Here is a 57,671-nt window from a genome sequence, read left to right as displayed (position 1 = left end):
ATGTCTAATTTTCCGGTAGGCTGAATAGGTTCTCTACAGGCACTTTGAATAGATGGGCCAGCTTGAGCGCCAATGACAAATTAGGCTCAAACCGACCTGTCTCGATTGAATTGATGGTTTGTCTGGAAACGCCAACGAGCGTTGCCAATCCAGCCTGCGTGAAGTTCGATGCAGCCCGGTGTTCCGGGAGACGAGTTAAGACGCCCATTTGCGCGCAGCGGTCCGGCCGAACAAGATTGTGAGTGCTGAGAAAAGGATCAGGGGGGCCGCACCCTGTATGGGCGGGCTAATCCCGGTCATATTTAACAGGCCCCACACTGTGAGGGCAGCGGCAGTCCACGCGCCACTCATGCCGAGTGACCAGTTCTGCACTCGATGAAACAGCTCATCCTGACGGATGCTCATGCGCCACCATAGCAGGCCAGATAAGGCAGCAAAGCCGATCACCCAGACCACAATCCAAGCGACAGGCAGATAGAGAGAAGGAGTTGAAACAGCGGTGCTGTCAAGGGGCATTGGGCTCTGAAACTCAATACCCACTCGGCGCGCCGCATCAGCGGTCCATTTGAAAAGCGGCATAACAGCCGCCACGGCGCTCGCCATACTCCCAGACACAAGGCGTCGGCTGGTTTGATCTAAAGCCGCCCAATTGACCCCGGCCCCACGGTGAGTGAACTCGTACATCGGCTTCCCCTACGCTTCCGCGCAATGTCAAACATACGCGACATTTAGAGTCAAGTATGTTTGACTCGTAGGGGCGGCTTTCTAGGTCGAGCGGGGGCACCCTTCACAGGCTCACAGTGCTCAATTTGTGCGAGGCCTTTGATGCAAAACTTTTGATTTTTGCATCAAAAATGTCCGGGATGGAGAGGAAAGCGGACATTGCTGGGTGAAAGTAGAATAGGCGTGGGGTACCATGCTGACCTGCACCTACTCATCCCGAAAGGGCGATGCTTTGCACCTCGCCGGTCCCTTAGTTGCGCTCCTGCGCCCGCCTGAATGCTGATCGAGCTCGCCCTCACGCTCGCCGCCCAGGTGTCTTCATCTCTTCCAGTGCCGGTGAACGAGTTTCCCGCGACCAAGACGGACCAGGCGCTCACAAATTCAATCTCGTGCAAGCCGAACGGCAACTTTTCGGTCAATCTGCGATGGCGCTTCCGACAGGGCCTGGTGAATGCCTTGGTCAAGCGCAACGGCGTAGCATTGCCGCACAAGGAGAACAGCAAGCTTGTCGCTGCTCTAACCAGGGCGACCGACCTGCTCTATGTTCAAATGGGATGTTCCGGCTCACTCGATGCGCAGATTAACGTCGTATATGTGGGGCAAGAGAGTGGTCATCCTTGGGCGATGATGTTGCCGGTAACCGTCCGCTCAAACACCCTCGAACTGCTCCCAACCGTTCAGGTGCCGTTGCTTCCGTAACGGAGTAAATGCGCAATGTCGGATGTTGGGCGTTCCTGTCATTGCAAAAGGGACCCCTTTTGCGACCGGCCCGTGTCAGCTTAGATTCTTGAAATAGGATGCTATTTCGAGAATTCATCTGCCCGCTTGCTGCATCGCATATGTGCATCACGAAAGTGCCCAGATTGCCGCGATGGGCCGCCCGATGCAGAACCTGTGAGTTTGCATCAGCACAGCAGCCGCGCAGCCTACCCCGTAGGCTGCAACCGCCCACCCGGCTCGCTCACCCCGTGCGCTTGTCCCTCGCTATCATCTGGCACAACCGGTGCGCCGGTCCGCCAATGGCCGTGTCGATAATACCAGACGGCCATGACCACTGTCGCAAACGATCCAAGAGGGAAGCTCCACCACAAGGCATCCGCTCCAAGCCAGAGCTCGCCCAGCAACGCGAAGCCGATCCGCACTGGATACAGCGCGACGATCAGTATGATTAGCGGCGCGATCACCGCCCCGTTCGCACGAACGGTTGAGAACAGGACCATCGTCGCGGCGAACACGATGAAGTTCCAGTTCGTGATCAGTAGGATATGCTGCGCGATCGGCAAGGCAGGGCTCGCTCCGCTGACGAACAACGTCAGCACCGGGCGATCGAACAGGATCAGAGCGCCGACGATCACGCTAGTCAACGTCATGTTCAATATCAGGCCGTACTTCGTAATGTCGCCGACCCGGTCCCAACGACCCGCGCCTATGTTCTGAGCCGCCATCGAACTGACGGCTGCCCCGATCGCCAGCCCGGGCATTTGGATATATGTCCAGAGCTGTTGCGAGACTGCGAACGCCGCCGCGGTATCGACCCCTAAACGATTGACCAGTCCGATCATCGCAAGGCCCGCAGTGGACATAGCAAGCATCTGCGCCCCTATCGGGAAACCCTTGCGCACGATCGCACGCGTCATCGCGCGCTTTGGAATTAGATAGCGGAGTTCGTGTCCGCGCAGTCTGAGCGGCAGGTCCTGTCTGTAGGTATAGGCGATCAGCCCAAGCAGCGACACGTGGCTGGCGACCAGGGTCGCGGCCGCTGAACCGGCGATCCCCATTTGCGGAAATGGTCCAATACCAGCTATTAGCAAGGGGTTGAGGCCGCCATCTAGAATCGCGCTGAGTATCATGAACCAGAGCGGCGTCATTGAATCGCCTGTGCCACGGAGCCCCATCATCACCAGGAGCATCATCATAGATGCGGGCAGCCCGAGAAAGATCACGCGCAAATACGCGAGTGCGAGCGGCATAGCGCCTCTCGGGGTGGCAAGAAGATCCAGGATCTCAGGAGCGAACACCCAGCCAAAGGCCGCAACGATCGTTGCACAGCTGACGACCAGGCCTACGGCCGCTCCGAACGCCTGGCGTGCGCCCTCAATATCATTCTGCCCCAAACGCTGGCCGATGAGGATCGTCGCCGCCATGCCGAAGCCGAAGACTGCGCCGAACGTCAAGAACAGTATGATGTTGGCGTTCGAAGTAGCAGCCAGAGCGCCTTCTCCGAGATAGCGGCCGACCCAGATCGCATTGATCGATCCGTTTAGCGCCTGGAGGATGTTTGAACCTAGAGTTGGGAGCGCGAACATTATCAGCGTGGCGCCGATATGCCCGGTGGTCAGATCACGCTGGCCGTGCTTGCTGCGAACGTTGCCGCTGTTTCTTCGGCCTTCGACCTCCCTTAGAGAACTTTCCACCGAAGGCGGCTCACGAAGAGTTCTCATTGCCAACAGCCCTCGCGGCCTATCGTTTCGAGCGATGAGGGCGACAAGTATGGTTGGGCCTCGACCGCCAATGGACACGAGAGGCAGAACCGTCCCGCCGCCGTCGCCGGTTCCAGGAACATCGCAGGGAACCGCATCTCGGTCTGCGATCGGCGACCGTCAAGAACGGCTCGATGACAATCGTGGCACCGCATCAGACGAACGAACCTGTGCTCTTCCACAGCATGTAAGCGGCGACCACGAAGATCAGCGCTGCGAAGATCGTGGTGAGCTTGCTGCCCGTGGACAGACGCTCGGCAATTCGCGTGCCCGTCAATCCACCGGCAACCCCACCAACGATGAAGGCGAAAGCGAGCGGCCAATCCACCAGTCCGGAAAAAGCGTAGTTGACCGCCGTCGTCAGTCCGAATGCGGTGACGGCGATCAACGACGTGCCTACGGCGTTCAAGACCGGCATTCCCGTCGATCCGATGAGACCGGGAACGATCAGGAAACCGCCTCCGATGCCGAAGAATCCAGAGAACAGCCCGGTCCCGAAGCCGTAGCTAAGAACCTTCGGAGCCTTTTGACGGTCGCACCCGGCTCCAGCGATACCCTCGTCGGCTCGACCCCGAAGCATGAGTGCCCCGACGACGACCATCACGAGTGCGAATAGAAAAAGAAGCTTGCCCCCGTCTACGGCCTTGCCTGCGGTGGATCCCAGCATGGCCCCGACAACCCCAACGGCTGCGTACATGCCGCCGCATCGCCAGTCGACGGTGCACGCCCTGATATGACTGACCAGACTGGTCGCTGCATTGGCGGCCACCGCGAACGCGCTTGTGCCAATGGCCAAATGAGCATCGGGAACGCGTACCAGATGGACCATGAGCGGTAGCGCGAGGATCGAGCCACCGCCGCCTGCAAGCCCTAGCATAAATCCCACTAGGCTACCGGACAGGGTGCCCAGCAGATACTGGATCGGCTCAAGCGTCATGCCGCTTTGTCGAGCTTCACGCGGCTGATGCGTCCATGGAGCATCGCTTCGGAGGAGCAGGACATCACAGCGTATTCAGGGGTATCTTGAGGTAGCGGATGCCGTTGGCTTCCGGCTTTGGTAGATGGCCGCCGCACATGTTCACTTGAACCGAGGGCAGGATGAGCTTGGGCATCGACAATGTAGCGTCACGACTGGTCCGCATTGCGACGAAGTCGTCCTCACCCACCCCTTCGTGGACATGGACGTTGCCGATCCGTTGGGCGCCAATGGTTGTTTCCCAGACGTATTCGTCACGGCCTACTGCCTTGTAATCGTGGCAGAGGAACAGGCGCGTTTCGTCCGGCAGTTGCATAAGCCGGCGGATGGAGCGGTAAAGTTGCCGTGCGTCACCGCCGGGAAAGTCGGTTCGCGCAGTACCGTAGTCAGGCATGAAGAGCGTATCGCCGGTAAAGACCACGTCACCGATCACGTAAGCGATGTCTGCGGGCGTATGGCCCGGCACGTGGAGCGCCGTAGCCTCAATATCGCCGATGGCGAACCGGTCGCCGTCCTTGAACAATCGATCAAAATCAGAACCGTCGCGCTTGAAATCAGTGTCGGCGTCAAAGATCCTGCCGAAGACCTTCTGAACACAAACTATCTCTCGACCGATCGCCAACCGACCACCGACAGACTGTTGCAGATAGGGAGCTGCAGAGAGGTGATCCGCGTGAGCGTGGGTTTCGAGCAGCCAGTCGACTGTCAGTCCCTCATTCATCACATATTCGATCACCGCATCCGCCGATGCCGTTTTGGTGCAGCCCGCGGCGGCGTCGTAATCGAGGACGCTATCGACGATGGCGGCCTTCTTCGTGAGCGGATCCCAGACGACATGGGTCGCGGTGTTCGTCAACTCGTCGAAGAAGGACCGCACCACTGGCGATCCCGTCTTTCTCGCCTTCTCGATCTGTGCGGTAGTTTCGTTCAGTATCGGATCCATGAGTATAAGACTCCAAGTTCACCGCGGCTGAACACGAGCGGCTCCTAGTTAGCGTATCAAGATCAGGTGCTTCGAACGCACGCCTCGCCTCAAAATCAGAAAGACCTCTAGACGCGGGTCGCTGGGCAAATCAGTGGCAAGCCGAGAGTAAGTGCAAGCAGCGGCGTTGGGTAAGTTGGAGAGCGTGCACTCGGTCGAGCTGCGAAGCTGGCATGCCACACGGCCAGAGCGGCATAGTGTTCGGGGACCGGCACCCCGTAGAACTCCTCTGCGAACTGCAACGTTGCCATCGTAATGCAGTCGGCAATGGTAACCTGCGGACCCGCCAGGAATGGCCCTCCTGCCCTTTTTATCATTGTGTCAAGCAGTCTCAGCTGTCCGTGATAGGCATTGGCGGCAAAGCCGGCAGCTTCCAGGCTCTGTTCTTCGCGCTCTGCGAAGATCGGGCTTGCCTTGTGACACCAGATACCGAGTTGATTGGTTGCCTCGTCGATCACGGCCACCAACTCTCGTGTCCGGGCTCGGTCTTCAGGGGTGGCGCCCAGCATGTCGGGCGAGGGAAATAGCTCTTCAAGATATTCTAGGATCGCGACCGACGACCCGATCACCGTACCATCTTCCGTTTCCAAGGCTGGTACGGTGCACTGGGGGCTAAGGTGCGCCATCTTCGACGCGGTTGCGGGATCAAGTGCATCGAGGGCGATCCGCTCGATATCGTTGATGCCCTTCTCTGCTATGTAGATGCCCACGCGCCGGGGGTAGAGCGCCCAATCGAGTTCGTAGAGCTTCATGAAAAATCCTTCTTGATCAGGCCGCAAGCGGCTCGAATACCAGCGCCTGATGCAGGGACACGCCTGCGGTGACGCCATCGGCAGCTGCCCATGTCGCGTTGTGCGGCACGCGAGCGGCGTCGCCCGCTGCATAGACACCGGGCACACTGGTCAGTTTTGCGGCATCAGTGCGAATGACGGGGCCGAGCGGGCCGTCGTCCAAATCGCAACCGAGCTGCTCGGCGATAGGGCTGTTGAGCGTTGTGCGTGGAGCAAGGTAAAGGGCGTCAATTGCGACCTCGCGACCGTCATCGAGCAGCAGCGAGGACAAATGGTCCTCCCACCCTTGCAGCCTCGCGATCTGCGCCGGCTCGATCAATACGCCGCGCCGTGCGAGCTTTGCCTGCGTCTCGATGTCCGGCAGGTCGCCACCATTGAGGTACAGCGTCGTGGGGCCCCAGTCGGCGATAAGCAGCGCTTGATGTGCCGACATCGGCATGGTCTGAAGGACGCCAAGACGCTGACCAGCGTACTCGAAACCATGGCAGTATGGGCAGTGCAGCGCACTCTTGCCCCAGCGTTCTGTCAGCCCGGATATTTCCGGCAGCACGTCGGATATGCCGAACGCCAGGACCAGCTTGGCGGCCGTGATGGTGACACCGTGAGCAAGTTCTACTTCGAAACCGCCGGGAATGGCGGACGCGCCAACTGCTGCTCCCGACATCGTGAGCACGGTGGGATAGCGTTGCAGTTGCGCACTCGCTTCAGCGATCATCGCCAGGGGCTCGCCGCCATCCTGTCCGAAGAAGCCGTGCGAGGCATCGGAAAACCGGTTGCGTGGGAGTCCGGCGTCGATGACGCAAACAGAACGGCGTGCGCGGGCAATATGAATGGCGGCGGATAGCCCGGCAAAGCTGCCGCCGATGACTATGGCATCATGCTGCATGAACAGTCTCCAGATCGATGGATTTGCCGCTCGCGACCATGCGAGCGTGAAAGTCGGCGCTCAACTCCGCCAGCGTCACTGCGCCGAAACGATCGAGCAGCAGCGTCTCTGCGTCTTGAAAGGCGCTGTCCAGCGCAGCATTGACCGCCTGCTCGACAAGACAGCCCGGCGCTTCCGCACGGTTGCCCATGGCAAAAAGTCCGGGCGAGCCGAGAGCGACATAGACGTCTCGCAACGTGATCGACGCAAGATCACCAGCAATGGTCCATCCGCCACCATGCCCCTTCTCCGACCGGACGAAGCCAGCGTCCCGCAGTCCGGCCATAATCCGGCGGACGACCACAGGGTTGGTCTGCATCGCTTTGGCCATCGTGTCCGATGTCACGGGGGCATCAACTTCAGCCATGTGGAGAAGGACGTGAAGCACGCCCGACAATTTGGTGTCTCGTCTCATGCAACATCATATATTGCGTGACTGCAGTCACGTCAACCGATGCAGTCGCTAGGCTGAAGGCGCTGGATGCGAGGTTCGCGAAAGGCGACAGTCCGATGAGGACCATCGCGGGGCTTCACTGTTGCCCACTCTACCATTGAGCGGCTGTTGCTCGAGCTGTGCCTTGCCGAAGCTAGCCTTGGGGAGTCGGGCCGTTGGCCGTGTGACGGCCTTCCGCAAGGCCGCTTGCATTTCAGGCCGACGGTTGTGGGGACCGAGATGTTTTGACGGGCATGCACGGCTCTGGCTAACAAAGGGCCACGCTGTGGATACGGTAGACAGAAATGCGGTAAGGCGCAGCCTGACAGGCAGCTAAAACTCGCCGGAAGCTCGACGGAATACCACGCTCCTGGGTTTCAGAGGTTCATTCTCAGGATGATGTAGGCCGAACGCGGCTGAGTCGGGTTCACGACGGGCGCCAGATACTGAAACGTATCAAATGCCCTCTCATCCAGGATATTGGCGAACGAGGCAGTGAGGGTGAACGGATCGAAATTGTAGGAGGCCTGGGCATCAACTGTTGCATACCCGGGCACTCGGCCCCGATTTGGCAGAAAATTCTCGCGTGAGGTTCGCCCAGTGACGCCTGCTCCGAGCGACAGGCCCTTAGCCGCGCCGGACCGAAACCTGTAATGGGTGGCGACGCGGCCACTATGTTTCGGTACGCGCGGTAGATCGGATCCGACCGCGATGGTCGTGTCTTGGGAGACGATCGCGTCTGTGTATGCATAGTTGGCGAGAAGGGATAGCGAGCGCAGCGGCTCCCAGGTGACGTCGACCTCGAAGCCACGTGCGCGCTGCTTGCCGGTCTGAACCGACACACCTGGCTGCCCAGCAACGGCAACCGCCACGTTGCGGCGTTCGAGCTGATACACCGCAACGCTTCCCCACAAGTGGGCATCGTTCAGCGCGAACTTCACTCCCGCTTCGTACGATTCAGAGGTCTCGGGCTTTATCTCCTGGCCGGGCAGGGCGTTGAAGGTGACCGCGCCACGGAAGCCCGTTGCATAGCCGGCGAACAACGCAACACCCTTGGCAAAGTCCAATGTCGCTCCAACCCGGGGGATCAGGCGGTTGTAGGTTTCCTTGAAATTGAGGACCCCGGTATTACGCACCCGTTTGATCTTCGTACTGGTATAGCGCAGCGAGCCGGATAGGTGCAGCGGACCAGACGTAGCCTGATCCTGCACATAGACGGCCACCGTATTGAACTTGTCGTCCGCGAAGTTGCCATCGGTCGGAATGGCGCCGTAGGACAGGTTGTATTTTGGATCGGCAAGATCGATCCTGCCAATCGACGTAGACACGAAGTTTAGCTTATTCAACGAATTTGTTCGATCGTAGTTTGCGCCTACCAGTATATTGTGCTCACCACCGATCATATTCGTGTTCACTAGTAGGTTTGCGTCAGCCGTAAATTCGTTGCCGCTCTGTGGCTGGTAAAGCTTGAATATTGGATAGGACGTCGGTTCAATGTCCGCAGGTCTGCCTTCGGCGCCGAAATCGACGTAAGTGAATGTTCCATACCGATTTGCGATGTTTTCATAATAGCGGGCTGTCACGGTCAGACCTACGTCCTTCGAGAACCTGTGCTGCAACTCAGCGGTAAGGAGCTTATTGCTGATCGTCGTCTTGGGTTGTCCGCTGGTTGCGCCGGGAAAGGCGTCGCGCCGGATCGTTCCGGCGAGCGCTGCATCCTGCGGCAGTCCGGTGAATTCGAGCGCTTCTCGTCGATCGTATTTGCCCATGATGGTCAGTCGCGTCGGCGACCCCAGACCGAACGCGATGCTCGGCTGTATCGACAGACGTTCGGTGTGAAAATAATCGGTCCAACTGTCAGCGGTCTGCAACTCACCAGTCACGCGTAGCGCGATCCCGTCGGTGATTGGTACGTTCACATCCGCATAGGGGTTGATGGTCGACCACCTGCCGGTGCGAAAGGCGACATAGGCCTCTGCCCGTTCCGCCGGCCTGACTGAGACGATGTTAATCAGCCCGCCCAGCGGCGCGCCCGCGCCGCCCCCATATACGGTCGACGTAGGCCCCTTCACGACTTCGATCCGATCGACGCCAACCAAGCTCGTTGGATCAACCAGAGCATTGGTGGCGTAGGCGGGCAGTCCATCCAAGAATATCTCGGATCGGAAACCACGGATGAGAGACTGCGAGGTGTGCGCTTCCTCTGGTTTGCTCGCGACAACACCCGAAACGTTGACAAGCGCATCCGCCAGCGAGCGCCGATCCTGATCTCTAATCAGCGAACTGTTGATCACCTGGATCGATTGAGGAACTTTGAGCAGTGGTGTGCTGGTGCGTGTGGCCGAGCTTCCTTCCTGGACGACATAGCCATCGCGTTTGCCCAACACGACGATTTCGCCCGCCCAGCTACCTTCCCGCTCCCCGTTGCCGGACTCCTGCGCATCGACGCCGTTAGCCAGAAACGTGCCGGCCAAAGCGGTGCCGATGACAAGACGTGTGCGGTTCGCCCAGCTCTTGGCGCCCGTAGTTGGCTCATGGGCGTACGACATATCTTCTTTCTCGATGGGAAGGCACCTCACGACGCTCAGCCAGTCCGCCTTCGTGCTTCGAGGCCTTTGCAGCTTGCTGATCCCCGCGGACAGAGCCTCGATCTCTCAACAGCCTATTCATCAGTTCATCGCCGATAAGCTCGGTGTCCGGCCAAGGGTAATGCGGACACTAAGCTGCTTCGCGCCGAGCGCCGCCTTGGCACGACATCGCTCCCTTCCTGTGGACCGTTCATCGCTTGGCAGCGGCCTCGCGTACGCCAGCAACGAAGTCGGCGAGCATGTCATTTGCACGAGCCAGCACCGGCGCAGGCGCATGATCGGGCGTACCGCTGTCGAGGGGAGGCTGCGGCGCGTATTCACCGAACAACTGCACCATCTGGGCGAATTCAAGGGGCCGCAACGTCTTCAATATGGACAAGCCCAGATCGAGCCCGGCAGATACACCCGCACCGGTGATGCGGTTGCGATCGAATACGACGCGCTCGTCGACCTCGATCGCACCAAACTCCTTGAGCAACGGCCGCCCGATCCAGTGGGAAGTCGCCCTATAGCCACGCAAGAGGCCTGCCTTGCCCAGCAGCAGCGAACCCGTGCACACGCTCGTCACCCACTTGGCGCGCTCGCCGCGGTCCTTGATGAACGCGATCGTGGCCGGATCGCGCATCGCCTTCAGAGTGCCTTTCGTCCCACCACCTACCAGCAGGATGTCGAGATCCTTCGGGCATGTCTCGAACGTTGCAGTCGGCATCAGCGTCAGATTGGCATCCGAGCTGATCGGACGAATCCTGTCGGCGATGAAATGCACCGTTGCCCCGGCCAGGCGACCCAGGAAGTAGTGCGGGCCCACCACGTCGAGCGCAGTGACATCGTCATAGATCAAAATACCGATCTGTTCGGCACCCTTCCAACTTGCCGGCACCTTGTCCATGTAGCTTTCCGTCGGTGCGGGGGCGCTAGGCTCCGCGGCTTGTGCGCCCGCAGCGCCTCCGGCCATGAGCGGCCCAAGCAAAGTTAGCAATGTCGCCGTGCGGCGATCGATGTGATCCATCGTTCTTCTCCAAACATTCCATGATTCTCAAGATCTTTCACCGGGGCGCGATCACTTCATCAAACTGAAGGCACGAAAGCTCGACGCATCGTTCGGGTCACCCGAGCCTTTGTATTTGGCGTACAGCGGGTAGGGGTAGACCGGGCGCGTAAACTTGGGCGCGCTGTCGGTCGCGGGCGCCGGCGAAAGATGCTTTTCGGTATAATGCGCTGCGATCATACTATCAGGCGCAGAACCCTCTACGACCCACTTGTCGAGGTACTCCAGATAATCGATGGCGTTCGCCCCAGGACCGCCGCCGCAATGATCCGTGTCGGGCACCATGAACAGCCGCATGAACTCTTGGGTCGCGATGGGGCCACCCATCGCGCGCTGTATGGACTCGTAGAGCTCAACGGAGGCGTTTGCAGAAAGTCCAGAATCCGCCCAGCCATGATGAAGGATCAGTTTGCCGCCAGCGCGCTTGAACTTGCTGAAATCGGGGTTGGTCGCATCCATCAGACCCTGGATCTCACCTAGGCGCTGATAGTCCGCCTCACGGTCGAACTTTTCGAAGGTCCATTCCGGCCCCGGGTTTGGCTGCAGCGCCATATACTTGAAGAAGTCTTCGTAGAATGGCCGCGCATCGCGGGCCACGAGCGGCACGGCGTTCTCCACCCCGACCGGATAGGCGGCCTGTCCCAACCGTTCGCCCGACACTGAGCGATCCGTCTTGTACAGTGCGGTGGCCGCGTCGGCTTGTGCCTTGGTCAGGCATTGCGACGTGGTGCCGGATTTGCACAGAAGCACTTGAGGATCGAAACGGCAAAGTCTGGGATCCCCGATCAGGCCATCCTTCACGCCGTCGTTAATGTCACATTTGACGCGGACGGCCTTGAAGAGCAGCTGTTTCGCGCCCGCGTCGAATAGCGGGATACCCCTCGCGTCGCGAAAGATGCGCTCGCGGTATGCGAAGTCGAAGGAGATGTCCGAATAGCTGATCGCGGGAGCCCCTGCGATCACGCCGTCGAAATCCCACGGAAAACGCTGTGCTTCGATCAGCCCCTGACGCCCACCGGCAGAACACCCCCGAAAATAGGATCGGTCTGATTTCCTGCCATAGTATGCATGCAAAATAGCCTTTCCCGCTAGGGCAGTCACATGAGTTGCACGGTAAGCAAAGTCCATGACTGCCTGCGGGTTGTTATAGGCCCAGGCCACGCCGCCGCCCTGATTTCCCTTGTGGCCCATGTCGGTCGTCACACAGGCATAGCCTTTGCCGAGCGGCGCCACGCAATCGCGCATGAACACGAACGTGCCGCAGAAACCACCGCAGCCGACCTGGAGAAACTTGCCATTCCAGTTCTGTGTCGGGAGCCACATCAGGATGCCGACTTGGGGCGCGACGTAGCCTTCCACCTCACAGTGCGCAGGCTTGGAGTCCGACGCCTCGACGAACGTGGTAGAGGTCAGCGTCGTCGGTGCGTCGGGCACCGCGGCAAAGCTCTTCTTCCCTAGCGCCTCACATCTCGCGGCGCCGGGCCTACGCGGCGAATCGCTTCCCTGCGCGGCAACCGGCGGCGAGAACAGGAGTAGGACTGCGACGATCGATATGGCCAACTGCGAAATGTGCCAACTCCTTGAAACTAGATAGTTCATCCGTTCATCCTTCTTGACGAGCCTCACGAGGTCGACCGGCACGTGCGGATCCCGCTTCAACATTGGGAAGGTCATGATATTGCACCGCATTGTGCTGCTTCGTCGGGTGGACAGGGCGGTTGGCGTCGTTGAAACGCCGTCATCGTCAATGGCTCCTGCCAGAGAGAGATCACACGTCGATGCGGGACCCCTGCCATCGACGCGCACACGAGACAGGTCCGTTCCGGCAGTCATCAGAACGACATCGAAATCGAGGCTCTGCCGGTTCGCGGTGCGCCAAGCGAAAGATCACGGGCGGCCGAGGCCCAATAGGCTTTGTCGAATGCGTTCTCGACGTTCAACCGTAAGGTCATCAGCTTCCCGCCGACGTCAGTCGCATACCGCGCTCCCAGGTCGAGGCGGGTCCATGCGGGAATTCGTTGTAGGTTTGCGGCGTCGACATACTGACGCCCTGTGTGAAGCGCGAGCGCTCTGAGGGTCAGCCCTTTCAAAGACATGACGTCAGCCTCGACTCCGAGATTGACCTGAATGTCCGAAACGCCTGTCGCCGCCTTCCCTTGGTTGATGCCTCCGGCCGTCCGAACTTGCTCCCCGTGGAAGAGGGACAGACCGCCAAGCAATCGAAACCCTACCACCGGGGCTCCCTCGAAATTCAGGTCGATGCCGCAAACCCCCTGTTCACCGTCAATGCCATAGAGGAGCGTCGAAGGGTCGGTGAGGGTCTTTGGCTGCGTGGTGTCGAATAGGCTGACACCAGCTTGGAAGTTGCCGAAGTCGACGCGACCACCGATTTCTCGTTGCCTCGTTCGAAGCGGCGCGAATACGTCTGCTGGGTTCAGCGCGCCCCCAGGTGCGGTCGGTTGCAACAGTCCCTCGATGTAATTCGCGTAGAACGACAGCTTCTCCGCCGGCTTGACGATTAGCCCGAACCCAGGCGTAAAAACGGTTCTATCGTAGTGCGAGATCGGCACTCCAGCAATCGAGAAGCCAATAGTCTTGATCTGTTGTATGCGCCCAGCCAGAAGCACTTGAAAACGACCATCGGAAACTGACAACGTATCCGAAAAGGCGACGCTGGCGCGGTGGGATTCGCTGCTCTTCAGGGGGCGGCTGGTGAGGTTTATCGAATTAGGTAACGACACAAGAACGGGTTTGTAGATATTGGAAGACTTGCCAGGCAACTGTTGAGTAAAATTCGCCTGATCCTGCCGTAGAAAGGAGGCGGATAGGACTACCGAGTGAGAGACTCGATCCTTTGTCACTTCGCCTCGAACTCCTACTTCACCGGAAGTGGTGTCGAATGTCCGTGGAGCGTAGCTGTAGCGCTGGCTCAGGGTGCCCGCCACGTCGATTAGGGAATAGGACGGGACTAATTGATCTAGATCGGTGTATCGATGTCCGATAGCGGCATGCATAGTCCATGATGGACTCAGGTTGAATTCGCCACGCAAGACGCCATAGCTGTCGTGCACGTCCATGAATGCCCAGGACTGCTGGTAGTTTCTACCGGCTTTTGGCGGACGAGGAATGGCGAACCCGGGCCCAGCCGCCAAACTGGTCAGCGGCGCCTTCGCCGAACGGGTATTTAGTCCGGCATCTAGCGTGATCTTGACGCGGTCACTGAGATAGTCGGCTCCTACCGATACGAATCCCTGATTGGCGGACTGTCGATCAAGCGCCATGCCGCCGCTCCGACGGAAAGCGTTCAGCCTGATGCCGAACTTGCCGCCGCCTCCAAAACGCCTTCCAATATCGATGGCCCCATTGATCTGAGACTTCGTTGTGTAGGCGAAAGTCACCGACGTAATCGGCTGGTCCGATGCTCGCTTCGGGATGACGCTTATCGCGCCTCCTACTGTACCGTGCAACGAAACGCCGCCTAGCATTGCGCTAGGCCCCTTCAGGATTTCCACACGCTCCAAGCCTTCTAGGGGGGCCCCCTGCACCGGAACCAAGCCGTAAAGTCCTTGAAACATAACGTCCGAAGCGTTTACGAGGAATCCACGAACAGAATACTCCTCCTGGAAGTATCCCGCGTCGGTCGACCAATTGCTGCGTACGGCCGAGTCATTATCAGCGATATCGCCAATAGTTCGCGCGCCCTGATCTTCGATTAGTTTGCTCGTGTATCCCTGGACATTGAACGGCGTGTCCATAATATCACGATCGCCGAGTACCCCTAGCTGCACGCGACGTGCGATTTGCCCACCCGGATAGGAGTCGGGCAGCCGTTCACCGGTTACAACGATGTCTGTGACTTGATCTTCCGAAGCACGCTTCTGCGAACTGTCGTGTGCCGCTGTCGCCGATTCGAGCGAAAGAGCACTGACGGATGCACCGAGCGCTAGCCAACGGCGCCCGACCATAACCTTGACCATGTCCCTCTTCCGTAACTCTTCAGATTACGAGAGTCCTAGCAGGCATGGTATAACGTCGCAAGACCTTGCCCTTCATCACCAAATTCACGTCTCTAAAAGGAACTGCCAGCGAGATAGCTGACGTCTTTTGGTCGGTCCCGCGCCTCAAGTACCGAGCTTTTCTCAAAATCCGTTCTCAAAACCACTTTCTCCAAATTGCGCCGTCGAGATGGCATTATGAGAAGGCAGGGCGGCTCCGATGGGGCGACCTCAATGAACCATGAGTAAGGCACCATCGATCCTGGCCGAAGCCCCTCCCCTTCCCACGCCCTTCCTCTTCCAAGTCGTGCGAATGATTGAGATGCAGCCGGTACGTTTTAGCTATGCTCTAAGTGCACCAGCTCCAGGATGGTCTGTTTTACGTGAGAGAACGACGTTTAGATTTCTGGTCGATTTGCTCGCCTGGTCCGGCTGAGGTCTTAATCAACGAGGACCATACGGAACCCAATCAAACGGCACCGATGAGCCTCCGTGCGGGGTAACGAGGAACGTTTCTGTCTCTGCCTCGAGAACGTCCGGCGAGGCGGTGTCGCGGCGAGAAAGATCTCCGTGCTGAACCCGGATCTCAACGGCTACGATGGGGGGACTTTCCAGCCAGTCAGCTACTAGGAACTTCGAAGCGGATAGCTGCCGCTCCATGATACCTATAGCTGTCCTGAAAACGATGGTAATTTGGGACTGAGCTTATTTACTCAAACTTGTCTAAAAAGACGAGAGAGACCTAAAATACCGATGAAAGGTGGCTCATCCGCCAAGCATTCCGGTAATTTTAGCCCCTAGCGCGTCCAGGGCGAAGGGCTTGGTTATCATGTTCATGTTGGTGCCGAGGAAACCGGCCCGAATGGCGGCATTCTCGGCATAGCCGGTCACAAAGAGTACCGGCAGCTCGGGCCGGTGAGTACGCGCGATCTCGGCTAGCTGCCGACCGTTCATGCCCGGCAGACCAACATCTGACACCAGGAGATCGATCGTTCGGTCTGACGCCAGCACAGGGATCGCCTCGTTGGCGTCTTTTGCCAGGATCGTGCGGTAGGCCAGCTCGCTCAGAACCTCATGGATGAGGACACGGACCGAATCGTCGTCCTCGACCAGCAGAACCGTCTGGCCGTCGCCCTCCTGAAGCTGCGGGGCAACAAATGAATCGCTGCCTTCTGGCGCTTCGCCGGCCGGCAAGTAGAGCTTGACGGAGGTTCCCTCACCGGGGCGGCTGTGGATGCGAACCTGCCCGCCCGATTGCCGGGCAAAACCATAGACCATCGAAAGGCCGAGACCGGTCCCCTGGCCGATCGGCTTGGTGGTGAAGAACGGATCGAACACTTTGGCAACGAGGTCAGGTGACATGCCCACGCCGGTGTCGGAGACGGCAACCATGACGTATCGCCCGGCCGCAATGTCAGGCTTGGCGGTTGCATAGGCCTCATCGAGCTCGACGAGCGATGTTTCAATCGTGAGCTGTCCGCCATCGGGCATTGCGTCGCGCGCGTTGATGACGAGGTTCAGGATCGCGTTCTCGAGCTGGTTGGCGTCGGTGACGGCAAAACCGACCTGCTCGTTGGAAACGATGGCGAGAGCGATGTTTTCGCGGATCGTTCGGCGAAGCAGATCCTCCAGCGACTGCGTGAGTGCATTCACATCGACCGGACGGGTATCGAGCGACTGCCGGCGTGAGAAGGCGAGCAGTCGCTGGGTCAGCGCTGCGGCACGCTGTGCCGACGCCGACGCCGCATCCATGAACCGGTCGAGGTCGTCAAGCCGACCGGATGCGATCCGGCGTTTGATGATGTCGAGACCGCCGATGACACCGGTCAACATGTTGTTGAAGTCGTGAGCGATCCCACCGGTGAGCTGTCCCACCGCCTCCATCTTCTGGCTCTGTCGCAGCGCATCCTCGGCCCGCGCGCGCGTTGCCATTTCCGCTTCAAGTTCGGCGGTGCGTTCGGCGACCTTCTCTTCCAGCGTCCGGTTGAGCCGATCGAGCGAGTCCTCGGCGTCCTTGCGCGCCGTTATGTCGATGATCGTGCCGATGAAACGGATCGCCTGGCCGTCAGCAAAGAAGCTGCCACCACGCGCAGCAACCCATCGCGTAACGCCATCGGTCATTCCGATTGTGCGGTATTCGATGTCATAGCCACCATCGCCGGCGGGATCGACAGCGCCGTTTAAGGCGGCCTCGACATTCGCCCGATCGCTATCGTGGACATGAGCGAGGAACAGCGCATTATCGACAATTGTGTCTGCCGGCATGCCGAACAGCGCCTTGCAGCGGGCATCCCACCGGATCGTTCCGTCACGCGGATCGTGGTCCCAGGTCCCGACATCGGCCGCATCGGTCGCCAGGCGCAGCCGGCTCTCGCTCTCGGCAAGTTCAGCCTGCCGATCGCGCATGTCGAACTGCTTCTGACGCGACCGCATGGCGGAGGCGACAGCGCTGACCAGCGACGCCTTTCCCAGCGGCCGTTCCAACACGATGCTGTTATCGGGCCGACCAGCCGGCATTGGTCTCGGACGCGCAGCTTGATTGGTACGCTGTGCAGCGAGCAGGATAGTCGGAATGTCAGACCAGGCCGGCTGTTTTTGAAACGCCTCGCGCAGGCTCACATCGCCCTGCTTCAACGCCTCTTCGGTGAGGAGGAGAACCCCGATACGCCAGTCGAGATGTGCTGCAACAGCGCCCAAATCAGGACAGATCGCGACATCATAGCCATCGGCGTCGAGTAGCGCCTTGATGCTTGGCGCGTCCCGGCCAAATGGTGCGCAGACGAGGACGCGGTGACCTTCCGACGCCGTCTTATGATCCACCGAAGCGATCTTCCATCAAAGGTGTCTGAGCGCCGAGATATTCCGGCGTGCCGGTGAGTACGCCCTTGAACGCGGACAGCGCTTCACCGACGCGCACGCCCTGCTGGTCGATGCGCAATTCGCGAATGGTATCCTCGTGCATGCCACCACGGTTCTTGATGACCGATATCGCCTTGCGGATGCGACCTTCGGCTTCGAAAAAGCGCAGTAGCAGCACCGTGTCAGCGACGTAGGATATGTTGAGGTTGGTTGCCATCGTGCCCACCAACCCATGCTGCGGGTTGATGAGGAAGGTGACGACACCCCTCTGGCTCAAAAACGACAGCATCTCATGCATCTGCAAAATGAGCTGCTGCTCCTGCGGCATCGCAGCCATATACCCGTTGAGGCTGTCGATGACGATCATGTTGGCGCCGCGATCCTCGACCTCGCTCACCACGCGCGAGGCGAACTCACCCGGTGACAGTTCGGCCGGGTCGATCTGCTCGATGACGAGGCATCCGTTGTCGACATGATCCTGCAAGCCGAGGTTGAAGGCGCGTGCCCGCGCCATCAGCGTGCCCACCCGCTCATCGAACTCGTAGATCGTGCACTTCTCGCCACGTCGACACGCGGCATCGATATATTGCAGCGAGATCGTCGTCTTGCCGGAACCCGCCGGTCCCGTCACCAGGACGCTGGTGCCGCGCATAGGGCCACCGCCGAGCAGATTGTCGAGCTCCACCACACCGCTCGGGGTCACCTCGCCGCTGAACTCAGAATGATGGGTCGCGGCGATCAGGCGCGGATAGATGTCCAGGCCACCCTTGCGGATGGTCATGTCATGATAGCCGGCGATGAAATCGACGCCACGGAGCTTCTGCACCTGGAGCCGGCGCCGAGCCGCGCCGCAGTTGAGGGTCAGCCGCTCCAGCGTGATGACACCGTGCGCGAGACTGTGAAGGTGATTGTCGTGGCCCGTTGCGCTACCGGTCATGTCATCGACGAGGATCACCGTTGCATCGCGGCCGGCGAAAAACTGCTTCAGCGCCAGCACCTGACGGCGATAACGCAGCGGATCCTGCGCCAGCAGGCGCATTTCTGACAGGCTGTCGAACACCACCCGCCGCGGCTGCACCCGCTCGACTTCGGTCTGGATAAGCTGGACTGTCTCGCTCAGCTCCATCTCCCACGGGTGGAGTACGGACTGCTCGCTTCCGCCACCCAGAATTTCGGAGGCGGCGCTGAACTCGAACACATCGAAATCGTCGATGCTCCAGCCGTGCGAGGATGCGACCACGGCCAGCTCTTCGCGGGTTTCCGACAGGGTGATGTACAGGGCCTTTTCGCCCTGCCGCACGCCTTCGCGCAGGAACTGGAGCGCGAGCGTCGTCTTGCCTGACCCCGGTGTGCCTTCAAGCAGGTAAAGACGGTTGGCCGGCAGACCGCCGGTCAGGATCGTATCGAGACCGGTATTACCGGTCGAGATTGTTGGTGCCTGGCTCATATCTTGACCGTTGTTCGTGCTATGTCCGGTGCTTAGCCGCTTCTCGCGTGCAGAGAAAGCTCTCCTCAACAGTCCGCAGCGGTGCAAACCTTTCGTAAGCTATTTCAAAATATGAGGGAAAATCCAAAGTTGCGTGGTGGGTATCGATGTTCTGGAAAATGTTACGGGAGCGTAATCGGTCACGAGCCGTACAAAGGACTGGTGTCCTGGACAATCTTGCCGAGCCAGGCTTTGACACCTTCGTCCACAAGGCAGCCATTGCCTTCGATGCGCCAATCTCGCTTCTGACGCTTCTCCACGACGACACCTTGTGGGTAAAGGCCTCGACCGGCCTTGATATGCAATGCGCGCCTCGTGAAAACGGATTTTGCATGCATGCCGTTGATCGTAGGGAACTGCTTGAAGTCTGTGACGCGCGCGCCGATCCGCTATTTGCCAAACTGCTGATTGTCGCCGGTGAGCCCCACATCCGCTACTATATCGGAGCACCCCTGACGCTCATGGATGGTACCGACATTGGAGCTTTGTGCGTGCTGGACACACAACAGCGCGAACCTGCTTCCCGGGATCAGAAAGCGTATTTGACTGGTTTGGCGCGACAGGCGACTCAGGCACTCGAACGGAATGCTCATATCAAGGGTAGTCTGGCCGCGTGATGGAAGTGGTCAGTTGCATCGTGCAAGAGCATGATCTCCGCCTCGTGGCGGTAGCGATCGTTGTCGCCCTGATCGGCTCTGCCGCAACCGTACAGCTCTTCGGACGTATTCTCGCATCACGCGGGAAAAGCCGGACCGGATGGATCGCACTGTGCTCGGTGGGTACAGGCACGATGGTCTGGTGCACGCATTTCGTCGCGATGATGGGGTTTCAGGCTGGCGTGCCGGTCAGGCTTGATCCGGTCCTCACTCTCGGTTCGCTTGGTATTGCAATCCTGCTTGCCGCACCGGGATTGGCCTTGGCTGCGCGACGCTCGCGTTCATGCGTGCTCGTCGGGGGCGCCATCGTCGGTGTCGCCGTTTCCACCATGCACTATGTTGGCATGATGGCTTACCGGATCGATGGTATCGTCGAGTGGCGATGGTCCTATGTGGCTGCATCTGTCCTGTTGTCGTCGGCGCTCTCTGCCGCAGCCTTTCACGTCTTCCGCAGCAACCGCATCGCCCGCCGTGTCGGTGGAGGGTTGCTGCTCGGGCTTGCGGTCGCGGCGCTGCACTTCACCGGCATGGCGGCGATGAAGATCAGCGTTCTGGCTCTGAGTCCGGAACTTGGGCTCTCCGATGCCGCGATGACCCAGCTCGCCCTCGGCACGGCCTGTGCCGGGCTGCTGTTCATCGGCTGCGCCGCAGTCAGCGCGCTTATCGATGGCGAAACGCAGAGCGAAGCCTATCGGCGGATGCGGCGCATGGCGCTTCATGATGGGCTGACCGACCTGCCAAACCGCTTGTGCTTCAACGAAGAACTGGCGATCCGGCGGGAGCGAAAGGGTGGAACACCCCACCTTGCCGTCGTCATGCTCGATCTGTCGCGCTTCAAGAACGTCAACGACACCTACGGTCACCAAGCCGGGGATCAGCTCCTGATGGCGCTTGCCGCACGCATGAGCGATGCGCTTCTTCCTGGCGAGTGCATTGCCAGGCTGGGCGGCGATGAGTTCGCAGCGCTCGTTTCCTATACGGAGCGGGTTGAGGTCGACAGCTTTCTTGAACGTGTCGGCAAGGTCTTCGCCGAACCATTCACCTTTGAGAGATTCTCCGCCTCAGTCGGTGCCAACATCGGTATCGCACTGGCACCGCAGGATGGCACCGATGCCGACACGCTCCTCGCCCGTGCCGACCTTGCCATGTACCGCGCCAAAGGTGCGCATTCGGCTACCCCATGCTTTTACGACCCTACCATGGATGAAGCCGCGCGGGATCGGCGAGAACTGGCCAACGAGCTTCGCGATGCCGTTGCCAAGGGTGACTTCGAACTGCACTATCAGGTGCAGGCTTCGGTCACGACTGGGGAGATCAGCGGCTACGAGGTGTTGGTGCGATGGCGGCATCCGTCCCGCGGATTGATTTCTCCTGCAACCTTCATCCCGCTCGCCGAGGAAATCGGCGCGATCATCCCGCTGAGCAACTGGATCATCGCCCAAGCCTGCTTCGAGGCCGCGCTTTGGCCGAACCGGCACGTGATCGCGGTAAACCTGTCGCCCTTGCACCTTTCCGATCCTGGGTTGGTCGGAACCGTTCGCCGCGCGCTCGATGATAGCGGTCTTCCGGCGGAACGGCTGGCATTGGAACTGACTGAAAGCGCGATCATCCGCGACCGCCGTTACGCGCTCGATCAGTTGCGTGAACTCAAAGCGATGGGTATCGGATTGGCCCTAGACGACTTTGGCGTCGGCTACTCCTCGCTCGACGTGCTGCGGTCATTTTCGTTCGACAGGATCAAGCTCGACAAGTCTTTCGTCGACGAGATTGAACGGGACGAACAGGCCGTCGCGCTTCTGCGCTCGATTGTGGCGTTGGGCACGACGTTGCATATCCCTGTGCTTGCGGAAGGAATCGAGGAACCCGGACAATTGCGGATCGCAGCACGCGAGGGATGTTCGGCGATTCAGGGCTATTTGATCGGTCAACCATCACGTCATCTCGTCGACCCGAATCAGGTGCGCTTTGTGGTCAAAAGTGCAAATTTCCAAGGTCCTGAAGTCAGTCTCGTCGCATAGAAGCCCGTGTTTCGTGAGTGACTATCGTGACTGGCAGTCCTAATCCACTGCCCGGGTTGGAGGGGGGATCAAAACACAGGATTTTCCCGCAAAGCAAGGGACAGCCGGGGTACGCACGGTCTCTCGATGCCTCCGGGTTGAGCCGATTTCCCGAAACGTGTTCCCGATTGCGTTTTCCCGAAACGGTCCGTCGGAGATGGAGAACCGGGACTGCTGCGAGTTGAGAAAACGGCCGGTTTTGGAATGCCCAGCCGATCTTCCGTACGGCCGGGAATGGGTCGCAAGCCGACTGGCAGCTCTGCCACCGGACAGACCCAGTATTGGACGCTCGTGGCTTACTTCCTGCGTCGCAACTTCAGCCGCTCGTTCATCTCGGCAAGAACGCCGACGTGGGATGTAACGGCGTTGCCCCCACCGACGGCCACCGTCTTGATCAGAGAATATCGGATGCTACTGTCATCCTTGAACAAGCGTATCGATAAGGTGGTCTTCGGCGGGCAGTTGCCCATCGAGCATCAGCATGGCGAGACCATGAACGAGCGACCAGGATCGTAGCGCGCCAGCCTCCACTTTATCCGACCCGGCGTCAATCGGCGATGCCGCTGCCGCATTGGCACGTAACATCCGCAATACCTCTATTTCTCCTGTCGCCTGCAACTGCGCTGAAGACGTGAAGATCAGTCGAAAGATTGCCGGATTGGCGAGCGCAAACCGCACATACGCCCGGCCGGTCGCCGCAAACGCAGCAGCGCCGCCCTTGCCGCTCGCTGCATCTCGCTGGGCGATGGCGAGCCGATCCAACCCCTCCAGGGCAAGCGCACGCATCAGCGCCGCCTTTTCGGGAAAATGCCGGTAGACCGAGGTCGCGCTGACCCCGACCTCGCGCGCCATCTCGCGCAGCGACACACCTTCCACGTCACGTTCCGCCAGCAGCCGGAGCCCTACCTCGATCAGCGCCGCGCGAAGATCGCCATGATGGTATCGTTTTTCCATGTTGACACTGTTACCTTATCGCCTATGATCACGGTGTAAACATTGGAGGCGGGCATGGCTAGCGTTCTGACGCAGATTAATGAGGGGACCGGGGAAGCCAAGCAGGCGGCTCACCCCTTCCTGTGGGGCATTCACCGGCCGATGGAGGACGAGCTGACGCTGACCGAGTTGGAGGTCCGTGGCACCATCCCGGATGCGCTGTGCGGTCGCTACCTACGGACCGGGCCGAACCCGGCCGCCGCCGATCCCGCCTCTTACCACTGGTTCACTGGTGACGGCATGGTGCATGGCCTGGCGATCCGCGATGGCAAGGCATTGTGGTATCGTAATCGCTGGATCGGATCGCGCAGCAACGCGGCTGCCCGTGGAACAGCGCCGGCACCAGGTCCTCGGCACGGCTCCAGCGACACCGTGAACACCAACGTCGTCGATCTGGGCGGGCGGGCCTTTGCGGTCGTGGAAGGCGGCAGCTATCCCGTCGAACTGTCCGAGACGCTCGACGAGCAGCGCTACGACAATTTCGGTGGATCGCTCGTCGGCTCGTTCACCGCGCATCCCCACCGCGACCCGCTAACCGGCGAGCATCACGGCATCTGCTACGAGGGCACGCGCCTCGACGAGATCCGTCACGTCGTCCTCGATGCCATGGGTAAGGTCGTGCGCGAAGAACCGATCGCGGTCGAGCATGGCCCAATGATCCACGATTGCGCGATCACCGCGCGTTACGTCGTCATCATCGATCTTCCGGTGACGTTTTCGCTGGCAACCCACCTCGCCGGCCAGCCGCTACCCTATGCCTGGAACCCTGCGCATCGTGCCCGCGTCGGCCTGATGCCACGGGGCGGCGATCAGCACGCCATCATCTGGTGTGACGTCGATCCGGCGTATGTCTTCCACATCGCAAACGCCTTCGACCTGCCCGACGGTCGGGTAGTCCTCGACGTGTGCGCCTATCCGACGATGTTCGCCGGCGCGCCCGGAGGCCCCGACGCGATCTCGCGCGGGCTGGAACGCTGGACGCTCGATCCTGCGACCAGCACAACCGCGGTCCGCGCCATCGATGCCACGCCGCAGGAGTTTCCTCGCATCGACGAGCGCCGGTTCGGCCAGACCTATCGGTATGCCTATGTCATGGCCACGGGATCGGACCGGCGCTTCCAAAGCGCGAGCCGGCTCTACAAGCACAATCTCGTCGAGGTTAGTCGGGAAGTGCACGACTTCGGTACCGGCCGTCATCCCGGCGAATTCGTGTTCGTGCCCGCGCACGAGAATGCGGGTGAAGACGAGGGATGGCTGATCGGCTTCGTCATCGACGAGCCGAGCGACACTACCGAGCTGGTGATCCTCGACGCGCGCAAGTTCGAGAGCGGTCCGGTCGCCACGATACGCCTGCCACACCGCATTCCGCCGGGTTTTCACGGCAACTGGATCAACGGGGGAGAAGCATAATGACCACGATCGTCACGACCATGAAGGACAGCACTGTAATGAACCGCCAGACCGGCAGCCGCATCGGCCTGCTCGCCATCGAAGCCGGCATCAATTTCGGGCTACCGTTGCTGATCTACGATCGCGTGGCGCCGCAGTCGGGCGAAGTGGTCGCGCTGATGGCGTCCTCGCTGCCACCCTTGCTCTGGTCGCTCGTCGAGTTCGCCCGCCGGCGTCGCGTCGATGCGCTGTCGATCCTCGTGCTGGCCGGCATTGCACTGTCGCTGCTCGCAATGCTGGGGGGCGGGTCCGTCCGCTTCCTGCAACTGCGCGAGAACCTCGTCTCCGCGTTGATCGGCTTGGTGTTCCTCGGCTCGGCCGCGATGGGTCGCCCTCTGATCTATCAGCTTGCCCGAGCCGGCCTTGCCCGAAAATCGCCGGACGAGGTCGCCGCGTTCGAGGCGAAGCGCGACACGCCGCGCTTCCGCCGCGTAATGACGACCATGACACTGGTTTGGGGCGTCGGGCTGCTCGCGTCGTCGGCGCTTGCCTGCGTGCTCGTCTTCGCGCTCAGCATCCACAATTACATGATGGTCAGCCCGTTCGTCGGCTATGGCTCGATGGGCGCGCTCGCCCTTTGGACAGCCTGGTACAGGCGTCTTGCCCAACGCCGCGCGGCGGGTTGAGAGGCCGGGTTCTTCTTCCAAACGACCCAAAGGCAGACACTCAGCGTACTACTCGCGCTTCCCGACTTCAGACCCTCATTCATCCGTTCCCGATCGCGAGGCGCCGCCGTTAGAATGGAAGATACTAAAACAAAGCTGTCGTCTCCGAGCGACGTGCCCAACGGCATTTTGTATCATACAGCCAAAATCTGGCTTTTCGCTAAAATGAGGGGTGTTCGCCGCCTTCTGCTTCAGCTTTTCCGGATGCTTCGTACAGGTCCAGCAATAAGCCTGATTCACAATCGGGCCGCCGTCTCGGGCGTCTGAATTCCCTTTTTGTGCCGCTTGCGCTGAACTCTCAGGTGCAGGCGGCAAGCATGTTGCTACATCATTCGGCCATGCAGATTAGCGATGATCACGATCGTCCCCGCGACCATCAGGATGATAATCAGCGTCGAAAACAGGATTAGAAAAAGGTCGTCGCGCGACGATCGTCTGACGCTGACGTGCAGGAAGCACCGAAGGTGGACGATCATCTGGACCAGCGCGAGACCGAATACGAGACCCAGCGTCGTATTCGCCGGAAAGCTCGGCCAATGCACAGCAGCAAACGCCGAACCGGTCAGTGCGAGCGCCAGCGCATAGCCGATCGCATAGGTCAGGATTTCGCGCCGCTTCTCCCGGCGCTGATCGGTTTGCGGCGCGCTCATCAGATAAGCCCCTGCAGATAGACGACCGAGAAGATCGCGATCCAGACGATGTCGAGGAAGTGCCAGAACAGCCCGAGCCGCAGCAGGTTGATCTTCACCCGCGCATCGAGCCCGAAGATCGGCACCTGCACCATCATCACCACCAGCCACAAGCAGCCGGCCAGCACGTGCAGGCCATGCAGCGGGACGAGCGCGAAGAACGACGACAGGAACCCGCTGCGCATCGGCACTGCGCCATCACCTATCATCGTCGCGAAATCGTGCAGTTCGAGGCCGAGGAAAGCGACGCCGAGGATCAGTGTGGCGGCAAGCCAGCCGAGCAGCACGCGATGCGCCGCCCCGTGCTTCATCGCGATCAAGGCCATGCCGAAGGTGAGACTGCTCGTCAGCAGGATCAGTGTCTCGGCGAAGGTCGGGCCGATCTTGTACGCGCTACCCGCGGTCGGGCCGCCGACGGTCGCGCCGAGCATCGTGCCATAAACCGCGAACAGCAGCGCGAAGATCACCGCATCACTCATCAGGAATATCCAGAAGCCGAACACGTCGGGTTCCGCCTGGTCGTGCGTTTCCTTGTCGGTAGCCCCGAGGTTTAGGCCGGCGTGCTGCACGTCGCCGGCGCTCATGCAGTCACCTCGGCGAGACCCTGGTTGGCCAAGGTCATCTCGTGATGGCGAGAGATCGGTCGTGCCCTGGCAACCGCATCGTGCCAGCGCGCTTCGATGCGCGCTACATCGACGGCGGGCACGATCCGCTCGACGTCGCGGACGAAACTACGCGCGATCACGGTGGCGATAATTCCCCCAAGGCACAGCACTGCCAGCCACCAGATGTGCCAGACCAGACCGAACGCGAGCGCCGCCCCGAGGATACCCGTCGCCGGTCCGACCACGCTGTTGCGCGGCACGGCGATATCCTCGTACGCGGCCGGCGCTGCGTAGGCGTCGCCGTCGCGCTTGCCATCATAGAACGGATCACGGCTGTCGACACGCGGGATCACCGCATAGTTATACTCGGGTGGCGGCGCGGACGTCGACCATTCGAGTCCACGCCCGTCCCAGGGATCGCCCGCGAACACGTGGTTGTCCTCACGTTCGCGGACGCTGACCCAGAGTTGCACGAACAGCGAGACGAGCGCGGTCAGCAAGATTAGCGCGCCGACGCCCGCGACATAGAGCCAAGGCCGAAACGCGGGCTCGAAAAACGCCTGACTCCGCCGCGCCGCGCCGCCCGCGCCGAGCACGTAGAGCGGCATGAAGGCGAGGTAAAAACCGACGACCCAGCAACCGAACGATATGCGTCCCCATTTCTCGTTGAGGCGAAAACCGAACGCCTTGGGGAACCAGTAGTGCGTCGCCGCGAGCATCCCGTAGAGCAACCCGGGGATCAGCATGTTGTGGAAATGCGCGACCAGGAACAGCGTGTTGTGGACGAGGTAATCGAGCGGCGGGAACGCCAGCAGGATGCCGGTGAACCCGCCGAGCACGAACGTCATCATGAACGCCAGCGAATACAGCATCGCCACGGTGAACCGCACTTCGCCGCGAAACATCGTCCAGATCCAGTCGTAGATCTTGACGCCGGTCGGCACCCCTATCGTCATCGTCGCGATCCCGAACACCGCGTTCAAATTCGCGCTCTGCCCCATCGTGAAGAAATGGTGGACCCAGACGGTGAACGACAGCACCGCGATCGCCATCGTCGCGAGCACCAACGAAGTGTAGCCGTACAGCTCCTTCGACGAGAAGGTCGAGACCACCTCCGAATAGACGCCGAACGCGGGCAGGATCAGTATGTAGACCTCGGGATGACCGAACAGCCAGAACAGATTGGCGTAGTTCATCATGTTGCCGCCGAGGTCGTTGGTGAAGAAGTGAAACCCCAGATAGCGATCGAGCGCGAGCAGCGCGGTCGCCACGGTCAGCGGCGGCATCGCGAAGATCATCAGGATCGACGTGCACAGCGTCGTCCAGCAGAACAGCGGCATCCGCATCAGCGTCATGCCGGGGCAGCGCATCTTGTAGAGCGTCACCGCAAAATTAAGCCCCGACAGCGTCGAGGCGATCGAGCCGAGCGTCACCGCCCAGATCCAGTAATCCGGCCCGACATCGGGACTGAAGCCGAGCTCGGTATAGGGCGGATACCCGGTCCAGCCGCCGGTCGAGAAGCGCCCGATCACCAGCGATACCATCATCAGCCCCGCCGCCCCGCCGGTCAGCCACAGGCTTATCGAGTTGAGCAGCGGAAACGCCACGTCGCGCGCGCCGATCTGGAGCGGCGTGACATAGTTGATGATGCCGGTCAGGAACGGCATCGCCATGAAGAAGATCATGATGCTGCCATGCGTGCTGAACAGCTGCGCGAAATGATCCGGCTCGACGAAGCCGGGCGCATTCACCGCCGCCGCCTGCTGCATCCGCATCAGCACCGCCTCGGCCAGCGCTCGCGCGAGCATGACGAAGGCGAGCACGACATACATGATGCCGATCTTCTTGTGGTCGAGGCTGGTCAGCCATTCGCGCCACAGATAGCCCCATTTGCCGGTCACAGTGATCAGCACGACCACGATCGCTGCGCCGAGCACGACCATCATCGCCGCCCCCGCGCCGATGATCTCGTTGACGGTCGGGTTTTCCCACGCGCGGACGAACGCCAGCGCGTTCCAGGTGAAACGGCCGAGCAAGGCTGGCCAGATGCCGTCCGTCATCGTGTCTTATCCGGGGTTTGCGCGACGATATGCGAGAACAGGTCGGGCGGCGTGGAGGCATAGAAGAGCGGCCGTGCGATCACCGATCGCTTGGCAAGCCGGGCATATAGGGCTGCGTCGAGCGGCCGGCGGTTCGTGCGAACGCGGTCCAGCCACTGCCGATAGCCAGCGGCCGGACGCGCGATGACGGCGAATTTCTGGGCCTGGAAGCCGGCGCCATTGAACTGCGTATTCTCACCGCGGAACACGCCCGGCCGGCTTGCCGCAAAGTTCAGCTGCGTGGTCATCCCCGCCATCGCATAGATCTGGCCAGCGAGCTGCGGGACCATCAGCGACTGCATCACCGTTCCGCTGGTCAGCGTGATATGGACGGGACGGTCGACGGGAATATCGAGTTCATTGACGGTCGCGATGTGCTCGTCGGGGTAAAGGAACAGCCATTTCCAGTCGAGCGCGACCGCCTGGATGTCGAGCGGAGGCTGCGTCGACGGGATCCGGCGATACGGATCGAGCGCGTGCGTATAAGTCCACAACACGATCCCCAGGCCGATCACGATCCCCGCTGGCGGGAGCCAGATCAGCGCCTCGATCCACCAGGAGAAGTCCCATTTGGGCTTGAACGTGCTCTTCGTGTTCGCCAGCCGGTAATGCCACGCGATGATCGGCGTCAGCAGCAGGACGGGCCCGGCGACGAACACCAGCACCGCGCCGACGATCAGATACAGATGCCACTGGCTCGCCGCGACCGGCCCGGCATGGCCAACCACGCCCAGCCTGAGTACGTCGCACCCCGACAACAGCATGAGCGCGGCGCACGCGATGCCGCGTCGCGCCGCGCTGGCTTTCCCCCCGATGATCATACCCCGCCGGACGTTCAGCCTGCCTCGACCCGCACCGGCACCGATTTCGACGCCGGCGTCTTCGACAGCTGATCGTGATGGCCGATCGGAACGAGCACGTTGCACTCGGGATAATAGGACGCGATCGTCCCGCGCGGCAGCTTGTAGGCCGTCAGCGTCAGCCCGCCGAGCCGACGATCCTGCCCATCATCGACATCGGTGACCAGAGTGACGGCCTGACCATCGTGGAACCCGCGCTCCTCGATATCCTCGGGGCTCATCAGTACGATGTCGCGCGAACCCTCCAGCCCGCGCAGGCGATCCGAATAGCCATAGATGGTCGTGTTGAACTGGTCGTTCGACCGCATCGTGATCAACCGGTAGCGCCCCGGTGCATCCTTGAACCCGAGCGAGTTCAGCTGGCCGGGCGTCGTGAACACCGCCTTGCCTTCGGGCGTCTTCCAGATCCGTTCATGCGCGCCATTGCCACGGTAAAAGCCCCCAGCCTCGTACATACGCGCGTTATAGTCGCGGAAGTCGTCGGGATAGGTGTGCTCTATCAGGTCGCGCACGAGCCCATAATCGCCCGTCCATTCGTCCCACTTCAACCCGGCCGACGGCGCGACCGCAGCCTTGGCGATGCCGGTGACGATCGCAAGCTCGCTCTTGACCATGTCCGACACCGGCGCGGTGTGACCGACCGACGCGCTGATCATCGAGAAGCTGTCTTCGGTAGTGATCGACTGGTTGCCGGTCGCCTGTTCGTCGACCTCGAACCGGCCGAGGCACGGCAGAATATAGGCCTGCTTGGCGGGAAACAGATGGCTGCGGTTGAGCTTGGTCGAGATCATCACGGTCAGGTCCTGCGCTGCCCACGCCTGCTCCATGCGCTTCTGATCGGGCACCGCGCGAACCAGGTTGCCGCCGAGCGACACGAACGCGCGGACCTTGCCGGCGAACATCCCCTCGACCGCCTCGACGATGTTCATGCCGTCCTTGGTCGGCGGATCGAAGCCGAACAACTCCTTGAGCTTGTCGAGCGGGACGAGCTTGACCTTCTCGGCGATCCCGACGGTGCGCTGGCCCTGCACGTTGCTGTGCCCGCGCACCGGACAGCAGCCTGCACCTGGCTTGCCGATGTTGCCGCGCAGCAGCAGCAAATTGACCAGCATCGCGATGTTGAGCGCGCCGTGCGTGTGCTGCGTCAGCCCCATGCCGTACACGCCGATCAGCTTTTCGGCGGCGATGTAGACGTCACCGGCGTCGCGCAATGCCGCTTCGGTCAGCCCCGATTCCTGCTCGATCTCGGCCCAACTCACGTCGCGACACGACTGGATGAAGGCGTCGAAGCCAGTGGTGTGCTGCTTGACGAAGGCATGGTCGATCACCTCGGCCTTGCCCGCCGCCTGCGCCGCGTCGTCGGCCTCGACCACGCACTTGCACAGCCCGAGGATCGCGGCGACGTCGCCGCCCGCCTTCAGCTGGTGATATTGATCCGATATCTTGGTTTCCTTGCCGGTCAGCATCGCCGCGGGGCTTTGCGGATCGACGAACGAGACCAGCCCCTGTTCGATGACCGGGTTGAACGTGACGATCTTGCCGCCGCGATCCTTCAGGTCCTTGAGCGGATGCAGGAACCGGGGGCTGTTGGTGCCGGGATTCTGCCCGAAGAAGAAAAACGCGTCGGTTTCGGCCAGATCGTCCCAGACGATCGTCCCGACCGGCGAGCCGATCACCTTGGTCAGCCCGACCGAGGTCGTTTCGTGGCACATGTTCGAGCTCTGCGGCAGGTTGTTGTTGCCATAGGTCCGCGCCAGCAGCGCATAGAGATACGACGCCTCGAGTCCGGCATGGCCCGACGCGTAGAACACCGCGCTCTCGCGATCGATCGACTGGAGCGTCGCGCCGATCGCCGCGAACGCATCCTCCCAGCTGACCGCGACGTAGCGATCGGTTGCCGCGTCGTAGCGCAACGGATGCGTCAGCCGCCCGGTCTTTTCGAGATCGTGATCCTTCCAGTCGCGCAGCGCGGTGACCGTATGCGCCTCGTCCTGCCAGAATTCGGGCGTGCAGCGTGCCTTGGTCAGCTCCCACATCGTCGCCTTGGCGCCGTTCTCGCAGAATTCGAATGCCGAATAATTGGCGGGCTTCGGCCACGCGCACGACACGCACATCACACCCTTCGGCTTGTTCAACCGGCCCAAGCTTCGCACCGCGCCGCCCGCAGGCCAGGTTTCGCCGAAAATCCGCGAGATGCCCTTCATCGACCCCCAACCGCCGGCTGGACCGGAATCGTGCGGGAGTTCCTTCTGGTCGGCCATTGATACGGTCCTTCATTCGGTTTGGATGGCCGCCCGTACACTCCCGCAGGTCCAACGTTAAAACACCGACGGCGTTCAAGCCCTCAAAGAGCCCTCCGGGTTCCTACGAATAATCTTGGCAGTCGCATCCGACATGACGGATCGATAGTGACCAGAAATTGGCAAAGAGGCAAAGCATTCGAACATCTTAACAAAATTGTTAGAATGCGCTCAAACCTGCTCCGCAAGCCCGCTCAACGCCTTAATCGGGTTCGCCAGCGGCTGCGGCCGCAGGTTTCTGTCGGCGAGAAACTTAGTCGCCGTACCTCGCTGGGCTAAGTCAAGCTTGTGGTTGCGTCATCGAAGCCTGGGCGCGGTTAAGGAACACTGTTTCTGGTCTAACTGACCCAGTTGCAGACGGTCGTGCGCATTCGACCCGCCCCCAACTTCGGACGTCTGTTCATCTCGGGCGGACGATCGTTCGTAGATTTACTAAGCGGTCGCCTAACAGCCGAGTTTGGGTGAGACGCGAGGGGCAGCTCTGCGGACCAAGCGGACGGCTCAGCCCCTTCAAAAACTATTTGCGCACCACGGTCTGGCAATTGCCCTTACTGTCACGCGCCTGAAGGCACTCGTCCAGACGCAAGAGCCTGCAACGCCAGGACATGACCCTTGAAGGCTTTCCGCCCCGCGGCCGTGGCAACGATCCAGGTCCTTTGCCGGGTGTTCACCGTAGCCTTCCGCAACTCGATGTATCCACCATCACTCAACTGCGAAAGATGCTTGGACAGAACGGAATCGCTGACCCCGATGATGTCGCGCGCAGTCCCAAACTCCATCTCGCTCACATCGGTCAGCAATGCCATGAGCTGTAGCCGTGCCGGTGGGTGGATCAGCGGATCCAGCCGTTCAGCGCCCATCTTGCGCTCCATCCAGTTCCCTCCGGTACACCCGCTCCCACACGATGCTCATGATCGTAGCGAACACCACCATGCCGCCACCAACCGCGAACGGCGCCCAAGCCAGACCATAGCGTGTCTTAAGGCCCGTGGCGGCTATCAGAGCAGCCAACCCGACCAGCAGCATCGCGAGCGTCACCCGCCAAGTGCGCCCCGACCGATAACCGCTGACGAAGAACCCGTCCCGCTGCCGATCGCGGGCGACCACCATCGCGGTGGCGGCCATGCAAGCGGCCGCCACGATCAACGGCCATGGCCCGGGCAGCGCAAAGCCGGCGATCAGGCCGCCCAACAGCAATCCCACCACGCCATGGCGCGCTAAGGACCATTTCGCCCGCTTAGCCAACGCCCCGCGTGTAACCCACATCACGTCCAGCGAACGAGCAGCTTCCTCCTCATCCATGCGCAATTCTCCCGCAGGCCGCCCGCCCGCTTTCCAACTTTGCAAGTTACGACTTGACGATATGGAAAGCAACAGTTACTTTCCAATACGGAAACTGGCACAAGGGAACGAACATGCTGCTCATATTGGCTTGGATTGCCGTCATGCTCATCGCGGGGACATGGTGGGTGCGGAGGGATATCACGGCGTACGCACGCTTCCAGACGCAGTCCGACACGATCGACCGGCAGCGGCTGTACCGGCGATGGCTGATCGAGAGCTTCGTCGTTCTCGTAAGTGCAAGCATGTTCTGCCTTTGGCTGTCCGACGCGTTATGGCCCTTCAACGGCTTCCCGTCGGCGTTTGCCCCAGCGAGCCGCTTGCTACAGTCCGATGGGTCGATCTCCGGCGATCAGTGGCTGCCGATAGCGATCGGACTTTTCTTTGGCATGGTTCTATCGGTCGCCATCAAGTGGCGGCAGATCAAGAAGAGCCTAGCGCCAGAGGCAGGTCCGGACCAAGCGCTGATCCCCCGCAACCGTCGCGAAGCAACGCTGGCGCTGTTGCTCAGCCTGAATGCAGGTTTCAGCGAGGAGCTGTTTTTCCGACTGGCGCTTCCGCTGCTGTTTCTGCAGGTCACGGGCTCGCTCACGGTCTCGCTAGTTCTGTCGATGTTGGCGTTCGGTCTGGCGCACGCGCATTACGGTTGGAAGGGGGTGCTTGCCACCACAGCTGCGGGTGCGCTGTTGACAATGTACTATCTGCATCACGGATCGCTGCTACGGGTTATGACGGCACATGCGGTCATCGACATAACCGCTTTCTTCATCCGCCCCGCGATCGCGGACCTGATCCTCTCGCGTAAAGCGCCGCGATGGACCATTGCGGCGTCGTGAAGAGACTGGCGTTACCTCGCCCCGCGAGCTGGGCGGATCGTGTGTCCCTTTCGTAAAGCCAGGCCGCTTAACGTATAATAGACCTTAGGCTTTCTTCTAGGGCGCAACTGAACGGCTGGAAATGAGGCGTTACCTGACAGGCAGCTCAGCATCAGGAGCGACCCACAATCCGTCATCCCCGCGCCTTCCCCTGCTTCCCAACTACGGACGCTCGTTCATAGGGATTGAAGATCAAGCGCATAGCAGACCTGGAGACCGCCAATGTGACTTTTCCTCCACGGTCATTGTCCTTGTTTCGCTTTTTGAGCCACGTCGTGACGCTATCGATGGATCGCTGCCTACCGAGATTAACTGGGGCGACGGAGACACCGATGAAACACGCGGACATACTAGCCAATGCCGGCCTGACTACTACCGATATCAGCGAAGGTGCCCTGTCGGTGCACTCTCCGATCGATGGTACGATGATTGCAAATGTGCCGGTGATCGATGTCCAGCGGATGCACGGTGTCATCGGCATGGCGAAGGAGGCGTTTTCCAAATGGCGGGATGTTCCCGCCCCCCGTCGCGGCGAACTGGTTCGCTTGCTCGGCGAAGAGCTTCGCGCGGCCAAGACCGAGCTTGGTGCCCTCGTGTCGCTTGAGGTCGGAAAGATTACGTCGGAAGGCTTGGGCGAAGTCCAGGAAATGATCGACATCTGCGACTTCGCGGTTGGACTGTCGCGCCAGCTGTATGGTCTGACGATCGCATCTGAACGCCCTGGTCACCGGATGAGCGAGACATGGCATCCGATCGGCACGTGCGGTGTGATCTCGGCCTTCAATTTTCCTGTCGCGGTTTGGAGCTGGAATGCAGCGCTGGCGCTGGTCTGCGGCAACCCGGTGATCTGGAAGCCGTCCGAAAAGACACCGCTGACGGCTATCGCGACGCACAAGATCATGCAGCGCGCCCTCGCCCGCTTTGGCGACGATGCGCCGGAGGGGCTATGCCAACTCGTCATAGGCGGTCCGGAAATCGGGGCCGCGCTGGTAGCGTCAAAAGACGTACCAGTAATCTCCGCTACGGGATCTACCCGGATGGGCGCGGTCGTCGGTCCGCAGGTTGCAGGACGCTGGGGACGCGCGATCCTTGAACTGGGTGGCAACAATGCGATGATCGTAACGCCGTCGGCTGATCTGGACATGGCTGTCCGCGCGATCCTGTTCTCGGCGGTCGGAACCGCAGGTCAGCGATGCACATCGCTGCGCCGCCTGATCGTTCATCGTTCGATCCGCGACCAGCTGATCAACAAGCTCAAACCCGCTTATGCCACGCTGACGATTGGCGACCCGCGGCAAGATGGCGTGCTCGTCGGCCCGCTGATCGACCGTGCAGCCTATGATGCCATGCAGGCCGCCTTGGCCTCCTCACGTGCGGAGGGCGGGGTAGTGTTTGGAGGCGAGGCCGTTACCGACGGCGTGCCCGGCGGCGTATATGTGTCGCCCGCCATCGTTGAGATGCCATCGCAGACCCAGACCGTTAAGTCTGAGACCTTTGCGCCAATCCTCTATGTGATGGCCTATGACACGCTTCAGGAAGCGATCGATCTGCAGAACGACGTTCCGCAGGGTCTGTCCTCCTGCATCTTCACGCTAAACGTTCGAGAGGCCGAGTATTTCGTGTCGGCGGCCGGATCGGACTGCGGCATCGCCAACGTCAACATCGGTCCGTCGGGCGCGGAGATTGGCGGCGCATTCGGCGGCGAGAAGGAAACTGGCGGCGGGCGAGAGTCCGGCTCTGATTCGTGGCGGGCCTACATGCGTCGCCAGACCAGCACGGTAAACTATTCGGCGCGGCTTCCGCTCGCGCAAGGGGTGCAGTTTGGCGCATGAGACCAATAACAGCCTCTGGCGATCGAGCAGTCGCGAGGCGTTTGGCTCCGCCCCGCTACCCGGCGACCGGACCGTCGAATTGGCAATCGTCGGGGGGGGCTTCACTGGCTGCGCGGCGGCACTTGAGGGAGCGCGGCTGGGAGCATCGGTCTGCCTGCTTGAGGGGGAGCATGTCGCGCATGGTGGGTCTGGTCGCAATGTCGGGCTGGTCAATGCCGGGCTCTGGACACCCCCGGACGAGATCATCGATCGCCTCGGCACTGCTGCTGGCGAGCGCCTGATTACCGAACTGAACGTCGGGCCTCGTCATGTACGGGGGCTGATCGAACGCGAAGGCATCGACTGCGAGGCGACAGGCCGCGGTACTTTGCACTGCGCGCATTCGGCCGACGGTCTGCGCGATCTGGAAAACCGGCACTCTCAGGGCCGCAGATACGGCGCGCCGCTGGAACTGCTCGATGCGGAGGAGACGGCACGCCGGACCGGCAGTTCGACCTATCACGGTGCGTTGCTCGATCCGCGAGCTGGCACGATCCAGCCGTGGGCCTATTGCCACGGCCTGGCACGAGCCGCCCGCAATGCCGGGGCGATGATCCATGAGCAATCACCCGTATCCGGGATCCGCTACGACGGCGATCGCTGGGTGCTGACCATCGGCAGCCACAGGGTTACCGCAAAAGCGCTGATCTTGGCGACCAACGCCTATCATCTTGGCATCCAAGGTCTGTTCGCACCGGAATTCGTACCGGTCAGCTATTGCCAGTTCGCCACGATACCGATGCCGCCGGACGCGCGGGCGCGCATCCTCCCGGGCGGCGAGGGCTGTTGGGACACCGCGACGGTCATGTCGTCGTTCCGGACGGACGCTGCCGGGCGGATGATCGTTGGCGGCGTCGGCAATAGCGAGGGCGTTGGCGCGCCGGTCCACGCTCGATGGGCCCGCCGTAAGCTGCGCACCCTGTTTCCGGAGATCGCCGAGCTGCCGTTCGAGCATGCATGGCGGGGCCGCATCGCGATGACCGGTGATCATCTGCCGAAGATCGTGGAATTCGGCCCAAAAGGTTATGCCGGCTTTGGCTATTCAGGACGTGGCATCTGCCCTGGGACGGTGTTCGGTACGCAGATCGCAAAGGCGATCGTGACGAATGATGAAAGCCACCTTCCGGTACCGCTCGTCGCACGCCATGCGGAACGGTTCAGCCGGGCACGAGCCTCCTATTATGAGGTCGGCGCCACCTTGACCCACGCACTATCCCCCACTCCGCTCATCAACTGACCCATCGGCCGGCAAGATCCGGCCAGCAGGACGAAACGCAATGCTCCAGATGCTGCATTCGGACGATCTTCGAAACGTCTTCTCGCAAAGCATGTCGGAAATGTACCGACAGGAAGTGCCGCAATATCAGGCGCTGATCGACTTGGTCGATGCGGTGAACGCGGCGGCGATGGCGAGCGATCCGGACCTGGCCGACCGCCTGCGTGCCACCGGCGACTTGGATCGAATGCATGTCGAACGGCATGGCGCTATCCGCGTCGGCACGGCCAAGGAATTGTCGACCCTTCGCCGCCTCTTCGCGGTCATGGGCATGCTGCCGGTCGGCTATTACGACCTGTCGGTTGCCGGCCTACCGGTGCACTCGACCGCGTTCCGCCCCATCGCGGAGGCCGCGCTCGCCCGCAATCCGTTCCGCATGTTCACCTCGCTGCTGCGTCTCGACCTCATCGAGGATCGCGACCTTGCCGCCGAGGCCGAGGCGATTCTTGCTCGGCGAACCATTTTTTCAGCTCGCCTACTTGAGATGCTGGAGCTGGCCGAGGCGCAAGACGGGTTGACGGCGGACGAAGCCGCGATCTTCGTCGAGGAAGCGCTAAAAACTTTCAAATGGCATGCGGACGCAACCGTCTCGGCAGATACCTATCGCAGGTTGCATGATGCCCACCGCCTGCTTGCCGACGTGGTGTGCTTCGGTGGCCCTCATATCAATCACCTGACGCCCCGCACCCTCGACATCGATGCGGCGCAGGCTGAAATGCCCCGGCATGGCATTGCCGCCAAGGCCGTCATCGAGGGGCCGCCGCGCCGCGTTGCGTCCGTGTTGCTGCGCCAGACCTCGTTCCGCGCCCTGCGGGAGAAGATTGCATTCGTTGACGAAGACGGTAGGAGCGAAGGCGCGCATACCGCTCGGTTCGGCGAGATCGAACAGCGCGGCGTAGCTCTGACGCGCAAGGGCAGGCAACTTTATGACGAGGTGCTGTCCGCCGCCCGTGCTGCGGTTGCCGTTGATCCTGTCGGTCGGGGATCGGACGGGTATGACGCGGAACTAGCTCGGCGCTTCGCGGTCTTTCCAGCGGATTGGGATAGCCTGCGCCGTGCAGGCTTGGCGTTCTTTAAATATCGTGCCGCCAAGCTAGCATCAACGACCCCGGCAGCGGACGTTGACGCCTTGATCGAACGGGGCGACCTGATCGCCGATCCGCTCGTGTACGAGGATTTCCTGCCGGTGTCGGCGGCTGGCATATTCCAGTCCAATCTAGGATCGGATGCGCAAACCAATTTTGCATCACATGCCAACCAAACCGCGTTCGAAGCGGCGCTGGGCGCGCCGGTGATCGACGAATTCGGTCTGTACGAACGCACCGAATGCGATAGCCTCACCGCCGCGCTTGCAACGCTCGGTCAGTCGCGACTGCTATCGGTCCACGCATGACTCCTGTTGCGCCCGATGATGAGACAATCCAGCATTTCCTGGCCATCCTGGCATCGTCCGGTTTTGTTGGGGAGGTGGCGACGGACACGGCGACCCGTACGGTGTTCTCCACGGACAATTCGGTCTATGAGGTCAGACCGCGTGCAATCCTCTACCCGAGAACCGAAGACGATCTGAACAGGATCATGCGGGCGGCCCGAACGACGACCCTGCCGCTGACGGCGCGGGGCGGCGGGACTGGCACCAACGGGCAGTCGCTGACCGACGGTATTGTAGTTGACTGCTCGCGCCACCTGACCCAGATCCTCGCCATCGATCCAGTCGCGGGCACGGCGATAGTGCAGCCTGGGGTCATCCGAGACCAATTAAACCAGGTCGCGGGCATACACGGCCTATTCTTTGGTCCGACCTGCTCGACCAGCTCGCGCGCGACCATGGCAGGAATGGCCGCAACCGATGCATCTGGTAAGGGATCACGCGTGTTCGGGCGAACGTCGGACCACATCCTGTCGATGGACGTGGTGCTGAGCGATGGGAGCGACTGGCATGCTGCGCCACTATCCCCCGAAGCCCTTGCCGCGGTGTGCGCGCGCGACGACTTGCCTGGTCGCGTCCATGCGCAGATCCGTGACGTGCTGACGCAGGAGCAGGCTGAAATCGACCGCGTCTTCCCGGTGATGAACCGTGGTCTGACAGGCTACAACCTGAAAGAGGTCCGTGACGAGTACGGAATCTTTCGGCTGTCGAAGCTGCTGGCGGGATCGGAGGGGACGCTCGCCATCACCAAGCGGCTGACGCTTCGACTGCTTCGGAAGAAGCACGTACGCGGCCTGATCATAATGTCTTATCATGATGCCGTCGCCGCGATCCGGGATGCCGCACGGCTCGTCGAGGCGGATCCCGTCGCCATCGAGTTCCTAGACGACCGTATCCTCAGTTTGGCCCAGGGCGATCCTCTTTGGAGCGAGATCGGCGCCCTACTCAGCGGCGACGGCGACCATCTCATTCTGGGCCTGAACCTGATCGAGGTACAAGCTGACGACCTCGCGGAGTTGCAACTAGCAATGACGCGCGTCGCTGATCTAGGCTCGCCGCCCCCCGAGCTCCATACCATCAGACAGGTGACCGACTGCGCCGAGATCGACCGGATCTGGTCGCTGCGTCAGAAGGCGGTGGGCCTGCTGGGCCGGATGGACCCGGTCAAGCAAGGCGTCCCCTTCGTTGAAGACGCGGCAGTGCCGCCAGCGGAACTGGCTGACTTCGTATCCGGTTTTCGCGCGCTGCTCGACGGACATGGCTTGGCATACGGCATGTTCGGCCACGCCGACGTTGGATGCGTCCACGTTCGACCTGCCCTCGACATGCGGCAGCCTAGCGATGCCGCACAGATCCGCGTCATCTCCGATGCGGTCGCCGCACTCGCAAAGCGCCATGGTGGGGTGTTGTGGGGGGAGCATGGCAAGGGCTATCGCGGCGAATACAGTCCGCACTTCTTCGGCGATCGGCTGTTCGCTGCGCTGTGTGGGATCAAAGCGTCGTTCGATCCTGACGACCTGCTGAACCCCGGCAAAATCGCGACGACGAACGCTGCTGCACCCCTGACCGCGATCGACGCCGTTCCCTTTCGGGGGACGCTCGACGGTCGGATCAGACCCGACCGACTGGCGGGCCTGGAGGCAGCGGTTCGGTGCAACGGCAATGGCGCGTGCTTCAACCGCGCACACGACGACGTCATGTGCCCGTCGTACAAGATCAGCGGCGATCGCCGGCAGTCTCCCAAGGGACGGGCGGCCCTGCTGCGCGAATGGGCGCGCGTAACGTCGGACGTAGCGCAGGGGCGGCCGGATGCAGAGGCGGCGCAGGCGGACCTGGAACCTCACCTGCTAGCCAGTCTCTCGACTTGCCTGGAGTGCAAGGCCTGCAGCAGCCAGTGCCCGGTAAAGGTCGACATCCCGTCGATGCGGTCGCGGTTCTACGGCGACTATTACCGGCGGCATCGCCGGCCCGCGCGGCACTATCTGCTGGCCGGGCTCGAGATGGTCGCGCCAATGCTACGAAGAGCGCCGAGGCTGGCGAACATTGCGCAGCGCACTGCGTCGCCGCTCCTGCGCAGCCTCGGATTAATCGACCTGCCCATGTTGCGCCTGGCGGCACCCCTGTCGACATCGCGGGACGAACCCATCGCGGCAACGCGCCCCGTGGCACTAGTAGAGGACATGGTCCTTGGCCTTTTCGACGGTGCGGTCATCGAGGCTTGCGAGGAGTTGCTGGTCTCACTCGGCTATCATGTCGAGCGCGTGGCGATGGTGCCCAGCGGCAAGGCCGCGCATGTACTGGGAATGGACCGGCTGTTCGGACGCTATCTCCGGCGTGCGCGAACCAAGCTCGATCGTTATGCGCGAACGCATCATCTGGTCGGGATCGAACCCGCTCTCCTGGCGATGTGGCAAGGCGAGTATGCCGGCTTGGCGTTGCCGACGGTCACACCGATCGATGCGTTCCTGGCGAGCGAGATCACCGCCGGGCGCATCAATCCCTCCCGAGGCCGTCCGATACACCCGCTTCATCTGTTTCGCCATTGCACCGAACGCGCGGTGCAGCCGCTTTCAGCTGGAAACTGGCAGACGATCTTCTCTCATTTCGGACAGGCCCTGGTAATGGAAGAGACCGGATGCTGCGGCATGGCCGGAATGTTCGGCCACGAGGTCGAACATCAGGCCGCATCGCGCGGGTTATTTGATCAGTCATGGCGCGCCCCGCTGGCGGCCGCCGGTGCCGGAGCGATGGCAACCGGGTTCTCTTGCCGATGCCAGGCCCATCGCCTCGCGAACGCACGCCCCGATCACCCGATCGAAACATTGGCGCGCCTGCTGCTCGCCTGAAAGCCGTCGCCTTCCAATATCTCATCCGTGCTCTGGAGACCCTCGTGACCTGCTATATCTCGCCCCGCGTGGCATCGGTGAAGCCCTCCGCCTCGATGGCGGTATCGCAGGCGGCGAAGGCGCTGATGGCGACGGGAGCCGACGTCATCGACCTGGGGCTGGGCGAGCCGGATTTCGCCACACCGGCGCATGTCGTGGAAGCGGCGCACCAGGCGGCGTTGGCGGGCGACACCAACTACGCGCCATCGGCAGGCACACCGACGCTGCGACGCGCGATCGCCGCGAAATTTTTGCGCGAGAACGACATCGTGGTCGATCCCGATGCGGTGATCGTGGCAACGGGTGCAAAGCAGATCATCTTCAACGCTCTGATGGCCACGATGCAGGAGGGCGACGAAGTAATCGTGCCCGCGCCCTATTTCGTATCATATCCTGAAATGCCCCGTTTGTTCGGCGGCTTGCCGATCACGGTCGAGACCCGCGCCGAACGGGGATTCCGCTTGGACCCGGCCGACCTTGATGCGGCGCTCACGCCGCGGACGCGGTGGCTGTTCCTCAACAACCCGGTCAATCCGTCCGGCGCCTTCTACACGCGTGCAGATCTGATGGCGCTGGGCGCGGTGCTGGAACGCCATCCGCATGTCCTGATCCTGTCCGACGAGATCTACGAACACATCCTCTTCGATGGGCGCCGGTTCGTGTCGTTCGCCGCGGCATGCCCCGAACTGCGCAATCGTAGCCTGATCGTGAATGGCGTGTCGAAGGCCTATGCCATGACCGGTTGGAGAGTCGGTTACGCAACTGGCCCCGCCCCGCTGCTCAAGGCGATGACTACGATCCAGAGCCAGTCCTGCACTTCGATCGCCTCGATCTGCCAGGCGGCGGCCACCGCCGCGCTTGACGGACCGCAGGACGCCGTCGCCGACTTCCGGACAGCTTTCGAGCGCCGTAGGGATCTGGTCGTGGAAGGAATCGCGACGATCGACGGCTTGGAGCTGGCCGCCCCGGACGGCGCGTTCTACGCCTATATCAATTGCGGCGACCTGATCGGAGCCAGCACTCCGGACGGCCTGATCCTGACGGACGACACCAAAGTCGCGACTTATTTCCTTCACGAGGCCGGTGTGGCCGCTGTACCCGGTGCCGCGTTCGGGTTGTCTCCCTATATCCGGATCTCGACGGCGACGTCGGATGCCCTGCTTGCCGAGGCGATCGCACGGCTGCGCCGCGGGACAGCAGCTCTTAGGAGGTGATCAGGGTGGTCACACGACCGTTCGTAACCAATTAATGAACGCTTGAAGTGCCTTGCTGGGTTGCACGGCTTCGGGCCAGACGAGGAAGTACCTGCCCTTTGATGCCATGGCGCTGTCTGGGACGATCGCCAGCCGACCCGACCGCACCTCCGCCTCCGCGACGAAGGTTGGCAGAAGCCCGAGCCCCAAACCGGCCGCTGACGCTTGCGCCATAGTGAAATATTGATCGAACAGCATGCCGCGGAGGTTGCGAGCGTCGCAACCGCGATGTTCGAACCACTCCTCCCATGCACCGGGGCGGCTTTCGAGATGGAGGAGCGGCAGGTCGAGCAGCGAAGCCGCCTCACCGGTGATTCGCTTGGCGAGTGTCGGGCTGCAGACCGCGACCACCGATTCTTCGGTCAGTTGCAGGTACCGGACGCCTTGCCACTCCTGCTCGCCGTAATGGATTGCCGCATCGAACTTCTCGGTATTGAAATTGAACGGCGCCAATTGAGTGCTGAAATGCACGACCATGTCGGGATGGCGCCGGTTGAACGCGCTCAAGCGCGGCGTCAGCCAATGGGCAGCGAAGGCCGGCAATACGCCGAGCCTTACGCTGCTGCGCTCGCCATTGGCGCGGATCTTCAAACTCGCCTTCGCCAAATCGTTGAGGCATTCACGTACCGCTGCAGCATAGTCGGTGCCAGCCGGCGTGAGCACCAATCCACGCCCCTGCCGGATCGTCAGAAGCACGCCGATTTGTTCTTCAAGCACTTTCAACTGCCGACTGACCGCCGAATGGGTCAGGGACAGTTCCTCGGCAGCGGCGGTCGCCTGACCCAACCGGTCGACGGCCTCCAACGCAAGCAGGGAACTAATCGAAGGCAGGAACCGCCGCGGTGCTATCATGTAAGATTTTCTCAACGATCGTTACGGTTTCATCGCTTTATACATCACGATGAAGGGGGTTAGCTCATGCTTTCATACGGATAGCAGCAATGATCCCAGACCATGCCAATACGATGATAGACCGTGGTTGGTCCGCATCACGTTTGGACATGTCCAGCATAACGGGCATCGGCATCGCGCAGTACGGCCATAACCGCCCAATCCTGCACCGCGACGCCGACCGTCTTGAAAAGACGGCGCCCCGACAAGCGCGGGCTGTCCTGCAACGCACGTCCGAGCGGCAGCAGATCGTCTTCGCTCAAGTGGCCGGCGCGCAACGCCTCGATGACGTCGCCCGACTCTGCGGTGCAGGCTCGTACATCATCTACGACTATATGCCCGCTTGTATGCAGAAGCTCCGCAGGAACCTCGCGCATGTCGGGACGATACGAGCCCACCGCCAACACGCAGGCCTCGGGCGCGAGATCGTCGATTTCGAACAATGGTCGTTGCGCGGTCGTGACGCAGCAGACGATGTCGCTTTCTTTAAGCAGTCCGCCGTTGGCCGAGGACGAGGTCGAGATCATGACGCCAGGCAGGTCGCGTTCCAGACGGTGTGCCAACGCCTCAGCGCGCGCCGCCGTCCGATTCACGATCGCCAGTCGTCGCAATCGTCGGACCGCCGCGACGGCCATGACCTGGTCGTACGCCTGCCCACCCGCTCCGAATATCGTCATCGTCTCGGCGCCAGCCACGCAGAGCAGATCCGCCGCGACGCCGCTGAGCGCGCCGGTCCTGAGCTTCGTCACCTCCCCCGCATCGGCCACCAGCGTCTTCGGATCGCCCGCAGCGGTGGAGACGACGGCTCCGGTTATGAAGAGCGTCCGTCCGGCATCGAGCGACAGTATCTTGGTCGCCGATGTACCGCTTGGCCGGTGGAATACCGGCATCACCAGCACGTCGCTCCCACCCAATCCGATCCGCTGCGGCATGTCGAACTCCCGGCGTTCCAGTGCGATCATCGCGCTGCGCACTGCGTTTATCACGCGCGTCATCGGCGCGAGAGACCGCACGGCGGCGTCATCGAACGCCCGATACGAATTCGTCACGGCATTCTCCATTCCTGATCGCCTGGACCAACCACTCGCTTGTCAAATCTCTAAGAAGGAAAAACAGATCATGGCCGAATCAAACATCAAAGCATCGTTCTCCAATGCGGTGTCCGGCTCGCAGCGCGCAACGCTCGACGATCTCGTCTGGGACACGCAGACCAAGCCCGGCGTCAGCGTTGCAATCCTGTATCGCCATGAGACTTCGGGCGAATATACCGCCCTCGTCGACATGGCACCTGGAACCAATTACGCTGCTCATACGCATCAACTGCTTGAAGAGGTGTTCGTGATCTCCGGTACGTTCTATGACAACGAGAAGGTCTATCGCACTGGCGATTACGTCATTCGCGAACCAGGTGCCGTTCACACCACCCGTGCCGACGAGGATTGCCGCGTCCTTGTCACCTATCGCCGGTTCTGACCGCGATGTCCCCCGTGGAGCAGAAAGCGCGACGGGGGACCTTGGTCCTGACCGACTATGGACGCGGGTCGATGGCGGCCATGATATTCGCCAGATCCTGCTCGCTGAACGGAATCCGCGGGAACTGCATGATGCTCGCCAGCGGAATGCCTAGGATCGAGTCCCGGCCTGCTGGATCGGCCAAAAGGTCGCCGAGACGCCCGCGCATCCCGCCGTTCGCGTCGATCACGGCGTTCAGCTTGGGCCCGGCCTGCGGATGGGCGAACCAATGGCCGAGCGGGGACCACATCGTCAGCGGCTCGGACAACGGCTTGTTCGGCAGGTCAAGCGTCGAACGCAGGCGTACGTCGCGTGAAGATGCACCGATGAGGACAGCCACTTCGCCGCCCGTCTCCACCCAGCCGGCCTGTGGATGGAAATGCCGAAGCCGGTTGCGCGGAACGGCGATCGTTACGCGTTCACTCCTGCCAGCCGCAACGCGTACCTTCGCGAAGGCGCGCAATTCCTGTTCAGGCATACGCAGTACGCCGGACGGCGCAGCCACATAGAGCTGAACGACCTCGGCGCCGTCACGATCGCCGACGTTCGCGACAGTGATCGATGCGGTGAAGGCGATAGGATCGCTCGCATCATGCCTATCGATCACGAGGTCGTCATAGTCGAATTGTGTAAAGGACAGTCCATGACCGAAGGGATAGTCAACGGGCATCTTGCGGGCGTCGTACCAACGATAGCCGATATAGAGACCTTCGCCGTACCGGACATGGAGCCCTTCGCCCGGGAAGTCGATATAGGCTGGGGTATCTTCGATCCGCAGCGGGATTGTCTCGGCGAGCCGACCCGCCGGGTTGACGACGCCGGTCAGCACATCGACGATTGCCTCGCCATGCGCTTGGCCGGTAAGCCAGAATTCGACCAGCGCACCGCACTGATCGCGCCAGCCGGCGGTAGTAACGACCGAGCCGTTGCTGAGCACAACGACGACGCGCGAACTTACCGCTGACACAGCACGCAGCAGATCGACCTGCACGGCGGGCAACTCGATCGACGTGCGATCATGCCCCTCCGCCTCGTCGACCGCCGGCAGGCCAAGCACCATCACGACCGTATCGGCCGCCCGTGCAGCCTCGACCGCGGCAGCCCGCAGCGTATCGTCCGCAACGCCATCGAGTCGGTAACCGGCTTCGAACCGGACATCACTCATCGCATCACCCAACGCCTCCAGCGCGCTCACCAATCGAGTCGGATTAACCGCTGAGCTGCCGGCCCCCTGATAGCGCGGCGTGCGGGCGAGTTCGCCAATCAGCGCGACGCTCTTCACGCTTGTGACGTCGAGCGGCAAGAGGCCCCGCTTATTGTGCAGCAGCACTGCGCTTTCCGCGGCGGCGCGACGGCAGAGCGCATGGTTCGTCGCGACATCAGCCTTTGGCGCAGGCACGATCGACGCCGTTCGTTCGCCCAGTTGGCGCAGACGTGCCGCGACACGTTCCAAGACCACGACGTCCAGCTTCCCGCCACGTGCGGCCTGGAGCACTTTCTCGTTGGTCGCCGACCCCGGCATTCGCAGATCGAGACCAGCGGCAACCGCGGCTACTGGATCGTACACACCACCCCAGTCCGACACCACGAGGCCATCAAAGCCCCATTCGTCACGCAGGATATCGGTCAGTAGCCATTTGCTCTGGCTAGCGTACTCGCCATTGATCGCATTGTACGAACTCATGACCATCCACGGCTCGCCCTCCCGTACCGCGATCTCGAACGCACGTAGATAGATCTCGTGGAGCGGGCGGGGATCGATGTCCGCGCTGACGCGCATCCGCTCAGTTTCCTGGTTGTTCAGCGCGAAATGCTTCAGCGTCGCTGCCACCCCCTTCGACTGTATGCCCCGCACCATGGCGCCGGCCAGAACGCCGGCCAGCAATGGATCTTCGCTGTAGTATTCAAAGTTGCGCCCGCACAGCGGACTGCGCTTCATATTCAGGCCTGGCCCGAGTACGACGTCGACGCCTTGCGCGCGCGCCTCGACTGCGATGGCGCCGCCGACCTCCGCGACCAGCTCGGCGTCCCATGACGATGCAAGCGCGACTGCTGGCGGAAAACAGGTAGCCGGAAGGCTGCGCCCCAACCCCAGATGATCGGGACTATCGTCGTCCTGCACACGCAGGCCATGGGGGCCGTCCGCCATGCGGATGCGCCGCACGCCGCGGCTTTCATCGACATGAGTGTTCCAATAGTCCGAGCCCGTGCACAGCAACGCGAGTTGGTCCAGATCGCCGGGGCGGTCATTCTCAATTGTCATGGTCATCTTTCTCGAATGAATTGTGTGATCGTCGCACCGATCAACGCGAAGCCGGCCGCGACGAGATACAGCGAGGTATAATTGCCCGTTGACCCGGACGCACCGATCGACAGGAGCAATGGTGCCAGAGCAGGTGCCATGGTCTGCGGGATGGTGGCGGATAGGTTGAACACGCCCATGCCCATCGCGGCTTCATCGCGTGCGTTAGGCAGCACTTGTGACACCAGCGCATAGTCCACCGCCAGATACAGCCCCATCGCGAAGCCCGATACCGCGATACCGACGAAGAACGCGGGTACCGTCGTCGCGTAGGCGACGATGAGCATCGCAACGACGAACAGCATCGAGGCGAAGACCACGAACGGCTTGCGACGTTCCAGTCGATCGGACAGCCACCCCCCGGGAACGCTGCTTACGACGATGCACGCTGCGAGGATGAACATCGCTTTCGTCAGCACGGGGATGACTGTTTCAGTGGTAAAACCCAGCCGGTCGATCAGGAAATACGTCTTGTAGGTGGTCAGCTGATACAGGCCCAACCAAACGAAGAAGCGCCCGAGCCATGCCAGCGTGTAGTCGCGGTGGGCGAACAGGTTGAATGAGAAGTTGCGGGGCCGAACCGCCGTAGCGCGCTGGTTAGGGACAGGGTCCGTCTCCGCAGGCGGCGCCTCTCGCAACGCCAGAACAAAGGGGAGGGTCACAAGGACGCCTATCACGCTTGGCCAGACGAACATCCCCGCACCCTGCGTTCCCACGATCTGAATCAGGAAGGTGCCGCCGACGATGCCGATCTGGGGCGTGACGCCCATCAGCCCAGACACACGACCGCGCAATCGCACTGGCACGCGTTCCGGGAGAATGGCGATCAGGGAGGCGACTGCCGCGTTGAACGATAGCTGTGCGGCCACCCAGCCCGCGACCGCCCAGGGAACGGTAGGAGCAAAACCCAGACCAATGACAGAAAGGCAGCCGCACAGCATGCCGCCCGCGATGAACGGGCGGCGCTTGCCCCAGCGCGACCGGCTGCGATCGCTCAATATGCCAAAGATCGGGTTTGAGAAGAGCGCCGCGGCAGCACCGGCGCTCGCAACGAGGGCAAGTGCCGCGCCCTTGTGGTCCGGCGCGAGTTGCCCGACGCGCACCGCCAGCGTCACGGAGGCAGGAGTCTGGAGTGCGAGCCATATCCCGACGAGCGCCAAGATGTAGCGGGCGATGAAACCGCCGCCGATCGCCTGCCCGGTCAGGCGTGCGTGACGTTCGGCTAGCGGTTCGCCGTCGGACGATGCGATGGTCATGCCCCGCGATAACCGGGCATGCTCATTGGCTCCTGCCCTGCCGCCCCGCCGCAGCAGCCATCGTCGTATGTGAAAAGTAAACTGATCCTCATTGTCTTCTCCATGACGGCGGATTTGGCTTCGGGGTCCATGGCCAGGCTATCTGTCCTTAGAACCTTGTTCCGGCTCGCACGCCGTAGGTGCGCGGATCACTGAATTGGACGGTACCATTGGCGCCTGCGCCCGCGACGGTAACTTGTAGATTGTTCTCCAGGTTCTTCGCAAAGGCTTGAAGATACCATGCGCGGTCCGGGGCTGTGTAAGTCGCGGTAAGGTCCGTCTGAGTGAATTCGGGCTGGCGGAACTGAGCATTGATCGCCAGGGCCGCAAGGCGGTAGCTTGCCGAATAACGGGTCCTTGCGCCCACGTCGAACGTAGCGCCGTCGCCGACCGGGAAGCTGTGCGTGTAGCCGGCGGTGAACGCGAACTCCGGGGAACGATCAAGCCGCTTTCCTTCCCAGTTCAGCGTCGGATAGGCCGCAGCGTTCGGGAAGAAACTGCCGTAACGCGCGTCGAGCCACGAGAAGGATCCATCGAGCCGGTCGCGGTCGGTGACCGCGACGTTGCCTTCCAGCTCAATCCCGTCAATCTTGGCAGCGGTTGCGTTCGTCGTTTGAGTGCAGAGCGCACCGCCGGCACAAAATGGCCCCACCTGCGACAGTTGGAGGTTGCTGTAGTCGTAGTGGAACGCCGACACGTTGAGCCTAGCCCGGTTCTGCCAGAACCGTGTCTTCAATCCGATTTCGTAATTGGTCAACGTCTCCGGCTCGTAATAGAGCGAGTTGGCGGGCAAGGTACATCCCGTGCCCGTTCCTGCCTCGCAGCCGTCGTTGAAGCCGCCCGCCTTGTATCCCGTCGCCACCAGACCGTAGAGGAGCGTCCGACTGCCCAAGTCGTAATCGGCGCCGACCTTCCAAGTCACCTTGTTGTAGGTGCGCCTCGCGTTGTTCGGCGAGCTGATGTCCCCGGCTGCACCACAGTTGATATCGAACCGGCATTGAACCGTGGCACCGGTACGCGCCTTTTCATCATTGGTATAGCGCACGCCACCCGTCAGGCGGAGGCTGGGGAGCAGGCTGTATGTCGCTTGACCGAACAGGGCCTTGGATTCCGACAACACGTAACGCTGCGGAAAAGCAAACACATACCCCACCTGCCCTGGTACGAGCCGCGCACCGTTGACGACGCGGGCATACAGGATCGAGTCGACGGACCCTCGCTCGCGAAAATAATAGGCGCCGATCTGAGCGCGCAGCGGACCTTCGCCATTGGTCGCCAAGCGGATCTCCTGGCTGTTCTGCCGGAACGACGCGTCATATTGCCACGGTGTCAGGCCGGCGACGTAATAGAACAGCTTGCCCTCGTGCCGATCAAACCCACGCGCCGAGCCGAGATAGTTGAACGTCACCGGTCCCAGATCATATTTGAACTCTGCTCCGACGCCATAGGTTTGGCTGTCGCGTTCCAGATTGCGGGCAAGCCCAGCATATTGGGCCAAGTCCGCGGTCTGCGAATTGATCGTTAGCAGCTGCTTGGTGCTGCGCTGACTGGCGATGTAAGTCGGATCGGTCAGCTGCGTGGTGAAGTTGGAGTAGAAATTTAGGGTAGGCACAAACACGCCCTGCCCCATGACCTTGCCGCCAAGATGCGAATAATCACCGCGGATGAGTAGTTCGCCCTTATCGAAGACGTACAGCGCTGAAAGCCGCGTCGAGACGTCGTCCTTGAACGGCGACAAATCGAGCGGAAAGTTTGTACCGCCCCGGATAAAGTTGTCGCGACGATTATAAGTGACGGCAGCACGAAGCGCGAGGTCGTCGGTGACCGGTGCGTTGACGACACCAGTCAACTGCGCATTGTTGTAATTGCCGTAAGCTGCATCGATCGAGCCCGAAACGCCGTCGAAATTGGGCCTGTTGCTGATCAAGTTGATCGCGCCGGCCGTCGTATTGCGACCGAAGAGAGTTCCCTGTGGACCGCGCAGCACCTCAGCTCGCGCGATGTCGAAGAAGCTGACCTCCTGCACCTGGGGACGCGCGATATAGATGCCGTCGAGCATAAACGCTGCCGACGGATCGCCCTTTTCGGTACCGTCGTTGCTGGTCACGCCACGGATCGTGATCTGGACACCGTTGTTGCGGTTGATCGTGAGGTTCGGCACGAGGTTGCCCAACGCGGTCGGATCGGTCACGCCAGCCGACCTCAATGCTGTTTCGCCGATAGCGGTCAATGCGATCGGAGTCTTCGACGCTTTAGTTTCGAAGCGGGTGGCCGTAACCACAATCTCGCCCGGCTCTTCGGCTTGAGCTTCGGCGACGGGCTTGTCAGTAATCGCGTTCTGTCCAGTCTGGGCCAGTGCAAAACTGGGATGCAGCGCGCTTGCAGCAACGCTGATAACCAGCCATTTAGACGTCTTGATATTGGCGCCGCTCGTCATGTCTTAGCCCCCATGAAACACCGCTAGATCCGATTGACCCACCCATTGATCGGTGTGCGAGCGAGAGCTAATCTTACATTCTGATGACGAAAAAGCGATTATTTTGCCATGTGCGTGGAGATTTTCTCACATTGTTGCGCCGTTGGAACCGCTGTCAATCCCAAGCAGCTAGCACTATCGAGGCGCTGTAGACGCCTCTTCCGGTCCAGTTTCTTCCCTTAATCGACTAACGGTTTCCATTGACCGTTGCCGTGAAAGCAGCAAGACGGCTGTCTTCCAAGCGTGGGTCTAGCTACTCGCGCCAGGATCCTCTTAGCGATCTCACCGGTCTGTCTTAGGAGTTCGGCGGCTTCGAGCGCTTTCCAGGCACCTGCCGACACAGCAAGCCTGAACGAACGGCAGCTTAGCCCGTTTGGCGCTCCATAGCGGACAGGCCGTTATCCACCAGTTTTACCGTAAATGCGGACGGTCCGCATGCATCAGGAACTCGCCGTTTTCAGCGGACAAGCTGCACGCTCCTGCCCTTCGACAACTGCGGAGCGCGGTGCTGTCCCTTCGGAGAACCTTCGTTCGCACAGGTTGGCAAACGTCTTTTCGGATTGTCTCAGCCGTCCAGCTGCGAATGCCCCTGCCGCCCCCGCGACCAATGTGGTAGAAGTGCGGATGCTCAAGACAAGAATAAAGCGGCTCGCCGATCGAGGTGATCGCGCGGTGCAGCGCCTTGCCGAAATCGAAGCCTCGATCACGAACCTTTCTAACGAGGATCTGCTCGACCTAGCTGACATCTTCAAGGCCGAGCCCCGCCCGCCAATTGGGGACATGGCGTTCTTGGAAATGGTGCGGCGGGATATCCGTCTTTGAAAGCCGCACGGCTACGTGTCAGCAGGATTATGTGCTCACGCTGAGCCACATCGGTTACAGGCAAGGATAGCCCACAACTTTACACAATCATGGCGGAGCAACGGCGCAGCGATGGTAGCGATTGGAACCCGGATCAATGAGATTGGCACTTTGATCCGTGATGGCGGGGCCTTCTACCTTCGCCGCGATGTCGGTGGGCGCTACGAGCTGGAACTGCATCGCACTCCCGTCGATCTCGTTGAGAAGCGCGTTCGGCTCGTCGGCACATTGGTTGGCCCAGATCTTGTGAACGCTGACGGCGTTGCACCAGCTTAGCGAGCAGACCATTCCTCTCGTACTGAGGCACTCGGCGCAATTTTGATTCATCCTGACTCATTCGCGTTGCGCACAAACCACGAACAGACATCATACCGGCCATGGAACAGCGGATCATTCATGCCTGCGGTCATGAGCAAGCTCATGATCTCACGGGCTTTGACAGCCAGCAGGCACGCAAGGCCCGGTGGCTGAAGACGACGACCTGTCGAGACTGCTTCGTTGCGGAAAAGCGAGCGGAGGAAGCCGCTGCGGCAGCGTTAAGCAGCGCCGCTATCTCCCACCTTGATCTTCCACTGCTTACCGGCACCGATCGGCAAATTAGCTGGGCGTCGACGATCAGGACCAAGCGGCTCGCGGCGCTAACCAACCTCAACAGCAACGCCGATTGTTACGCTTGCCTTCAGGTGACTGACGCCAAATGGTGGATCGATCACCGCGATCTGACGGACGTCGATCTGATGGCGGCAGCGACGCAGGCAGCGGACATTCAAAGCGCCACGGCGGCCAGGGCTTCGATTACGGATATGTCTCGAACGGCATGATCGTTCCGCTGACGCCATCGCGACGGCCAACGTTGCGAAGACGGTGTCATCAATAGCACGAACTTTTGACGCGATATCGCGCGCATGCCCCACTGCTTGAGATCCGAGCCGGTGCGAAACGTATATCTGCAGCACAGTGCTTTTAAGGTATGCCCCTAGCTCACCGCTACGGGCTAGTCGGTTTTACGTGATAAAACTGCGTATAAAATTCAGGTCAATTTGATCGCCTAGTCCGGCTGAAGCCTTAACCCAAGAGGACCATACGGCACCTATTCAAATAGCACTGCTGAAGCATCATTCAGAGGGCGGCACATCGGACGGTCTCAAATACGCTAAGCCCCGGCAGGTTCACTCAGGCGTCGCAAAACAACTGTTTGTCACACACTCGTGACGGGAACCGGGCTTTCCGTACATTCGACCGCTGAACGGCGATAAGTGGTGGCAACCGGACAGGCCGCTTTTAGGAAGGCAGGTGGCCATAGCCGATATTGCCCGGGGCTACTGCTTTTCCCACAAAAAATGGTAAAACGGGCATCGCGAAACTGCACGCCCTCAATCGACGTATGATCGGGACGCGATTTCGTTACTGCGTCGGCGGACGTGAACGGTTCAGGGCGCGAAGTGCCTCAAACAGCGCAGTGTCGCGTCCAGCGCGAAGATCCGCCGACGAAGCGAGGACCGCGAGATTTGGCGCGACACCGGCCCCTTCCAGACGCGTTCCATCCAGCATTATTACTTCCTGCACCGGCACCTGTACCCGCCCGCCGTCGGGAAGCGGAAAGGTGGGGGCACCTAGAACGGACCCATTCGTTCGCCGTCCGATTACGATGGCACGGCCAAGCCGCTTGAGTACCGCAGTCGATACCTCCGCGGCGCTTGCAGATGCAGGACCGGTTAGGATCGCGAGTGGGCCGGCATAGGGCGCGGCATCGCCATCAGCATCGGTCTTGAACACCCCGCGGCCGGACGCGTCTACCGTCCTGTAGACGGGGCGACCTGGCGGCAGGAGTAGGTTTAGGAGGAGCATCGGGAACCCGCCGCTGTTGAAACGAAGATCGATCACCACACCTGCCGGCCCGGCCTGTCGCAACGCTTCCGCGACCTTTCGAACAGGTTCCACCTCGAACTTGTCAAACCGGATGTAGCGTACGCCGCCGGCAAAGGACCGCACTTCGACGGCTGGCCGAGTCCGTGAACAACCGACGTCGAAGGCGACCTTGCTTTTCGGGCCATCGGGAAGGGCAAGTGTGCGAAGATTGTCTCGTCCGCTGCCTTCCCACTTCCCTATCTGGTCGGGCGTCAGGCGAAGGAGCGTCGCCGTAATCCGACGGCCCGATAGAGCTGGCTTGTTGGCATATTCCAGCACAAGCCATCCGGGCGCCACGCCGGCATGGGCCGCAGCAGAGCCAGGGATCACCTCACCCACTTCGATCCCGACACCCTTTCCGCGCCGAATGGGAGTGAGAAACATCCCGCCGTCCGGTTCCGGGCAGGGCGATGAGACGGGCGATTGCGTTGGGATGCCCTCGTCCGCCTTCGCGCGCCTCGCTGCCGCGATCGGCATCTCCACGCCGACATGCGATACCGGGAACCTCTGGGCTAGTTGGGCCATCACGTCCCAGTAGAGATGCCAGTCGTCGGCACTTTTCGCGGCCTTGAGGCGCCAGTGACGTCTGAGCTTCGGCCAGTCGAGCCCACCAAAGGACTGGTCGTAATAATGTGCTGATATCTGAGCCGCGAAGGCGTCGTAGATGGCGAGACTCCGCTCCACACCGGTCAACCGCCCGAACGCCTCCGCCGCGTACTTGGCATCCTGCCGAGCCGCCTCCTGGCGTGGCCCGACAACAAGGAAGAAGTAGGCAACCAGTCCAGCAAACAGCAGGGCCGCCGCAGCGACGCAGCCGCTGAGGATGCGAAGCAGCCACCTCAAGACGGTCGGGCCTTTTGGCGAAAGCGCGGACGTCGAAGCGTACCCCCGCAGCTCCCGTCCTTCCCGGACGATTCAGCGGCAGGGAGCCTCGTACCGTCGCGGGAGCCATCTTCGATCACAACGCGACGCTATGCGTTAGGGCAACGCCTGTCGAATTTGGCGGCAGCTTCCTGCAAACGAACGGCGGGCGGGAAACTCACCGCCTCGATCGGGCTGAGGGACGCCGGCGGGTTTCGCTTTCCCGAAATCTGTTCCCAATCGCTCTATCCCGAAATGGCCGATCGGAAACCGAGAAAAAAGATCGCGCTTAACGAATGGCCGCTATTGCGCGCCCGGATCCCAAGCCTGAAAGGCCGGACGTGGGCGTCAGCGGTCATTCGATGCGACCGGCCCCGGAACGTCCGAACTTGGTGCTCAGCTGCCGTCCATGACGTCGCTGGCCCGAAGCCATGGAAACTCGGTTGCGGCCTCCCGCTCCGCAGTAGTCGGCAAAACCCCGGGTGTTCTACACTGAGCGATATGACCGCGGGCGCGAAGATTAGAACGGAGCAGGCGGCTTATTCGTCATTGATACGCGTTGAATATCACCATCAATCCCTAGCACTACCTCAATTTCCCAGTAGCGTTTTCCAGGCCCGTCAGGTGCGTAGGCGAGCCGATATGGCTGCCATAGCTCGTTGTCGCTGCGCACCCTTTCGACACTCCACACGCTCTTGAACGGCACCTTCAAAAAGACGTCTCGCGGTGAAACCTTGGCCTCATCATAGGAGGCAATCGATCCCGCGAGTAATTCAAAAGACTCAAACTTACCGGCTTCTAAGTTACGTTGAGCCTCCTCCAACTTGGCAATAAGACTAACTGCATCTTGAGGGCTGAGTCCCGTTAATTGCCTCGTGCTTGGAGCTGGCGAAGCCTGACTCGCATGTGCCCCACCAATAGCGGATTGCCCCGCCAGCCCTATAATAAGAGCAATGTGCCAGATTCGCATGGTTTGTCCTTAGGCGATCGGAGTTGCCCCGGTAACCGCGTGGAGCCCGCTCAAATGCTATACCCCGAAGGCCTTGATGCAAAACCTGCGATTTTATCACGGATATCCGGCATTGGTGGATTGCCGACGTTACCTTACGAGCGGCCTATTCCGCAGGCTGACGGTATTCGAGCGGAATAGGTTTGAAGATAGCAGTTGACGCGCATCCTAAAACCAAGCCAGTCAGGACGAACGGGCTGAAGGCAGCGTTGCCTCGGATCATCTCGATCGCACCGGTCACGGCAAGCCAAGTGACAACTAGCAGAAACAGCCTCGTGAAGAACATTCGGAGTCGTGGATGCATCCGATTTTTCAGGCGCGTGGTCCAACTCGACATCAATAGCTCCCGTTCTTGCAAGGACATGTCATACGCCGGCCACATCCGCAATTAAGCGCTTCCCGCCTGTCCGCTCTGGGGTCCGCTTTGCCGACAGCGAATGTCGCGACCTAGTGATGAGCGGACCGTCCGTTTTCGGGGGCTAATAGGAAAGTAACGCTGTTTTAGCGGCCTTCCTTCCGGCAACCAACAAAATCAAAAAATTGCCTGTCGAGGAAGGCGGTGTCTTTGGAACCCGCCGCGTCCCGGAAAAGCATATGAGCCGGAGCAGGTTCTCCCCGCTTCGGAACGTGATTGATCAGATTATACATGATATCGGTTCCGATATATTGCCTGTTTCCGTATGGACGAGCCCCCCCATCCGGACTTGGCGGCTGCCAGCCTTTGGCGATAACGTCTTCCGTAGACGCAACATTTTGGAGCCCGTTCGAGCCACCGTTCCACGGCAGCCACCAAAAGGTCTTCCTTAATTCCTTATGCTGGACTGCTATCGCAACATGGCTTGGCCAATCTGGACCGCTGTCGACTGGGCGAAAGTAGGCAGTTACGCTTGGATCGTGGCGCAAAACATAGTGTGCCTGCTCAACGGGACAGGTAGCTACCGTAGCCGCCGCAAGTGCTAACATGCCAATCATTGCGACAGTCTCCGCCTCTAGTCTTATGTCATTGTAGCTGATGAATGAGTATCGGCAATCGTGACCGCCATGAAGACGGATACGAACGGGTGTAGGCGGAAGCGGAATGACCGGGATTGGCGGAAAGCGAACGTTTCGTTCTAGTTATTCCGTAACACTGATTAACCCTCTGGTAGCAACACCACTCTAGGTGATTGATTGCTGATAAAGGGTAATATAATACGATGAGCGGTTCGGTCTCGAGAGATCGACGCAAAGTTTGCGTCGCATCCGCTATAATCCTTGCGTCATCTGCTGTCGTTTCGTTCGTGAGTCTGCTTGTCTATGCGCAAGGGCTCCCGGAATTACCAATAACCTCCATAGTGANGGCATGGTCCCTCATGAAACAGATCAATCCGGACTTTCTATACCCAAACGCGCTGCCAAAGCTCCTTTATGTCGTAGCACTCCTGGGAGCCATAATGGTCCTAGTTCCCGCTAACGCAATAAAATCCGGGGATGTCCGTTAGTGGACGTCCGCGGAACGGCCAGAATTTGGTGGTCAACGGACAGGCCGCTTTTGGGTACGAATGTGGCGATAGCTGCCGTTAACAGAAGCGCCGACATCGAAAGGAGACCACGCGCCGAAGAAAGTCCGAGACTAAAATGGCGGGGGATACCTCCGATATATTTGTAAGGAGATGATCGGTTTATAACCTGTCACCTCCACTACCCACATGTCATCTTGCCAAAACTGAAGTTCCGTTGCCGGCCCGCGAACCGAACTTGGCAAATCGACGTTCCCCAGATGGCGCCAATTGAGCCCGGCCAGCACGCGGACTCCATCGCAGCGGTTACCCTTAGGAGTGGTGTCGTCTAAGCAAGTGACCGGAACCGAAGCACGGCCCGTCGTTGCTGCCTCGACTGAGAGATCGAGAACGGCCTTGACAATCCCGCGACCGAGCTGTGGTTCACCCGGTGGCAATTGAGCAAAGTTTTCCACGCGAGCGCACTCG

General features: G+C 60.9%; 45 protein-coding genes. 15 read left to right on the top strand and 30 right to left on the bottom strand.

Annotated elements, in window-relative coordinates; genetic code table 11:
- Positions 1–4 precede the first annotated feature (4 nt).
- Positions 5–208, bottom strand: coding sequence for a helix-turn-helix transcriptional regulator (locus IFT71_RS19245; protein ID WP_192142971.1), 204 nt, complete (start codon positions 206–208; stop codon positions 5–7).
- Positions 196–684 (bottom strand): hypothetical protein, encoded by a 489-nt coding sequence (locus tag IFT71_RS19240; protein ID WP_192099911.1) that lies wholly within the window; start codon positions 682–684, stop codon positions 196–198. The genes IFT71_RS19245 and IFT71_RS19240 overlap by 13 nt, the downstream gene beginning before the upstream one ends.
- Before the next feature lie 315 nt (positions 685–999).
- On the opposite strand from IFT71_RS19240, the gene IFT71_RS19235 reads away from it, so the two are divergent.
- A complete protein-coding gene (locus IFT71_RS19235; protein WP_192099912.1) occupies positions 1,000–1,422 on the top strand; it encodes a hypothetical protein in 423 nt (140 codons plus the stop codon).
- A 227-nt stretch (positions 1,423–1,649) separates the two neighbouring features.
- Here the strand turns inward: IFT71_RS19235 and IFT71_RS19230 are convergent, their stop codons facing one another.
- The 12 genes from IFT71_RS19230 to IFT71_RS19175 all read right to left on the bottom strand — a co-directional run bounded on the left by IFT71_RS19230 (position 1,650) and on the right by IFT71_RS19175 (position 19,247).
- Positions 1,650–3,164: an MATE family efflux transporter gene (locus tag IFT71_RS19230; protein WP_192142970.1), complete on the bottom strand. Its 1,515-nt coding sequence runs from the start codon at positions 3,162–3,164 to the stop codon at positions 1,650–1,652.
- A 193-nt stretch (positions 3,165–3,357) separates the two neighbouring features.
- On the bottom strand, positions 3,358–4,140 hold the full coding sequence (locus tag IFT71_RS19225) for a sulfite exporter TauE/SafE family protein (protein ID WP_192142969.1): 783 nt from the start codon (positions 4,138–4,140) through the stop codon (positions 3,358–3,360).
- Between the two features lie 64 nt (positions 4,141–4,204).
- Complete coding sequence (locus IFT71_RS19220; RefSeq protein ID WP_192142968.1) at positions 4,205–5,122, bottom strand: MBL fold metallo-hydrolase; 918 nt, start codon at positions 5,120–5,122, stop codon at positions 4,205–4,207.
- Between the two features lie 107 nt (positions 5,123–5,229).
- Complete coding sequence (locus tag IFT71_RS19215) at positions 5,230–5,913, bottom strand: glutathione S-transferase family protein (RefSeq protein ID WP_192142967.1); 684 nt, start codon at positions 5,911–5,913, stop codon at positions 5,230–5,232.
- A gap of 16 nt (positions 5,914–5,929) precedes the next feature.
- On the bottom strand, positions 5,930–6,838 hold the full coding sequence (locus tag IFT71_RS19210) for an NAD(P)/FAD-dependent oxidoreductase (protein ID WP_192142966.1): 909 nt from the start codon (positions 6,836–6,838) through the stop codon (positions 5,930–5,932).
- The gene (locus IFT71_RS19205) at positions 6,828–7,292 is read right to left on the bottom strand and encodes an Rrf2 family transcriptional regulator (RefSeq protein WP_192142964.1); all 465 of its coding nucleotides are present in this window, start codon (positions 7,290–7,292) and stop codon (positions 6,828–6,830) included. The genes IFT71_RS19210 and IFT71_RS19205 overlap by 11 nt, the downstream gene beginning before the upstream one ends.
- Before the next feature lie 395 nt (positions 7,293–7,687).
- A complete protein-coding gene (locus tag IFT71_RS19200; protein ID WP_192142962.1) occupies positions 7,688–9,859 on the bottom strand; it encodes a TonB-dependent siderophore receptor in 2,172 nt (723 codons plus the stop codon).
- A 229-nt stretch (positions 9,860–10,088) separates the two neighbouring features.
- Positions 10,089–10,907 carry a DJ-1/PfpI family protein gene (locus tag IFT71_RS19195; RefSeq protein ID WP_192142960.1) on the bottom strand — a complete coding sequence of 273 codons (819 nt, stop codon included), beginning with the start codon at positions 10,905–10,907 and terminating at the stop codon, positions 10,089–10,091.
- Between the two features lie 51 nt (positions 10,908–10,958).
- Complete coding sequence (locus tag IFT71_RS19190; RefSeq protein ID WP_192142958.1) at positions 10,959–12,587, bottom strand: tannase/feruloyl esterase family alpha/beta hydrolase; 1,629 nt, start codon at positions 12,585–12,587, stop codon at positions 10,959–10,961.
- 191 nt (positions 12,588–12,778) lie between these two features.
- A complete protein-coding gene (locus IFT71_RS19185) occupies positions 12,779–14,923 on the bottom strand; it encodes a TonB-dependent receptor (protein WP_192142956.1) in 2,145 nt (714 codons plus the stop codon).
- Between the two features lie 783 nt (positions 14,924–15,706).
- Positions 15,707–17,761 (bottom strand): ATP-binding protein, encoded by a 2,055-nt coding sequence (locus IFT71_RS19180; RefSeq protein ID WP_192142954.1) that lies wholly within the window; start codon positions 17,759–17,761, stop codon positions 15,707–15,709.
- Positions 17,751–19,247 (bottom strand): ATPase domain-containing protein, encoded by a 1,497-nt coding sequence (locus IFT71_RS19175; RefSeq protein ID WP_244655062.1) that lies wholly within the window; start codon positions 19,245–19,247, stop codon positions 17,751–17,753. Before IFT71_RS19175 ends, IFT71_RS19180 begins: the two co-directional genes overlap by 11 nt.
- A 146-nt stretch (positions 19,248–19,393) precedes the next feature.
- Between IFT71_RS19175 and IFT71_RS19170 the strand changes: the two genes are divergently transcribed.
- Positions 19,394–19,903 carry a GAF domain-containing protein gene (locus IFT71_RS19170; protein ID WP_192142952.1) on the top strand — a complete coding sequence of 170 codons (510 nt, stop codon included), beginning with the start codon at positions 19,394–19,396 and terminating at the stop codon, positions 19,901–19,903.
- Complete coding sequence (locus tag IFT71_RS19165) at positions 19,903–21,960, top strand: putative bifunctional diguanylate cyclase/phosphodiesterase (RefSeq protein ID WP_192142980.1); 2,058 nt, start codon at positions 19,903–19,905, stop codon at positions 21,958–21,960. The genes IFT71_RS19170 and IFT71_RS19165 overlap by 1 nt, the downstream gene beginning before the upstream one ends.
- Before the next feature lie 456 nt (positions 21,961–22,416).
- On the opposite strand, the gene IFT71_RS19160 is transcribed toward IFT71_RS19165, so the two are convergent.
- The gene (locus IFT71_RS19160; protein WP_192142950.1) at positions 22,417–22,953 is read right to left on the bottom strand and encodes a TetR/AcrR family transcriptional regulator; all 537 of its coding nucleotides are present in this window, start codon (positions 22,951–22,953) and stop codon (positions 22,417–22,419) included.
- A 54-nt stretch (positions 22,954–23,007) separates the two neighbouring features.
- On the opposite strand from IFT71_RS19160, the gene IFT71_RS19155 reads away from it, so the two are divergent.
- Together IFT71_RS19155 and IFT71_RS19150 are read left to right on the top strand one after the other, a co-directional pair.
- On the top strand, positions 23,008–24,402 hold the full coding sequence (locus IFT71_RS19155; protein WP_192142949.1) for an 8'-apo-carotenoid 13,14-cleaving dioxygenase: 1,395 nt from the start codon (positions 23,008–23,010) through the stop codon (positions 24,400–24,402).
- Positions 24,402–25,067 (top strand): VC0807 family protein, encoded by a 666-nt coding sequence (locus tag IFT71_RS19150; RefSeq protein WP_244655061.1) that lies wholly within the window; start codon positions 24,402–24,404, stop codon positions 25,065–25,067. The genes IFT71_RS19155 and IFT71_RS19150 overlap by 1 nt, the downstream gene beginning before the upstream one ends.
- Positions 25,068–25,429: 362 nt before the next feature.
- On the opposite strand, the gene IFT71_RS19145 is transcribed toward IFT71_RS19150, so the two are convergent.
- The 7 genes from IFT71_RS19145 to IFT71_RS19115 form a co-directional block, all read right to left on the bottom strand.
- Positions 25,430–25,756 (bottom strand): cytochrome o ubiquinol oxidase subunit IV, encoded by a 327-nt coding sequence (locus IFT71_RS19145; protein ID WP_192142947.1) that lies wholly within the window; start codon positions 25,754–25,756, stop codon positions 25,430–25,432.
- Complete coding sequence (locus tag IFT71_RS19140; protein WP_192142945.1) at positions 25,756–26,379, bottom strand: cytochrome c oxidase subunit 3; 624 nt, start codon at positions 26,377–26,379, stop codon at positions 25,756–25,758. The genes IFT71_RS19145 and IFT71_RS19140 overlap by 1 nt, the downstream gene beginning before the upstream one ends.
- Positions 26,376–28,460: a cbb3-type cytochrome c oxidase subunit I gene (locus IFT71_RS19135; protein WP_192142943.1), complete on the bottom strand. Its 2,085-nt coding sequence runs from the start codon at positions 28,458–28,460 to the stop codon at positions 26,376–26,378. The genes IFT71_RS19140 and IFT71_RS19135 overlap by 4 nt, the downstream gene beginning before the upstream one ends.
- Positions 28,457–29,320 carry a COX aromatic rich motif-containing protein gene (locus IFT71_RS19130; protein WP_192142941.1) on the bottom strand — a complete coding sequence of 288 codons (864 nt, stop codon included), beginning with the start codon at positions 29,318–29,320 and terminating at the stop codon, positions 28,457–28,459. Before IFT71_RS19130 ends, IFT71_RS19135 begins: the two co-directional genes overlap by 4 nt.
- A 14-nt stretch (positions 29,321–29,334) precedes the next feature.
- Complete coding sequence (locus IFT71_RS19125; RefSeq protein WP_192142939.1) at positions 29,335–31,620, bottom strand: FdhF/YdeP family oxidoreductase; 2,286 nt, start codon at positions 31,618–31,620, stop codon at positions 29,335–29,337.
- Between the two features lie 593 nt (positions 31,621–32,213).
- Entirely contained in the window at positions 32,214–32,531 is a 318-nt protein-coding gene (locus IFT71_RS19120) for a transcriptional regulator (RefSeq protein WP_244655060.1), read from the bottom strand.
- Entirely contained in the window at positions 32,509–32,961 is a 453-nt protein-coding gene (locus IFT71_RS19115; RefSeq protein WP_192142937.1) for a hypothetical protein, read from the bottom strand. Before IFT71_RS19115 ends, IFT71_RS19120 begins: the two co-directional genes overlap by 23 nt.
- 113 nt (positions 32,962–33,074) lie before the next feature.
- Here IFT71_RS19115 and IFT71_RS21180 point away from each other — a divergent pair, with 113 nt between their 5' ends.
- The 6 genes from IFT71_RS21180 (at position 33,075) to IFT71_RS19085 (ending at position 42,550) form a co-directional block, all read left to right on the top strand.
- Positions 33,075–33,836 carry a CPBP family intramembrane glutamic endopeptidase gene (locus tag IFT71_RS21180; RefSeq protein ID WP_197976237.1) on the top strand — a complete coding sequence of 254 codons (762 nt, stop codon included), beginning with the start codon at positions 33,075–33,077 and terminating at the stop codon, positions 33,834–33,836.
- Between the two features lie 371 nt (positions 33,837–34,207).
- Complete coding sequence (gene amaB, locus IFT71_RS19105) at positions 34,208–35,707, top strand: L-piperidine-6-carboxylate dehydrogenase (RefSeq protein WP_192142936.1); 1,500 nt, start codon at positions 34,208–34,210, stop codon at positions 35,705–35,707.
- A complete protein-coding gene (locus IFT71_RS19100) occupies positions 35,697–36,983 on the top strand; it encodes an NAD(P)/FAD-dependent oxidoreductase (RefSeq protein ID WP_192142934.1) in 1,287 nt (428 codons plus the stop codon). Before amaB ends, IFT71_RS19100 begins: the two co-directional genes overlap by 11 nt.
- Before the next feature lie 40 nt (positions 36,984–37,023).
- Positions 37,024–38,415, top strand: coding sequence for a 2-oxoadipate dioxygenase/decarboxylase HglS (gene hglS / locus IFT71_RS19095; RefSeq protein WP_192142932.1), 1,392 nt, complete (start codon positions 37,024–37,026; stop codon positions 38,413–38,415).
- A complete protein-coding gene (locus tag IFT71_RS19090) occupies positions 38,412–41,297 on the top strand; it encodes an FAD-binding and (Fe-S)-binding domain-containing protein (RefSeq protein WP_192142930.1) in 2,886 nt (961 codons plus the stop codon). The genes hglS and IFT71_RS19090 overlap by 4 nt, the downstream gene beginning before the upstream one ends.
- 95 nt (positions 41,298–41,392) lie before the next feature.
- A complete protein-coding gene (locus tag IFT71_RS19085; RefSeq protein ID WP_192142928.1) occupies positions 41,393–42,550 on the top strand; it encodes a pyridoxal phosphate-dependent aminotransferase in 1,158 nt (385 codons plus the stop codon).
- A gap of 9 nt (positions 42,551–42,559) precedes the next feature.
- On the opposite strand, the gene IFT71_RS19080 is transcribed toward IFT71_RS19085, so the two are convergent.
- The gene (locus IFT71_RS19080; RefSeq protein WP_192142926.1) at positions 42,560–43,441 is read right to left on the bottom strand and encodes a LysR substrate-binding domain-containing protein; all 882 of its coding nucleotides are present in this window, start codon (positions 43,439–43,441) and stop codon (positions 42,560–42,562) included.
- A 137-nt stretch (positions 43,442–43,578) separates the two neighbouring features.
- Positions 43,579–44,541: an ornithine cyclodeaminase family protein gene (locus IFT71_RS19075; protein WP_192142924.1), complete on the bottom strand. Its 963-nt coding sequence runs from the start codon at positions 44,539–44,541 to the stop codon at positions 43,579–43,581.
- 58 nt (positions 44,542–44,599) lie between these two features.
- Here IFT71_RS19075 and IFT71_RS19070 point away from each other — a divergent pair, with 58 nt between their 5' ends.
- Positions 44,600–44,953: a cupin domain-containing protein gene (locus tag IFT71_RS19070; RefSeq protein WP_192142922.1), complete on the top strand. Its 354-nt coding sequence runs from the start codon at positions 44,600–44,602 to the stop codon at positions 44,951–44,953.
- Between the two features lie 55 nt (positions 44,954–45,008).
- Here the strand turns inward: IFT71_RS19070 and IFT71_RS19065 are convergent, their stop codons facing one another.
- The 3 genes from IFT71_RS19065 to IFT71_RS19055 all read right to left on the bottom strand — a co-directional run bounded on the left by IFT71_RS19065 (position 45,009) and on the right by IFT71_RS19055 (position 51,026).
- Positions 45,009–47,255 (bottom strand): glycoside hydrolase family 3 C-terminal domain-containing protein, encoded by a 2,247-nt coding sequence (locus IFT71_RS19065; RefSeq protein ID WP_197976236.1) that lies wholly within the window; start codon positions 47,253–47,255, stop codon positions 45,009–45,011.
- A gap of 2 nt (positions 47,256–47,257) precedes the next feature.
- Entirely contained in the window at positions 47,258–48,550 is a 1,293-nt protein-coding gene (locus IFT71_RS19060; RefSeq protein WP_192142918.1) for an MFS transporter, read from the bottom strand.
- Between the two features lie 148 nt (positions 48,551–48,698).
- Positions 48,699–51,026 carry a TonB-dependent receptor gene (locus tag IFT71_RS19055; protein ID WP_192142916.1) on the bottom strand — a complete coding sequence of 776 codons (2,328 nt, stop codon included), beginning with the start codon at positions 51,024–51,026 and terminating at the stop codon, positions 48,699–48,701.
- A 474-nt stretch (positions 51,027–51,500) separates the two neighbouring features.
- Between IFT71_RS19055 and IFT71_RS21640 the strand changes: the two genes are divergently transcribed.
- The 3 genes from IFT71_RS21640 (at position 51,501) to IFT71_RS19045 (ending at position 52,747) form a co-directional block, all read left to right on the top strand.
- Complete coding sequence (locus IFT71_RS21640) at positions 51,501–51,887, top strand: hypothetical protein (RefSeq protein WP_244655059.1); 387 nt, start codon at positions 51,501–51,503, stop codon at positions 51,885–51,887.
- Positions 51,888–51,998: 111 nt separating this feature from the next.
- Positions 51,999–52,202, top strand: coding sequence for a DUF5818 domain-containing protein (locus tag IFT71_RS21635; RefSeq protein WP_244655058.1), 204 nt, complete (start codon positions 51,999–52,001; stop codon positions 52,200–52,202).
- Between the two features lie 101 nt (positions 52,203–52,303).
- Positions 52,304–52,747: a hypothetical protein gene (locus IFT71_RS19045; protein WP_192142914.1), complete on the top strand. Its 444-nt coding sequence runs from the start codon at positions 52,304–52,306 to the stop codon at positions 52,745–52,747.
- A gap of 583 nt (positions 52,748–53,330) precedes the next feature.
- Here IFT71_RS19045 and IFT71_RS19040 read toward each other — a convergent pair.
- The 3 genes from IFT71_RS19040 to IFT71_RS21240 form a co-directional block, all read right to left on the bottom strand.
- The gene (locus IFT71_RS19040) at positions 53,331–54,677 is read right to left on the bottom strand and encodes a S41 family peptidase (RefSeq protein WP_192142912.1); all 1,347 of its coding nucleotides are present in this window, start codon (positions 54,675–54,677) and stop codon (positions 53,331–53,333) included.
- Between the two features lie 538 nt (positions 54,678–55,215).
- Complete coding sequence (locus IFT71_RS19035) at positions 55,216–55,665, bottom strand: hypothetical protein (RefSeq protein ID WP_192142910.1); 450 nt, start codon at positions 55,663–55,665, stop codon at positions 55,216–55,218.
- A gap of 1,651 nt (positions 55,666–57,316) precedes the next feature.
- The coding region (locus IFT71_RS21240) for a hypothetical protein (protein WP_206757464.1) at positions 57,317–57,671 on the bottom strand (355 nt) is incomplete at its 5' end.

The sequence above is a fragment of the Sphingomonas sp. CFBP 13733 genome (assembly GCF_014841795.1).
Taxonomy (GTDB): domain Bacteria; phylum Pseudomonadota; class Alphaproteobacteria; order Sphingomonadales; family Sphingomonadaceae; genus Sphingomonas; species Sphingomonas aerolata.
This window is presented reverse-complemented; position numbering and strand designations above follow the sequence as displayed.

Coding starts and splice junctions, on each gene's coding strand:
- IFT71_RS19065 (WP_197976236.1), bottom strand. CDS start 47,255: ATGACAATTGAGAATGACCGCCCCGGCGATCTGGACCAACTCGCGTTG.
- IFT71_RS19160 (WP_192142950.1), bottom strand. CDS start 22,953: ATGGAAAAACGATACCATCATGGCGATCTTCGCGCGGCGCTGATCGAG.
- IFT71_RS19080 (WP_192142926.1), bottom strand. CDS start 43,441: ATGATAGCACCGCGGCGGTTCCTGCCTTCGATTAGTTCCCTGCTTGCG.
- IFT71_RS19115 (WP_192142937.1), bottom strand. CDS start 32,961: ATGGATGAGGAGGAAGCTGCTCGTTCGCTGGACGTGATGTGGGTTACA.
- IFT71_RS19230 (WP_192142970.1), bottom strand. CDS start 3,164: ATGAGAACTCTTCGTGAGCCGCCTTCGGTGGAAAGTTCTCTAAGGGAG.
- IFT71_RS19090 (WP_192142930.1), top strand. CDS start 38,412: ATGACTCCTGTTGCGCCCGATGATGAGACAATCCAGCATTTCCTGGCC.
- IFT71_RS19045 (WP_192142914.1), top strand. CDS start 52,304: ATGGAACAGCGGATCATTCATGCCTGCGGTCATGAGCAAGCTCATGAT.
- IFT71_RS21635 (WP_244655058.1), top strand. CDS start 51,999: ATGGTAGCGATTGGAACCCGGATCAATGAGATTGGCACTTTGATCCGT.
- IFT71_RS19195 (WP_192142960.1), bottom strand. CDS start 10,907: ATGGATCACATCGATCGCCGCACGGCGACATTGCTAACTTTGCTTGGG.
- IFT71_RS19170 (WP_192142952.1), top strand. CDS start 19,394: ATGTTCTGGAAAATGTTACGGGAGCGTAATCGGTCACGAGCCGTACAA.
- IFT71_RS19185 (WP_192142956.1), bottom strand. CDS start 14,923: ATGGTCAAGGTTATGGTCGGGCGCCGTTGGCTAGCGCTCGGTGCATCC.
- IFT71_RS19055 (WP_192142916.1), bottom strand. CDS start 51,026: ATGACGAGCGGCGCCAATATCAAGACGTCTAAATGGCTGGTTATCAGC.
- IFT71_RS19155 (WP_192142949.1), top strand. CDS start 23,008: ATGGCTAGCGTTCTGACGCAGATTAATGAGGGGACCGGGGAAGCCAAG.
- IFT71_RS19085 (WP_192142928.1), top strand. CDS start 41,393: ATGGCGGTATCGCAGGCGGCGAAGGCGCTGATGGCGACGGGAGCCGAC.
- IFT71_RS19060 (WP_192142918.1), bottom strand. CDS start 48,550: ATGACCATCGCATCGTCCGACGGCGAACCGCTAGCCGAACGTCACGCA.
- IFT71_RS19135 (WP_192142943.1), bottom strand. CDS start 28,460: ATGACGGACGGCATCTGGCCAGCCTTGCTCGGCCGTTTCACCTGGAAC.
- IFT71_RS19120 (WP_244655060.1), bottom strand. CDS start 32,531: ATGGAGCGCAAGATGGGCGCTGAACGGCTGGATCCGCTGATCCACCCA.
- IFT71_RS19205 (WP_192142964.1), bottom strand. CDS start 7,292: ATGAGACGAGACACCAAATTGTCGGGCGTGCTTCACGTCCTTCTCCAC.
- IFT71_RS19130 (WP_192142941.1), bottom strand. CDS start 29,320: ATGATCATCGGGGGGAAAGCCAGCGCGGCGCGACGCGGCATCGCGTGC.
- IFT71_RS19145 (WP_192142947.1), bottom strand. CDS start 25,756: ATGAGCGCGCCGCAAACCGATCAGCGCCGGGAGAAGCGGCGCGAAATC.
- IFT71_RS19140 (WP_192142945.1), bottom strand. CDS start 26,379: ATGAGCGCCGGCGACGTGCAGCACGCCGGCCTAAACCTCGGGGCTACC.
- IFT71_RS21180 (WP_197976237.1), top strand. CDS start 33,075: ATGCTGCTCATATTGGCTTGGATTGCCGTCATGCTCATCGCGGGGACA.
- hglS (WP_192142932.1), top strand. CDS start 37,024: ATGCTCCAGATGCTGCATTCGGACGATCTTCGAAACGTCTTCTCGCAA.
- IFT71_RS19240 (WP_192099911.1), bottom strand. CDS start 684: ATGTACGAGTTCACTCACCGTGGGGCCGGGGTCAATTGGGCGGCTTTA.
- IFT71_RS19220 (WP_192142968.1), bottom strand. CDS start 5,122: ATGGATCCGATACTGAACGAAACTACCGCACAGATCGAGAAGGCGAGA.
- IFT71_RS19035 (WP_192142910.1), bottom strand. CDS start 55,665: ATGCGAATCTGGCACATTGCTCTTATTATAGGGCTGGCGGGGCAATCC.
- IFT71_RS19165 (WP_192142980.1), top strand. CDS start 19,903: ATGGAAGTGGTCAGTTGCATCGTGCAAGAGCATGATCTCCGCCTCGTG.
- IFT71_RS19215 (WP_192142967.1), bottom strand. CDS start 5,913: ATGAAGCTCTACGAACTCGATTGGGCGCTCTACCCCCGGCGCGTGGGC.
- IFT71_RS19070 (WP_192142922.1), top strand. CDS start 44,600: ATGGCCGAATCAAACATCAAAGCATCGTTCTCCAATGCGGTGTCCGGC.
- IFT71_RS19200 (WP_192142962.1), bottom strand. CDS start 9,859: ATGTCGTACGCCCATGAGCCAACTACGGGCGCCAAGAGCTGGGCGAAC.
- IFT71_RS19210 (WP_192142966.1), bottom strand. CDS start 6,838: ATGCAGCATGATGCCATAGTCATCGGCGGCAGCTTTGCCGGGCTATCC.
- IFT71_RS19225 (WP_192142969.1), bottom strand. CDS start 4,140: ATGACGCTTGAGCCGATCCAGTATCTGCTGGGCACCCTGTCCGGTAGC.
- IFT71_RS19075 (WP_192142924.1), bottom strand. CDS start 44,541: ATGGAGAATGCCGTGACGAATTCGTATCGGGCGTTCGATGACGCCGCC.
- amaB (WP_192142936.1), top strand. CDS start 34,208: ATGAAACACGCGGACATACTAGCCAATGCCGGCCTGACTACTACCGAT.
- IFT71_RS21640 (WP_244655059.1), top strand. CDS start 51,501: ATGCATCAGGAACTCGCCGTTTTCAGCGGACAAGCTGCACGCTCCTGC.
- IFT71_RS19245 (WP_192142971.1), bottom strand. CDS start 208: ATGGGCGTCTTAACTCGTCTCCCGGAACACCGGGCTGCATCGAACTTC.
- IFT71_RS19175 (WP_244655062.1), bottom strand. CDS start 19,247: ATGAGCCAGGCACCAACAATCTCGACCGGTAATACCGGTCTCGATACG.
- IFT71_RS19150 (WP_244655061.1), top strand. CDS start 24,402: ATGACCACGATCGTCACGACCATGAAGGACAGCACTGTAATGAACCGC.
- IFT71_RS19125 (WP_192142939.1), bottom strand. CDS start 31,620: ATGGCCGACCAGAAGGAACTCCCGCACGATTCCGGTCCAGCCGGCGGT.
- IFT71_RS19235 (WP_192099912.1), top strand. CDS start 1,000: ATGCTGATCGAGCTCGCCCTCACGCTCGCCGCCCAGGTGTCTTCATCT.